This is a genomic window from Kerstersia similis (genome assembly GCF_965139615.1).
Lineage (GTDB): Bacteria > Pseudomonadota > Gammaproteobacteria > Burkholderiales > Burkholderiaceae_B > Kerstersia > Kerstersia similis.
Map to the genome: position 1 here is coordinate 1 of NZ_CBCSIQ010000027.1, position 55,971 is coordinate 55,971.

Sequence of the window (55,971 nt, forward strand, 5' to 3'; positions counted from 1 at the left end):
ATTCCGAGGGCGGCAGAGGGCCGGCAGGCCGTGATGCTGCGCCGGGCCAGGCCGGTGTTGCGCCATGGCAGGGGGGGGCCGTGGCCAGGAACCGTATTGCGCAGTCCGGGGCCGGGAGCCGCCCTCGCCAGGACGGCGGGAGCAGGAAATGGTGGCGAGGAAACCACACTTTGCGGGCGTGTGTCGCGGTCTGCCAAGCGGGGTTGTGCGTGCCTGATGGCAGGACGAGTGTCTGCTGACCTGGCCTGCACAGGCCGGTGCGCTTCAGTATGATACGTATTTTCGCTGCCTGACTGGCAGTAAACCGGACGATGCGGTGACGGGATGGCTGATAAGAAATGGTTCCGGAAGCGGGGCCGATGGGTGGCAGTGGCGGGAGGGCTCCTGTTGCTCGGGTGGTGGTTGTGGCCAGGCTCGGAGAATGACGCCAGCTATGTGACGGCCCGCATGGCGCGGGGCGATATCCAGAGCGAGGTGCTGGCCAGCGGCGTGCTTGAAGCTGCCGAGCAAGTCAGCGTGGGCGCCCAGGTGTCGGGCCGGATCGAGTCCTTGAAAGTGAAGCTGGGCGACCCGGTACAGAATACGCAGCTGGTGGCCCAGATTGATTCCTTGCCGCAGCAGAATGCCGTGCGCAAAGCGACGGCGGCATTGGAACTGGCGCAGGCCCAAGTGGCCGTGCAGACGGCGCGTTTGCAGCAGGCGCAACGTGATTATGAGCGCCAGCAACAGCTGGCGCGTACCGGTTCCGGCACGCGGGAAGGGCTGGACCATGCGAGGTCGGCGCTGGATGTTGCGCAGGCCGAGCTGGTGCAGGTCAAGGCGCAGCTGGATCAGGCCAGGGTGGATATCGACAGTGCGCGAGTGGATCTGAGCTATACGCGCATTACATCACCTATGGACGGCGTGGTCGTGGCCATCGTGGCCAAGGAAGGGCAGACGGTCAGCGCGATGCAGCAGGCGCCGACCATCATCAAGGTCGCAGCCTTGGATTCCATGACGGTCAAGGCGCAGATATCCGAGGCGGACGTCGTGCGCGTGAAGCCGGGCATGAACGTGCGCTTTTCCATCCTGGGGGAACCGGGCAAGGAGTATCGCGCCACGTTGCGGGCGGTTGAACCGGCGCCGGAAGCCTTGATCATGAAGGATGATTCCCATGCGGTGACGTCAGGCACATCGAGTACCAGCGCTGCGGTGTACTACAACGGGCTGTTTGATGTCGATAATCCGGAAGGCGCTTTGCGTATCGGCATGACGGCCAAGGTCGGCATCGTGTTCGAGGAGGCCCAGGATGTCTGGCTGTTGCCGTCGGCGGCGATTCTGCGCCGTGACGGTGCGGGCAGCGCCGTGGTGCGGGTGCTGGATGCGCAGGGCAAGCCCGTGGAGAAAACCGTGCGCGTGGGGATGGATAACAAGGCCCATGTGCAGATTCTTGAGGGTTTGTCGGAAACCGACGAGGTGATCGTCGGGGAAGCCGCGCGTCGTTCGGGCGGTGGCCTGAAAGCGCCGCACGGCCCGCCAGGAGGCCGCTAAGTGGGCGCGTTGCTGGAACTGGACGACGTCTGGCGCGAATTCAGCGCAGGCGAGGAAACCGTGGCTGCGCTGCGCGGTGTTTCCCTGCGTATCGAAGCGGGCGAAATGCTGGCAATTGTGGGCGCATCGGGGTCGGGGAAATCGACCCTGATGAATGTGCTGGGGTGCCTGGATCGCCCCAGCCGGGGCAGTTATCGTGTGAATGGCCGCGATACGCGGCTGATGGATGCCGATGAGCTGGCGGGGTTGCGTCGCGAACGGTTCGGTTTCATCTTTCAGCGCTACCACCTGTTGCCGGCGCTGGATGCGCAGGCCAATGTCGAAATTCCGGCCGTCTATGCCGGGGCGGGCAGCAGTGAGCGCAGCGCGCGTGCGGCGGCCTTGCTGCAGCGCCTGGGCATGGGCGACCGGATGACCCATCGTCCGGCCCAGCTGTCCGGCGGGCAGCAGCAGCGCGTGAGTATTGCCCGTGCATTGATGAATGGCGGCGAAGTGATTCTGGCCGATGAGCCGACCGGGGCGCTGGACACCCATTCCGGCCGCGAGGTCATGGATATCCTGAAGGCGCTGAATGCGGCCGGGCATACGGTCATCATCGTGACCCATGATCTTGGTGTGGCGGCCAATGCCCGGCGCATCATCGAAATCAGCGATGGCGCGATCGTGGCCGATCGCCTGGTGGCAAGTGCTGCCGACGGCGCGGCATCAGCGGCGGCGGATATCGCAGCGGCAGCCACCCCGGGGGCTGCCGCTGCCGCGCAAGAGCTGCTTGATGACGCAGCGGTGCCAGGTATCCGGCTTCCGCAGGAAGCAGCGGCCGCGCTGCCGCCGCTGACCCGCCGCCAGGGCGGCGGCTGGCTGGCCCGTTTTGCCGAAGCGATGCGCATGGCGCTGGTTTCGCTCAATGCGCATCGCCTGCGGGCAGCACTGACCATGCTGGGCATCGTGATCGGTATTGCCGCCGTGGTGTCCGTCGTGGCGCTGGGGCAGGGAACGCGGGAAAAGGTGCTGAGTGACATCACTGCCATGGGCACCGATACCATCCAGATATTTCCGGGGCAGGGCTTTGGCGATGAACGGGCGGGCGAAATCCGCACGCTGGTTGGCGCAGATGCAGAAGCCTTGGCCGGACAGCTGTATGCCGATAGCGTCACGCCTGAGGTCAGTCAGGCGGTCGGGCTGCGCTATGGCAATGTGGCGCGCCTGGGCATGGCGGCCGGCGTGGGGGAGCAGTACTTCCGCGTCAATGGCTTGAGCTTGCAGACGGGCCGGATTTTCGATGGCGATAGCATCCGCGCGCTGGCGCAGGAAGCCGTCATAGATGGCAACACCCGCCGCGAACTGTTCGGCGATGAGGATCCGCTGGGCAAGACCATGTTCCTGGGGCAGCTGCCGGTGCGTGTGATCGGCGTCGTGGCGGAAAACGACGGCGTGTTCAATGGCATGGGGGGCGAGAACCTGCGGGTCTGGATTCCCTATACGGCGGCCATGGCGCGCCTGACCGGCAGCCAGTCCTTGCGCAGCATTACCGTGCGCGTGGATGATGCGTTTGCCGTCGAGGATGCCGAACGGCAGATCATCGCCTTTCTGGAGCAGCGCCATGGTGTGCGGGACTTCTTTACCTTCAATATGGATTCCATCCGGCAAACGGTGGAGCGCACCACGCGTGCGCTGACCTTGCTGATTTCCACGATCGCACTGATTTCGCTGATTGTGGGCGGCATCGGCGTGATGAACATCATGCTGGTGTCGGTCACGGAACGTACTCGGGAAATCGGGGTGCGCATGGCGGTCGGCGCTCGCCGGGCGGACATCATGCGGCAGTTTCTGATCGAAGCCGTGCTGGTGTGCCTGCTGGGCGGTCTGGCAGGGATTCTGCTGTCGCTGGGATTGGGGGAATTGGTGCGGCGCGCGGGCATCGGGCTGGAGATGATTTACTCGGTGCCGGCCATGCTGACCGCTTTTGCCAGCGCGACGGCCATCGGTGTGGTGTTCGGTTTCCTGCCGGCGCGCAATGCCTCGCGGCTGGATCCGGTGGAGGCGCTGGCGCGGGATTGACGGGCCGTGGGAAAATAACGCCATGAACGATATTGCACAGCAGGCGCAGGCGGGCGAGGCCGATCCCGTCAGGCGTTTCGGCGGTCTGGACCGCCTGTATGGGCCGGGTGCGCTGGCGCGCTTGCAGGCCAGCCATGTTTTGGTGGCCGGCATCGGTGGCGTGGGTTCCTGGGCGGCGGAAGCCCTGGCACGTTGCGGCGTAGGTGCGCTGACGCTGGTGGATCTGGACCATGTGGCCGAGTCCAATGTGAACCGTCAGGTGCATGCCTTGAGCGGTACGCTCGGGCAGGCCAAGATCGAAGCCATGGCCGATCGCATCCGTGGCATCAATCCTGCATGCCGGCTGACGCTGGTGGATGATTTCGTCGCGCCGGACAATGTCGAATCCTTGCTGGCGTCGCGCCCGGATGCGGTGCTTGACTGTACCGACCAGGTGGCGGCCAAGATCGCCATGGCATTGGCGTGCCGGCGTTTGGGTTTGCATTTCCTGATGTGTGGCGGGGCTGGCGGAAAAACCGACCCGCTGGCCTTGCGCTCGGGCGATTTGTCGCGTGCCAATCATGATGCCCTGCTGGCCAAAATCCGCAACAAACTGCGGCGTGAGCATGGCTATCCGCGTGCGGCCGTCGTGGCAGGCAAGGCGCCGCGACGTATTCCCAATATGGGGGTAGCCGTTCTGTGGCTGGAGCAGCAGGCCATTCTGCCGGCAGCCTGGGCACAGCAGGATGGCGTGGCCTGCGCAGCGGACGGCGCCAGTGCCGCTCCCCAGGGTTTGTCTTGCGCGGGCTATGGGTCTGCGGTCATGGTAACGGCAGCAATGGGCATGGCGGCCTCCAGCCAGTTGGTGCAGAAGCTGTTGTCGTCTCCCGGGCAGGCGTCCGGGCGTTCAGGGCGTGTGCACGAACCGGGTGCTGGCAAGGCTGACGTCAAACCAGCCCCGTAGGGCATTGGACAGGCGAATGCCCTGCGCGGTGTTCAGATCGTGGCGGCTGAGTGTGCGTTCCTGGACGGCGCCGCTTTCCAGCAGGGCACTGCGCTGCACGCCGGGCAGCAAACCGCTCTCGACAGGCGGGGTGTACCATTTGCCATCGGCCAGGCGCAGATAGACATTGCTGCGGCTGCCTTCGCAAAGTTCGCCGCGCTGGTTGAAAAACAGCACATCGAAGAGGTCTGGATGTTGCGCCAGCCAGGTGCCCGCCGGGGTATAGACAGGCCGGTGCGTGGTTTTATGGCGCAGATAGGGTTCGTCGGCATCCAGCAGGGTATCTGAGAGCCCGACTTGCAGATGGGCGTGCTGGGGCGGCAGCGGCGAGGTTTCTATGGTGTAGAGGCCGGTGCGCCAGAGCAGCAGACGCAGCCGGTGGATTTCACCGGGCAAGGATTGCGCGCAGCGCTTGAGGGCGCCGCCAATATCACAGACCGGACAGACATAGCCCAGCAACTCGGCCGACGCCCGCAGCCGCCGCATGTGCAGCGCCAGCAGCGGGATACTGCCGTCAGGTTCCGTGCGCAGAGTCTCTATCAGTTGCGGCATGTCGTGGGCCCGGCGTAGGGGTTGTACGTGCCGACCAGCGTGACAGCACGCTGTCGTCGCGGCAGGCATCCAGGAGCAGGCGCGCCTTCCAGAGGCATTCTTCCCATTCCATTGCGGCATCCGAATCATGCACGATGCCGCCACCCACATGATAGGCGCCTTTGCCCGGCGTCGTCGATACCAGGGTGCGGATGGCGACATTGAGCGAGCAATCGCCGCCGGGCGCGATCCAGCCGATGCTGCCGCAGTAGATGCCGCGCGGCCAGGGCTCCAGTGCGCGAATGTGCTGCATGGCAGCGATCTTGGGCGCCCCGGTGATGGAGCCGCAGGGGAACAAGGCGCGCAGCAGGCGGCCCAGCGGCAGTTGCGGCGCGCTGGCGTGAATGGTGGAGGTGAGTGTCCAGACCGAGGGGTAGCGTTCCAGCTCGAACAGGGGATCCACGCGTACCGAGCCGGTGCGCGCCAGGCGGCCCAGATCATTGCGCAGCAGATCGACGATCATCAGGTTTTCCGCCAGGTTCTTGGCACTGGCACGCAGTTCCTGGCCCAGTGCGAAGTCGGTGGCCGGGTCGGCGTGGCGCGGCGCCGTGCCTTTCATGGGGCGGCAGATCAGGGTGTCGCCCTGGCGCGCCACGAACAGTTCGGGCGAGAAGGACAGCAGGCGGTAGTCGCCGTCCTCGATGTAGGCGGCGTGGGCGCAGGGGTGGCGGCTGGCCAGCTGGCGGTAAAGCGTTTCGGTGTGGCCTTCGAAACTTACATCCAGCGGCATGGTGTAGTTGATCTGATATACATCGCCCTGGGCGATGCGCGTGCGTACGCTCTCGATGCGTTTCAGGTAGTCGGCACGTGCTTGTCGAGGCGTGATGGCCGTGATGCCGGCGGCGCGGCCAGGGTCGGGTTGCCAGGGGGCTTCCCGCCGGGCCGAGTCGAATATCCAGGCGCGCAGCCTGGGGCCGCCAGGCTGGCGCGCAGTGGGGGTGTTGGCCGCCGGGGATGCCGCCGGGTTCAGGCTGGGCTCCAGCCACTCGCCCAATTCGTAATCCAGCGCCAGGGCGATCCACTTGCCCGCTGCGCTGGCCGCATCCAGCAGCGCCAGGGTGTCGTCCAGCGTGGCCGCGCTGGCAACCGCCAGCCGTTGCGGCTCTCCCTCCATGACCAGCGCGCTGCCGGTCTGGCGGTCTTCAAAACGGCAATGCATCAATGCGTCTCCCGATGCTGCGCCAGCACCCTGCCAGTGTGGGAGTAGGCCTGCGCCGCGACCAGTTGCGAAGGCATGCCCTGTACGACCAGTTCGCCGCCCTGGTCGCCGCCTTCCGGGCCGAGGTCCAGCACCCAGTCGGCCTGGGCGATCACATCGAGATTGTGTTCGATGACCACGACCGTATTGCCGGCATCGACCAGACGGTGCAGCACATCTATCAGCTTTTCTACGTCCGCCGTGGAGAGCCCGACTGTCGGCTCGTCCAGCACATACAGTGTGTGCGGCGCGCGCGATGCCCGGCCGGTGCGGATGACACCGGCATCCATGCGCGCCTTGGCCAGTTCTGTCACCAGCTTGATGCGTTGCGCCTCGCCGCCCGAGAGCGTGGGCGAGGGCTGCCCCAGTGTCAGGTAGCCCAGGCCGACATCCTGCATCAGTTGCAGCGGCCGGGCGATGCGGGGATGCGCGGCGAAGTAGCCGATGGCGTCATCGACTTCCAGGGCCAGGACTTCGCCGATATGCTTGCCGCGAGCCTGCACCGACAGCGTATCGAGGTTGAAGCGCTGCCCGCCGCAGGCGTCGCAGGGAACCTTGATATCCGGCAGGAAGCTCATTTCGATGGTACGCATGCCCTGGCCTTCGCAGACCGGGCAGCGGCCATCACCGGTATTGAAGCTGAAACGGCTGGCGTTCCAGCCGCGCAGGCGGGCTTCGCGGGTGTCGGCGAAGAGCTTGCGGACTTCATCCCAGAAACCGACATAGGTGGCCGGGCAGGAGCGCGGGGTCTTGCCGATGGGGGTTTGATCCACTTCCAGGACGCGGTCGATCTGTTGCCAGCCTTCTATGCCCTGGCAATGGCGCCAGGCGCTGAAGCCGGGGTCGGCGGCAGCCAGGGCGAGCGTCAGGTTGTCGCGCAGCACATCGCGGGCGAGCGAAGATTTGCCCGAGCCGGAGACGCCGGTGACGACATTCAGGCGGCCCAGCGGGAAGCGGGCGCTGACGTCTTTCAGGTTATGCAGGCGCGCATCGCGCACCAGGAGCGCTGGCGTGGCGCCATCGACCGGGCGACGGGCTTCGGCCGGTGCGGGCAGCGGGTGGGCGAGGAAGCGGCCAGTCACTGAGCCTGGTGCGGCCATGATGTCCGCCAGCGTACCGGTCGCGACGACGGTGCCGCCGCGTACTCCGGCGCCTGGCCCGATGTCGATGACATGGGCGGCACGCCGGATGGTGTCCTCGTCATGTTCGACCACCACCAGCGTATTGCCGTTGCCTTCCAGGCGTTGCAGCGCGTCGAGCAGAATGTGATTGTCGCGCGGGTGCAGGCCGATGGTGGGTTCGTCAAGGATGTAGCACACGCCCTGCATGTTGGAGCCCAGCTGCGCCGCCAGGCGGATGCGTTGCGCTTCCCCGCCGGAGAGCGTCGGCGCGCTGCGATCCAGGGTCAGGTAGCCCAGGCCGACCTCACGCATGAAGCGCAGCCGGGCCCGGATTTCCGCCAGGATGTCGCGGGCGACCTCGGCGTCGCGGCCCGTCAGGTTCAACTGCTGGAAGAACTGATGAGCCTCGTTGACCGACATGGCAGCCAGGTCGGCAATGCTGCGATCCTGCCAGCGTACGGCGAGGGCAATGCGGTTCAGGCGCTTGCCGTGGCAATCCGGGCAGGTGACGGCTTCGCCATCGGCTTCCGTCCAGGCCAGTTCTTCGCCGGTGGCATCGGCATCAAACCCTTTGATGATCACGCCAGTACCAAAGCAGGTAGGGCACCAGCCATGTTTGGAGTTATAGGAGAACAGGCGCGGGTCGAGTTCCGGGAAGCTGACGCCGCTGATGGGGCAGGTGCGCTTGGTGGAGAACACGGCCTGCTGCAACGGCCGGGCGATGTCGCGCCGCGCTGGGTCCAGCGGCCAGACCAGCGTCATGGTGCCCTTGCCGTGATCCAGCGCCGCCTGAACCGCTGCCCTCAGCTGTGCTTCGGCCGTGGCATCGACCTGCAGGTCGGCGACGGGCAGCTCGATGGTGTGTTCCTTGTAGCGATCCAGGCGTGGCCAGGGGCGCACTGGCGTGAATTCGCCATCCACGCGCAGGTGGGTATAGCCTTTGCCGGCTGCCCATTTGGCGAGATCGGTATAAAAACCCTTGCGCGCCTGCACCAGCGGCGCCAGCAGGCCGACCTGCTGGCCGCTGTGGTCCTGCAGGATGCGCGCGACGATCTGTTGCGGGCTTTGTGGCACGACCGGCACGTTGTAGTCGGGTGAATACTGCACGCCCAGCTTGACGTACAGCAGCCGCAGGAAGTGATGGATTTCCGTCATGGTGGCGACGGTGGATTTCAGGCCGCCGCGGCTGGTGCGCTGGGCAATCGCAACCGTGGGCGGAATGCCGAAGATGGCATCGACATCCGGCTTGCCGGCGGGCTGTACCACGGCGCGGGCATAGGCATTGAGTGATTCCAGGTAGCGGCGCTGGCCTTCGTTGAACAGAATATCGAAAGCCAGCGTGGATTTGCCCGAACCCGAAACGCCGGTGATGACGGTAAAGCGGTCACGCGGGATATCGACGCTGATATCCTTGAGGTTATGTTCGCGCGCGTGGAGGATCTCGATGGCGGCATGCGCGGGCGCGGCCTGGTAGCGCGCCATGGGTTCGGCCACGGCCAGCGCGGCGCCAGGAGACGGCACCGGCGCCAGCGGCACGGGGGCCAGCGCCTGCTGGTCTTCGCGCAGCGCAACGCCGGTATGCGAGCGTGGGTTGTCCATGAGTTGCGCAGGCGTGCCCACGCCCACGACTTCGCCGCCCAGATCGCCGCCCTCCGGGCCGAGGTCGATCAGCCAGTCGGCAGCGCGGATGACATCCAGGTTGTGTTCGATGACCAGCAGCGTGTGTCCGGCATCGAGCAGCTTGCGGAAGGCGCGCATCAGGCGGGCCACGTCGTCGAAGTGCAGGCCGGTGGTGGGTTCGTCGAACAGGAACAGGCTGCCTTTCTTGGCAACCTTGGCCGTGCTGATCCCGCCGCGGGCGGCTTGCGCCAGGTGGCCGGCCAGTTTGAGGCGCTGGGCTTCGCCGCCCGAAAGCGTGGGAACGGGCTGCCCCAGCTTGACGTATTCCAGGCCCACATCCACCAGCGGCGCCAGGCCGGTCTGCACATCACGCAGCCCTTTGAAGAATTGGCTGGCTTCATGCACCGTCATGTCCAGCACTTCGTCGATGGAGGCCTCGCGGCCCAGGTGCGAGAGCTTGACCTCGCGGATTTCCGGGCGGAAACGCTTGCCATCGCAATCCGGGCAGCGCAGGTACACATCCGACAGGAATTGCATTTCCACATGTTCGAAGCCGGTGCCGCCGCAGGTCGGGCAGCGCCCGTCGCCGCTGTTGAAGCTGAACATGCCGGGGGTATAGCTGCGTTCGCGCGATAGCGGCGCCAGGGCGAACAGCTTGCGGATGGCATCGAAGGCGCCGACATAGCTGGCCGGATTGGAGCGGGCCGTTTTGCCGATGGGGGTCTGATCGACCATCACGACGTCGGCCAGCTGTTCCGCGCCCAGCAGCCGGTCGTGTTCGCCCGGTGCTTCGGTCGGGCGGCCGAAATGTTTGAGCAGCGCCGGGTACAGGACGTCTTGCACCAGGGTGGATTTGCCCGAGCCGGAGACGCCGGTAATGCAGACCAGGCGGCCCAGCGGAATGTCCACGGAAATGTCTTGCAGGTTGTGGGCGCGTACGCCTTCCAGCAGCAGCCGGGGTGTATTGGCCGCGACGGCCATGGGGCGTGGCGCTTCCACGTGGCGCCGCCCGCCGAGGTAGTCGCCCGTCAGGGTAGCGGCCCGGCGCAGGGCGTCAGGGGGGCCGTCGAAGACGATATTGCCGCCGCGTTCGCCCGGGCCGGGGCCGATATCCACGATGCGGTCGGCGGCCAGCATGACCAGCGGGTCATGCTCGACCACGGCCAGGGTGTTGCCGGCGTTGCGCAGCCGGTGCATGACTTCGACAATGCGGTGCATGTCGCGCGGGTGCAGGCCGATGGACGGCTCATCCAGCACGAACAGCGTGTTCACCAGCGAGGTGCCCAGCGCCGTCGTCAGGTTGATGCGTTGCACTTCGCCGCCGGAGAGCGTACGGCTCTGGCGGTCAAGGGTGAGATAACCCAGGCCGACGTCACAGAGGAAGCGCAGACGGGCGTTGATTTCGTCCATCAGCAGTTCCATGGCGGCATCCAGCCCGCCTTCGAAACGCAGATCGAGGAAGAACTGACGCACCCGGCTGATGGGCAGGCGCATCAGGTCGTGGATGGACAGGCCGGGCAGGGCGTCCAGCTGCGCCTGGCTCCAGCTGGCATGGGTAGGCAGGAAACGGCGATAACGCGGATCGGTGCCAGGCAGGACGGCCTGCGCGTCGGCGGCGCTGCCCACGCGCCAGAGCAGGGCATCCTGCTTGAGACGCGACCCCTTGCAGGCCGGGCAGGTGGAATAGCTGCGATATTTGGAAAGCAGCACGCGCACATGCATTTTGTAGGCGCGTGATTCCAGCCAGTCGAAAAAGCGCTGCGCGCCATACCACTGGTGCTTCCAGGCCTGATTGCCGCCTTTCCAGTCAGGGTCGCCATGCAGCACCCAATGGCGTTCGTGGTCGCTCAGGGCTTTCCAGGGGACGCCCAGGCGCACGCCAGCAGCAGGCGCGTATTTTTCCAGGTCATCCTGGCATTCCTTGTAGCTGGCGGTCTGCCAGGGGCGTACCGCACCTTCGCGCAGGGTTTTGCTGCCATCGGGAATCACCAGATCGTTGTCGATGCCGATGACCCGGCCGAAGCCGCGACAGCTTTCGCAGGCGCCCAGCGGGGAATTGAAGGAGAAGGTGCTGGGTAGCGGTTCGCTGTATTCGATCCCGCTGTCAGGGTCGCTCAGGCGGTCGCTGTAGCGCCAGACGGCGGCGTCTTCGCCGTTGTCGTCCAGCGCATGGACGGCCAGATGGCCACGGCCCATGCGCAAGGCGGTTTCCAGGGCTTCGGCAATACGTTCGGGCTCCGCGCCGGAAAGACGGAAGCGATCCTGGACAACCTGAAGAATGCGTTGTGCTTCGGCGGCCTGGGCCCGCTTGCCCTTGCCGGCCTTGGCCGCCTTGGGCGGCTCAGCCTGGGGGGCGGCCGGGTCGGACGCCAGCGCCGGGCCGTGCACCCGCGTATAGCCCTGGCCTTCCAGGAACGCCCGGACTTCCTCTTCGGAAAAATTCGCCGGAACCGGCAGCGCGAAGGTGATCACCAGGCGCGGGTCGCCGGCTGCAGCAGTGCGTTCGCGCAGCGAGGCAAGGATGGTCGTGGGGTTGTCGCGCACGACAGGACGGGCCGTGACCCGGTCGAACAGCTGGCTGGCGCGGGCAAACAGCAGTTTCAGGTGATCGTTCAGCTCGGTCATGGTGCCGACCGTGCTGCGTGAATTCCGTACCGGGTTGGTCTGGTCGATGGCGATGGCGGGCAGGATGCCCTCGATGCGGTCAACCTGGGGTTTGTCCATGCGGTCAAGGAACTGGCGCGCATAGGGCGAGAATGTTTCGACATAGCGCCGCTGGCCTTCCGCATAAAGCGTATCGAAGGCCAGCGAGGATTTGCCGGAGCCGGATACCCCCGTGAACACCGTCAGTTCTCCGGTGTGCAGCACAAGGTCGAGATTCTTCAGGTTATTCTGGCGTGCGCCAGTAATGCGGATGTCGGAGCTCATGGCGGAACGAGGGTAAGGGACGCTTCCAGTTTACAGCGAGACCAGCAATTTCGACTGTAAAAATAAACAGTAATCTGGGCTGGAAAGCGACAGGGATGGGGGCAGCTATAGATTTCTTGCCAAAGTTGAGGCACGGCTAAATGTCACAAGTTCGCCGGCCTGACTACAATCGCTGCGCTGCCATCGGGGCGAGGTTCCGCTGGTTTTCGGCCATGGGCCGACATGGCGCCGGGACAGGGGTTCCGGGCGCGCCGGTTTTCCATCATTTTTCACGTCTTAAGGATTCGATATGAAATGCAGCCGTCTCTGGTTTGTGCTGTCCGCCGTTGCCGGTGTTCTGGGGGTGCTCATGGGCTCCATCAAGGCGCATGGCCTGGCTTCCTTTGTGCCTGAGGAAAGCCTGCAGGCCGCTATCGTATCCATGAGCTCCGCCGTGGAATACAACATGTTCCATGCGCTGGCCCTGTTGGCTGTCGCGATCTGGTTCCGCGTGGGCAATCCGAGCCGTTTCGCCGGCGTGGCGGCCATCTGCTTTGCGCTGGGTGTTCTGCTGTTCTCCGGCCTGATCTATTTCAACACGCTGAACCAGGCCCGCTTCATGCCCAATATGGTGCCGGTCGGCGGCATGTTCTATCTCTTCGGCTGGATCTTCATTGGTCTGGCCGGCCTGCGTGGCGGCAACGCAGTTAAGGCGGGCTAAGCCGGACGGCACTTGCCCTCCATAGGGGGAAGCGGCAGGTACGCAGGGGCGTCGGGCGCGATAGAATGCCTGACCAGGCACCCAAGTGGCAGCGGCGGTTCCCGTGCTGCGCACGCGGTGCCCATACCGCGCCTCAGGCGCGCTGTATGGTAGCGGGGAGCGTCGGCGCGGGTCGGCCAGCTGCTCGCTATTGCCCCGACAGAACGCCTCCAGGGGTGACCCTGGAGGCGATTGATTTTGGTGCCGCCGAATGACCATCAATAAAAGAGTGAGTCGCTTCAACCCCGTCAGCGAAGAGTTCGTCAAAGAAGACTTCCCTTTCTACTGGGTCGCCCGCCTGAACAATCTGTATGTGCAGCGCATGGAAAAGGCCTTGCGTCGGGTGGGAGCGGATGTCCCGACATGGCGGGTGCTGTTCATCCTCAAAGAAAACGGCACTTCCAGCATGTCGGAAATCGCATTGCATGCGGTAGCCAAGCTTTCTACCATCACTAAAATCGTTTATCGCATGAAGGCCGATGGCCTGGTGGATACCCAGACATCCGCACAGGATGGCCGTGTCACGATCGTCGCCCTGACCGAACGCGGCAGCCAGATGATTGCCGAGATGCGGGATGCGACCACCCAGGTATTCGCACAAGGCTTCAGCGGCCTGTCGTCGGTGAAGATTGCCCGCCTGAACCAGATGCTCGAGCAGATGTTCAATAATCTGAATGACGCCTGAGGGCGGCTGCCGCTTGTCTGCGGATCCGGGCGGCAAGGCCGGACCGCGCTTTGCCATGGTTCTGCCATGGCGACGTTTGTGGGGCGCTGGCGGCGCGCCACAGGAACCCCGGACGCATCATTCGGCGGCAAGCGTGGCAGAATGACGGGCTTGGCATGAAAATCCGGCAACCGGCCATGGGGCTGCTGCCTGCTTATCGGAGAATGAAGATGAAAAAGCAACGCATACTGTGCGGCCTGCTGGCCGGCTTGTTCCTGGCCGCCGGGGCGCAGGCCCAGGTCAAGGTCGGGGTCGTGACGTCTTCCTCGGGGCCGGTGGCGATGGTGGGGATTCCGCAGAAGAACACCATAGAGCTGATGCCGACCCAGGCAGGCGACCTGACGATTGAATATATTTCCCTGGACGATGCCAGCAATCCCACGGCGGCGGTCACGGCCTACAAGAAACTGATTGCCGACGGCGTCGATGCCATCATCGGCACCAGCGGTACGCCCAGTTCCCTGGCCGTGATTCCCGTGGTGGCCGAAGCCGGCGTGCCGATGCTGGCGCCGGTCGGCAGCGCATCGGTGATCCAGCCGATGACGGAACAGAAAAAATGGGTCTTCAAAACCACGCAGAACGATGATGTGATCGCAACGGCGCTGGTGGATCATATGGTGCGTTCGGGCGTGAAGACGCTGGGCTTCATCGGCACCGCCGATCCCTACGGCGAAAGCTGGCTGGCCGTCATCAAGGATCAGGCCGGCAAGGCCGGCATCGAGATCGTCGCGACGGAAAGCTTCCAGCGCCAGGACACTTCGCTGACGGCGCAGGCCATCAAGTTGATTGCCGCCAAGCCCGACGCCATTCTGGTGGGTGCGCCTGGCAGTTCCTCGGTGCTGCCGCAAACCACGCTGGCGGATCAGCGCTATCGTGGCCAGATTTACCAGACCCATGGCGCGGCCCTGAATGATTTTCTCAAGCTGGGCGGCAAGAAGGTGGAAGGCACCATCCTGGCCGCCAGCCTGATGCTGGTGATGGATGAAGTGCCGGATACCCATCCTTCCAAGGCCGTGGCCCGGCAATACATTGACGCCTACAAGGCTCGCTATGGCCAGGAGCCGGCCACCTTCGGCGCCAATGTCTATGACGCAGGCCTGCTGCTGCAAGCGGCCATTCCCGTTGCGGCCAAGGCCGGGCAGCCCGGTACGCCGGCGTTCCGGCAAGCGCTGCGCGATGCGCTGGAACAGATCCGCGAGTTGCCGGCGACCCAAGGGGTGTACAACATGACGCCGCAGGATCACAGCGGTTTTGATGAGCGTGGCCGCGAGCTGATCACGGTCAAGGATGGCGCCTGGCATCTGGTGCGGGACTAAAGCGCGCCATCATGCGCCGGCCCGGTGTCTGGGCCGGCCATCCGTGAAACTCCAAGCGCGCCCGCCACGACTGCCGGGAGCAGCGGCGGACGCGATTCCATCCTGATGATATGTTGAATCCGCAAATCATCGTCCTGCTGGGGCAGGACGGTATCAGCAATGGCGCGATCTATGCCCTGGTAGCGTTGTCCATCATCCTGGTGTTCTCCGTGACCCGGGTGCTGTTGATTCCGCTGGGCGAATTTGTCGCTTTCAGCGCCTTGACCATGGCGGCGATCCAGTCCGGCCAGACTGCCATCGGCTGGCTGGTGCTGGCCATGGCGCTGTTGGCCGCCCTGGCGGACGCCTGGGATTTGTGGAAGCAGCGGCACCGGCGTCGCCGGCCACAGGCACGCCGCGCGCTGTGGCGGCTCTGTACGATGCCGGTCTATGCGCTTGCACTGCTGTTGCTGTTGCAGTACTTGCCGCTGGCGGCCTTGCCCATGGGTGTCCAGGCTTTGCTCACGCTGGCGGCCATCACGCCGCTGGGGCCATTGATGTACCGGCTGTTTTTTCAGCCGGTGGCGCATGCCTCCGGCCTGCTGCTGATGATTATCGCCATTGCGGTGCATGTCAGCCTGGTGGGCGTGGGTTTGCTGGTGTTCGGGCCGGAAGGCATGCGCACCGAGCCGTTTTCCGAGGAAGGCCTGGATCTGGGCATGGCCTATATCAATAGCCAGACCCTGTGGGTGCTTGCGCTGTCGGCCATCGCCATCAGCGCGCTGTATCTGCTGTCCACACGCACTTTGTACGGCAAGGCGCTGCGCGCGACGGCAGTGAACCGCATGGGCGCCCAGCTGATGGGTATCTCGCCGCTGCTGGCCGGCCGCATCAGTTTCGGCCTGGCCGCTTTTCTGTGCGCCCTGTCGGGGATCATGATTGCGCCGCTGACCACGCTGTACTACGACTCTGGTTTCCTGATCAGCCTCAAGGGCTTTGTCGGTGCCATCATCGGCGGGCTGGCAAGTTACCCGATGGCGGCCGCGGGTGCCATCGTGGTTGGTCTGGCCGAGGCATTTTCCACGTTCTGGGCCAGCAATTACAAGGAAGTCATCGTTTTCACGCTGATCCTGCCGTTCCTGCTTTGGCGTTCGCTCAACAGCCGCCAAGAGGAGGAGCACTGACATGCGCAAGTTTTCTGTCTGGCTGCCGCTCGGTCTGCTGGTACTGCTGCTGTTGCCGTTGCTGGTGCCGTCCTTCTATGTGACGCTGCTCAACAATATCGGGATGTTCGCGCTGGCGACGCTGGGGCTGGTGCTGCTGACGGGCGTGGCCGGCATGACGAGTTTCGGGCAGGCGGCGTTTGTCGGCGTCGGCGCGTATGCGACCGCTGTGCTGATCGCACCTTCCACCATGAATCTTGGGGCGCAGATGGGGGCGCCCTGGCTGGCCTTGCTGGCCGGTATCGTGGTCACGCTGCTGCTGGCGTATGTGCTCGGACAGCTGACCTTGCGGCTATCGGGGCACTATCTGCCCTTGGGAACGATCGCCTGGGGCATGTCGCTGTATTACCTGTTCGGTACGCTGGAAGGATTGGGAGGGCATTCCGGCATTCCGGATCTACCGGCCCTGCGTCTGGCCGGGATCCAGTTCGGCGATGGGCCGCGCATGTATTACCTGATCTGGGCCTGTGTGCTGCTGGCCATGCTGCTGGTGCGCAATCTGCTTGCATCGCGCACGGGGCGGGCGATCCGCGCCTTGCGCGGCGGGCAGGAGATGGCGGCATCCATGGGGGTGAATATCTTCCGCACCAAGATGACGGTTTTCTTGATTGCGGCGGGCCTCGCCGGTTTGTCCGGCTGGCTGTATGCCTACACCCAGCGCTTTGTCAGCCCGGCGCCGTTCAGCGTGCAGGCCGGCATCGACTACCTGTTCATGGCCTTGCTGGGCGGCATGGGCAGCCTGTGGGGAGCCGTGGCGGGTTCAGCGGCTGTGGTGCTGATGCGCGAATGGCTGCAGGATTGGTTGCCGCAATTGCTGGGCCGCAGCGGCAATTTCGAAAGCATCGTGTTCGGTTTGCTGATCGTGCTGGTGATCCAGCGCTGGCCCGGCGGGATATGGTCGGCGCTGGCACGGCGCCTGGGCCGGCGCCATGCCAGTGCGCCAGGCCTGGAAAGATTGCCGCCGGCGCAGTCGGCAATGCCTGATTTGCCCGCGCGTCTCCGTCCAGCGGCGGGAGAGCCGATTCTCGAAGTCAGGCAGGTGACGCGCCGTTTTGGCGGCCTGGTAGCCAACCGGGAAATGTCCCTGAACGTGGCGGCGGGCCAGATACTGGCTGTGATCGGGCCCAATGGCGCGGGCAAAAGCACGCTGTTCAATCTGGTGTCCGGCGTGGATACGCCGGATGAGGGCGAGGTCATTTTCCGTGGGCGCCGCATCAATGGGTTGCCGCCGCGTGAATTGGTGGCGGCCGGCATGGCGCGTACGTTCCAGCATGTCAAATTGCTGCCGGACATGAGTGTGCTGGAGAATACGGCACTGGGGGCGCATCTGCGGGGCAGCAAAGGTGTCTTTGCCTCTGCCCTGCGCCTGGATGGCGCTGATGAAGCGGCCTTGCTCAATGAAGCGCGCCAGCAGCTGGAGCGGGTCGGCCTGGGCGAGTTCCTGGCACGGCCTGCAGGCAGTCTGGCCCTGGGGCAGCAGCGTATTCTGGAAATTGCGCGAGCACTGTGCGCCGATCCTTGCCTGCTGTTGCTGGATGAACCGGCTGCAGGCCTGCGCCACAAGGAAAAAGAGGCGCTGGCTGCACTATTGCGTAAATTGCGTTCTGAGGGAGTGGCCGTGCTGCTGGTCGAGCATGATATGGACTTCGTGATGGGGCTGGTGGACCGTGTGGTGGTGATGGAGTTCGGCCAGCGGATTGCCGAAGGCCTGCCCGAAGCGGTGCAGCGTGATCCCGCCGTGTTGACGGCCTATCTGGGAGGGTTGGACGAATGAGCGCAGCAAGCCCTTCGCCAGCGCAAGGCGGCCTGCCGGATCCTTTGCTGAGCGTGCGTGGCCTGGGCGCAGCCTATGGACACATCGCAGCCGTGTCGGACCTTAGCCTGGACGTACGCCAGGGGCAGATCGTCACCGTGATCGGCCCCAACGGCGCGGGCAAGACCACGACCCTGGCAGCCATCATGGGGGTTCTGCCGGCAAGCGGCAGCGTGAACTTCGATGGCGAGGATCTGGCCGATGAAGGGGTGGAGCAGCATGTGGCGCGCGGTATCGCCCTGGTGCCGGAAACCCGCGCCCTGTTCGCTAGCATGAGTGTCGAGGACAACCTTGAGCTGGGGACGTTTCGTTTTCGCCGCGAGCCGCGGGCGGTCCGGATGCAGGCCCTGGACGAAGTCTATGAGCTGTTTCCCCGCTTAAAGGAACGGCGCCAGCAGGAAGCTGGAACCTTGTCGGGCGGAGAGCGCCAGATGCTGGCCGTGGGGCGCGCCTTGATGAGCCGTCCGCGCCTGTTGATGCTCGATGAGCCCAGCCTGGGCCTGGCGCCTTTGATCGTGCGGGATATCTTCCGCATCCTGGTCGAGTTGCGCCAGCGCGGAGTTTCCATCCTGCTGGTAGAGCAAAACGCCCGGGCGGCGCTGAAAGTGGCGGACTACGCCTATGTGCTGGAGCTGGGGCGGGTGGTCATGCATGGGCCAGCCGGTGAGCTGGCCCATGACCCGCGTATCGTGGAAACCTATCTGGGGGCGGCAGGCCGGCACCAGCAAGCGCTGGTGTCGGATTGAAAGCCTGGCCGGGGCGCTGCCTGCATCCCGGCCGCAACGCAAGCCTCAGCCGATATGCTGGTTCACGTAGCGCTGGCTGCCTGCTTTGAACAGCACCGAGGCCAGCAGCCCCAGCACGGCGCCCGCGAGGGCAACGACGATCCAGCCCAGGCCATTGTCGTACAGCGGCAGTGTCTGGCGCAGGGTATCGGCCAGGCTGGCCGGCAACAGTTTGATGTCGTTCAGGCCGTCGATGACGCCCATGATGGCCGCGCCGGTCACAGCGCCGACATAGACCGCCTGACGGCCGCCGAACCACTTGTTGGTGAAGACCAGCACGATCAGCGTGATGGCGATCGGGTACAGGAACAGCAGGACGGGCGAGGCGAAGGTCAGAATGGTCGTCAGGCCGAAGTTGGTGATGACCAGGCTCAGCAGGCCCAGCAGGATGACCCAGGCACGATAGGTCAGGCTGGGGAAAATACGGCTGAAGTATTCGGCGACGGAAGCCAGGCAGGCGATGGCCGTCGTCAGGCCCGTGAGGAAAATGACGGTTGCGAGCATCACGACGCCCAGGCGACCCATCAGCAGGTCAACGATACGCGTCAGCGCTTCGCCGCCGTTGCTGGAGACACCCAGCACGCTGGCGCTGCTGGCGCCCATGCCGGCCAGGGACAGCTGAATCAGGGCGAGTGCCACCACGGCGAAAATGCCGGAGCGCACGAACAGGCCGGTCATGTGCTTGGCGTCGATGCCGGCGTAATGCGCGGCGTCCAGGAAGATCTTGCCGAACACGAAGGCGGCCAGCACATCCATGGTGTAGTAGCCCTGCGTGAAGCCCTTGCTGAAGGCAAAGTCGATATACGGGCCGGAAGGTTCGCGGAAATCGCCGATGGGGTCGAAGTAGGCGACCAGCACAATGACCAGCAGCAGGATCAGGAAGATGGGCGTCAGGATATTGCCGATGCGCTTGACGAATTTCTTGGGTTCCAGCGACAGGTAGATCGTGGCCCAGATGAACAGCACGGAAAAGACCAGCAAGGCCCATTGCATGTAATTGGTGACGATATTTTCCGAGAGGAAGGGCGTCACGGTGATTTCATACACCACGGCTGCGGTACGGGGCACCACGTAAATCGGGCCCAGCGTCATGAACAGCAGGATGGAGAAGAACACGGCAAAGCCGGGGCTGACACGGCCCGACAGTTTCTCGACGCTGCCGCCGGAAATCGAGAGCGCCATGATGGCCAGCAACACCAGGCCTACGCCGGTAATCAGGAAGCCCGACATGGCGACCCAGGTATTGGTGCCGGCGGCCTGGCCCAGCGGAGGGGCGAAGATGATATTGCCTGCGCCCAGGAACATGGAAAACAGGAAAAACGATAGTGCAAGGAACTGCCGGAAGCTGATGGATTGGGACATGTTCGGTGTACCTGTTTTTATTGGAAAGGTCGTGCAGGAGGCCGCGCCGGATGCTGGCCGGCAACGGGTCCCACGACTGGTTCTATAAGCTGGCGGTTTAAAGAAAGGGTGCCGTTTGGCGGGCCACCCGCTCAAGCAAAGGAGCCGGCCAGTTTGAAGCGGGTGACGGCGTAGGGGGAAAGCTCCTTGGGGGTGGCGCCCGTGCTCATTTTCTGGCTGATGAGCTGGGCGGAAATGGCTGCCAGCGTGATGCCCATATGCTGGTGGCCGAATGCGAAACCGATGTTGGGATGGTGCGGGTGGGTGTCGATGACGGGCAGGGAGTCGGGCAGCGTCGGCCGGCGGCCCATCCATTCTTCTGCCGCAGGCAGCGCCGCCTGGGTTTGCGGCAGCAGGCCGCTCAGGTGGTGTCGCAAGGAGGTGAACCGGGCCGCTTGCGGCGGCAAGTCCAAGCCGCCCAGCTCGCTGAAACCCACGATGCGCAGGCCGCTGTCGAGCTGGCTGATGAAAACATTGCGGTCTGCCGAGCAGATCGGCCCTTGCAGCAGGCCACGTGTTTGCGGCAAGTGCAGGTGATAGCCGCGTTCTGCCATGAGCGGAATGCTGACGCCGAACTGGCGCAGCAGACGGGCGCTATAGGCGCCCGCGCAGACCAGCGCCTGTTGCGCCAGGATGTCCCGGCCCGCGCTGACGCGTACCTGGCCGCCTTCTGCCGTGATGCGGCTCGCCGCATGTTTGACGAAGGTGCCGCCGCGCTGCTGGAAAGCGGCGAATAGTGCTTGCGCCAGCCAATAGGGATCCTGCAAACGATGGGCGTAGGGCAGCATCACGGAATGATGGACTGTCTCGCGCAGCGCGGGTTCCAGGCTGGCCGTTTCCTCTTTGCCGATCAGGCGCGCTTCGATGCCCCACTTCTGATAGAACTCGGCTTCTTCTGCGGCGGCGGCCTGCCCGGAGGCATGTTCCCAGACGCGCAGGTAATGGGAGGCGACCAGATGCCCGGAAAGTTGTTCATCGGCCAGAATGCGTTGCCAGGCCGGCACGGCCTGACGATTGATCCAGGCCAGCGCTTCACGGGCATGTGCGACCTGCCCAGGGCGTGCCGCCAGGGCGAAACGCAGCATCCAGGGCAGGCTGTTGCCCAGATTGGCCGCTGGAATGGCCAGCGCGCCATGGCGCTGGGTCAGTAAGGCAGGGGCGCGCTTGATGGTGCCCCAGGTCGAGAGCGGATCGACCAGTTCGGTGGCGATGAAACCGGCATTGCCGAAGGTGGCGCCCAGGCCGGGGTCGTCCTGATCGACCAGTGTGACCTGATAGCCGCGCTTGAGGAACTCCAGCGCCGAGCACAGGCCGAGCATCCCGGCACCGATGATGATGCAGGTTTTGTCTTTATTCATACATGCTTCCGCAGAAGGCGCCGTGGTATCAAAACGAGGCCGGCGCCAGGTATAACTTACAGGTGGGGCAAGCGCGGTATCAGTGCGCTGCCTGCATGTAGGAGTCAAAGGCCAGCGAGGCGGCCGCAATGTCTTCCAGGGCCGTGCCGACCGCTTTGTAAACCGTGATCTCGGCGGCGTCGCGGCGGCCGGCATGCTGGCCACGGCACAGGTCTTCCAGCGTGGCGGCGACCTGCTCGGGCTGGAAGGCGCCTGCCTTGACGGCTTCGAGGATATCGCCGGCTTTCATCAGCGCTTCAGGCGTATCGACGAAGACCGTGCCCTTGCGGAAGCACTCCACATCGCTTTCGATCATGGCGGGCGTAAAGCTGCCGATGAGATCAAGGTGGGTGCCGGGGCGCAGCCAGTCGCCATGGATCAGGGGTGCATTGGAGAGCGTGGCGCAGGTGATGATATCGGCTTGCCGCGAGGCCTGTTCCAGGTCGGTGGCGACACTGGCCTGCAGGCCGCTGGCCTGCAACTGGCTGACGAGGCGGGCCGCAGCCTCCGCGTTGATATCCCAGACCTGTACCGTCTCGATGGGGCGCTCGCAACGATAGGCGTCCGCCAGCAGGCTGGCGACGCGGCCGGCGCCGACGACCAGCAGCTTGCTCGCATCGGGCCGGCTGAGCCAGCGTGCCGCCAGTGCGGAGGCGGCGGCGGTGCGGCGCGAGGTAATGACGTCGCCGTCGAGAATGGCCAGCGGCTTGCCGGTGGCGGCGTCATACAGAATAAAGACCGAATGCAGGCCGGGCAGGCCTTTGTCCTGGTTGCCCGGGAAAATGGACACCGTCTTGATGCCCAGCCGCTTGCCGCTTTGCCAGGCGGGCATCAACAGCATGATCCCACCGTTGTCGCCATGGGCGCCCTCAATGGCATGGTTATGGCGCAGGGGGACGGTGCAACCTTCGATGAACATTTGTTCAATGGCATCAATCAGCCCAGGAAAAGGGAGGTGTTGAAGGGTCTGGGCTTGATTTAAGGTTTGCACGTGATCTACCATCGTTGACGCTGTTCAGGCGCTTTTGGCGCATTTAAATTTTCGTATCAGAAATATATTTTCGTATTGGAAAAAACCATATAGGGGTTTTCCATGGGTTCCTGCATGCAGCATGGCTGCATGCAACGGGTGAGTGGAATGGCTTTGCAGAATAAAAATGTCTCCCCTGTCTTGCGTCAGGAGCCGGAAAGCAATGTTCTGGCGGTCAAGTTGCGTAGCCTGCGCCGGGCGGCGCGGCTGACCTTGCAGCAGTTGAGCGACCGTTCGGGCATCTCGATTTCGGCCTTGTCGAAGATAGAAAACGGGCAGTTGTCGCCAACCTACGAAAAAATCGCCGCGCTGGCCCATGGGCTTGCCGTCAATGTCAGCGAACTGTTCAGCTGCGAGCATGATGGGCCGGCGGGCCGTCCGGGGCGGCGCAGCGTGACCTATCGCGGGCAGGGGGTCATGCACAATGCGCCGCAGTATGTGTACGAAATCCTCAATGCCGATCTGGCCGACAAGCGTTTCATTCCGCTGCTGACGACCATCAAGGCGCACGATTCTGCGGATTTTCCGGAATTGTTGCGGCATGACGGCGAAGAATTCCTGTATGTCCTGGATGGTTGCGTGGTGCTGCATACCGACAGCTATGCGCCCTTGACGCTACAGGCGGGGGATTCCTGTTATTTCGATAGCACCATGGGCCATGTCTGTGTTTCCAGCGGGGATGCGGACGCAACGGTGCTGTGGGTCTGTTCGCACCCGACCTTGCGCTGAAACCTGCACGCAAGCTCGGGGTTGTGACGGCAGGGCCGGCGCCGCTTGGCTTTTCATGGGGCATCGTGTTGTTGACTGGCTGCATGATTTGTCAAGGGCACCCATTTGACGATAAAATGCCAGATTAGCCCTGGAAATGGGCCTGGTTTGGTTGCCGGTTGCTGTCGGCTACGCCCGCGAATATCGGGCGCAGGGTGTCAAGAACACCAGGCGGCGGCCGTGTCGATTTTTCTTTTGCCTTGAACTGCCGCTGGCGTGAGCCTGGGCCGGGAGAGGCTGACTGCTTACTACCGGAGTTTCTATCATGGCAGAACGTAAACGCGTACGCCGCAACACCCTGGAGCGTCGTTGCCTGGGTAAGGCTTTCAAGCGTCTTTTCATCAAGTCCCCCAAGGGCGTGTTCAAGATGCTGGAAAAGGTGAAGCGCGTCTAATCGGCGTCTTCTGCCTTGGCTGCTGACTGCAGTTGGGTGAGCAGCAACCGGAAAAGCGGGCCTAGTGCCCGCTTTTTTGCGTTTGCGGAACAGGAACGGGCCGGGGTCGGGGCCGAGGTCAGACGGCCAGCCTGAATTGATTTTTTTCAAGAAATGCGAAGAAAAAGTGCCGTATTCCGGCGGTGCGCAGAGAGGGAAGGCGCATAATAGCGGCAACAAAAGAGAATGTTTTTCATTTGCCTTAAGGTAAATGTAAGGATTGCCTGATGCTGGTTCCGTTTCTCATCATGCTGCGCGAAGGCCTGGAGGCCGCGCTGATCGTCGGCATCGTCGCCAATTATTTGCACCATACCGGCAGACGCGCGTTGCTGCCCGCGGTGTTGCTGGGCATTTTGCTGGCGGTGGCCTTGTCCCTGTTCGCCGGCGCAGGACTGCAATGGGCGGCAGCGGAATTCCCGCAGAAGCAGCAGGAGTTGTTTGAAGGCTGCGTCGGCTTGATCGCCGTGGCTGTGCTGACGGGCATGGTGTTCTGGATGCGCAATGCGGCGGCTGCCGTGAAGCGCGGGCTGGAATCCTCCGTGGAGCATGCGGTTGCGCGCGGCATGGGAGGCTGGGCGCTGGTCGGCATGGTGTTTCTCGCCGTGGCCCGGGAAGGGCTGGAATCCGTGTTTTTCCTGCTGGCCGTCTTCCAGCAGAGTCAGGACTGGCAGGCACCGGTAGGCGCGCTGGCAGGCATCCTGTTGTCGGTCGTACTGGGCTGGGGCATTTATGTCGGTGGCTTGCGCCTGAATCTGCGCCGCTTCTTCCGCTATACCGGCCTGTTCGTGCTGGTGGTGGCCGCCGGGTTGCTGGCGGGGTCGCTGCGCAAGTTCCATGAAGCAGGTATATGGAATATCGGCCAGCAGGTCCTGTTTGATATGGGTGATGTTCTACCGATGGACAGCCCGCTGGGAACCGTGCTGTCGGGCGTGCTGGGCTATCAGTCTGCGCCGGTACAGAGCGAGGGGCTGATATACGTCGCTTATCTGGTGGTGGCCTTGTTCCTGTTCCTGCGGCCTGTGCACAAGCCTGCGAAGGGCGGGGCGCCAGCGGAGGCGGCAGCTGCTGGCAAGCTGCAGGCTCCGCTGGCTGGGCAGGCCGCAGCAGCCGGCCCGGCGCCTGCCTGGCGCACCTGGATTCTGCTGGCGGCCTTGCTGGTGTTGGTCGGTGGCGCTGCGTTTTATGCGGCTACCCTGGCTGCGCGCGCCCGGCCTGTCGTGGCGCAAGGTACGCAAGTCACCATTACCATTGCCGGGCGCGAGTGTTCGCCCAATTCCGTGGAGGTTCCTGCCGGGTTGACGACCTTCACCATCATCAATCAAACCCATCGTGCCCTGGAATGGGAAATTCTGGATGGTGTCATGGTCGTGGATGAACGTGAAAATATCGCGCCCGGTTTTACACAGACGTTGCGGACGCGGCTCAAGCCCGGCACCTATGAAATGACCTGCGGCTTGCTGAGCAACCCGCGCGGTACGCTGGTTGTGCTGCCGTCCGAGGCGTCCCGCGCAGCGGCGGCTCGCCCGGAGCTGGTGCAATATGTGGGCATGCTGGCGGAATATCAGGTATTCCAGCGCCTGTCCTTGCGTTTGGCGCAGCGTGAACTGGAAGCGGCACAGCAAGCCCTGGCAGCGGGAGATATCCCGGCGGCGCTTCAGTCTGCAGCACAGTCCCGAGCCGCTTATGCCAGGTTGCGCCCGCTGGCGGCCCAGTTTGCTGCCGTGGATGAGGTGCTGGAACCTGCCGCTGGCGGCGATGGCGGTTTCTCCGCCTGGATGAGCGGCCTGCAGCATGTGCAGGCAGGCGATGGTACGGGTGTCGCTGCGGTGTCGGCGCAGGCGCAGCCGCTGTTGCAGGCGCTGGCGCAGTTGCAGTCCTTGCAGGACGGGCTGGCCGTCGCGCCCGGCGCGCTGGTGCATGCCACGGTTGCGGAGCTGCGCGTACTGGCTGGCGAAGCCCAAGACGCCGCAGCGTGGGTGAAATTGCAAGGGACTTTCGAAGGCGCCCGGCGGGTGGCGACACTGCTGTTGCCGCTGATGGGTGAAGCCGATCCGGCACAGGGGGCAGCGCTCAAGCAGGCGTTCGAAGCGGTGGCGGAGTCCTTGTGTGACCAGCCTCAATGCCGTGGTGTGCGCCTGGCTGCGCCTGATGCGCCCGAGCGCAGCCGGATTGCCGGCTTGCTGCGGGCGGCGGCGGAGCAGTTGGCCAAGGCGGCGGATGTCCTGGGCCTGGAGGAAAAGCAGCCATGAGTACGGACAAGGATCAAAAACAGACACCGGGCCCGTCAGGTGCCGGCATTCCCCGTGAACCTGGCCGTCGTGAGGTATTGCGCCGGTTGGGCCTGGCGGGCGTGGCGGGTGCGGTTGCACCCGGCTTGGCCGTGGCGCAAGGCGGCAGCCCCGTGGCGGTGCCGGCAGCCAGGCCGGCGGATGACCCGTTCCTGCAGCGCCATGACTGGCGCGGCAGGCATCAGGCGGGCATTGCGACACCCCGGCCTCTGGCCGGCATGGTGGCCGCTTTTCATGTGCTGGCGGAAGATCGCGCCGCGCTGACGCGTTTGTTCCAGACATTGACGGAGCGCATTGCGTTCCTGACCGAAGGCGGCGTGCCGCCCTCGTTGAGCACACGCTTGCCGCCTGCGGATTCTGGCATTCTGGGGCCGGAGATCAGGCCGGATGCGCTGACGATCACCCTGGCCGTCGGGGACTCCCTGTTTGACGAGCGCTATGGGCTGGCCAGCGTCAAGCCCAGGCACTTGCAACGCATGGCGCGCCATCCGAACGATGCATTGAACGCCAGCCTGTGCCATGGCGATCTGGCCTTGCAGATCTGTGCGAATACGCCGGATACCGTGATTCACGCACTGCGCGACATCATCAAGAACATGCCTGACCTGCTGGTGCTGGCCTGGAAACAGGAAGGTAATGTGGCGCCTACCGTGCCGGATCCGGGCCAGACCGAACCCGCCAGTGCCCGCAATTTTCTGGGCTTTCGTGATGGCTCGGCCAATCCTCCCGTGCAGGATGCCGCAGAAATGGCGCGAGTGGTATGGGTGGGGCCGGATCACGGTGAACCAGGCTGGGCGCTGGGCGGCAGCTATATGGCCGTACGGATTATCCGCAACTTCGTGGAACGCTGGGATCGGACGCCGCTGGGCGAGCAGGAGGCCATCATAGGCCGTCGCCGCGACAGCGGTGCGCCGCTGGATGGTGCCGCCGACGCTTCCGAGTTCGATTCGGCGGACTATCAGGGCGACCCGAAAGGGGAGCGGACGCCCCTGGATGCCCATATCCGCCTGGCGAACCCGGCGACCCGCGCGCATGCTGGCCAGAGCAATCTGATGCTGCGGCGCGGCTACAACTATTCCAATGGGGTCACGCGATCCGGGCAATTGGACATGGGCCTGTTGTTCATCTGTTACCAGGCCGATCTCGAGCAAGGATTCCTGGCCGTACAGCGGCGCCTGGATGGTGAGCCGCTGGAGGAATACATCAAGCCGGTCGGGGGCGGGTTCTTTTTCGTGCTGCCGGGCGTCACGGCCGCTGGCGACTGGTTGGGCCGCAGCTTGTTGGAAGCCAGCGCATGAAGCCCTTGGCAAGTGCGTCGGTGCAGGCCTGTCGCCCGCCATCCCCTGCGCCCTGGAACGCAGCGGATGGCGCTGGCTTTTTATTCTCTTTCCATTAAACCAAGAGGGGTCGCAACCCATGAACTACCGACGTTTCCTTATTTCTGCTTGCGTGGCGGGCCTGACCGGCCTGACATCCCTGGGCGCCAGTGCCGAAGTGTCGCCGTTGCAACTGGTGCAACCTGTGGCCGAGTACAAGCTGTATGTGATCGAAAATGCAGGGGACCTCGTCAAGCATTCCAAGGCATTCACGGATGCGGTCAAGGCAGGGGATATCGAGAAGGCCAAGGCTCTTTATGCGCCGACGCGTACCTACTATGAAAAGATCGAACCGGTGGCGGAACTGTTCAGCGACCTGGATTTCGCCATCGACTCGCGCGCGGACGACCACGAAAAAGAAGAGCAGGATCCTGCCTTCGGTGGTTTCCACCGCATCGAGTACGGGCTGTGGTCGGAAAAATCAGCGGCCGGACTGGCGCCGGTGGCAACCAAGCTGCAAACGGATGTCGAGGCGCTGGAGCAGCGTCTGGTGGATTTGACCTTTCCGCCCGAGAAAGTGGTGGGGGGCGCGGCCGTGCTGATGGAAGAAGTCGCGGCAACGAAGATTTCCGGCGAGGAAAACCGCTACAGCCAGACCGACCTCTGGGATTTCCAGGCCAACTTTGAAGGCGCCTACAAGATTGTGGAGCTGCTGCGTCCGTTGCTGCAGAAGGAAGATCCGGCATTTCTGGCCAAGACCGATGCCAACTTCAAGACGGTCTTCGATACGCTGGCGAAATACCGGACAGCCGACGGTGGCTTTGAGAGCTACGGCAAGCTGAGCGATAACGACCGCAAGGTGCTGGCGGCGCGCGTGAATACGCTGGCCGAGGATCTGTCGCAGCTGCGCGGCTTGCTGGGCCTGGACTGACGCCTGGTGCTCCCGGCACCGGGCTGGGATAGGAATACGGCCCGCTGAGGCGGGCCGTAGGGTTCATTCAATGCAAGGTGACGCCAGGCGGGATGATGTCATCGTCGGCGTCGTCGTCATCTTCGTCGTCTTCATCTTCATCCGGCAGTTCGGTATCGCTGAAACCGAAAGGCAGCAGGTCGGCCAGATCGTCGGACACATCCGAGACTTCACCTTCCTGATCCAGTTTGACGAAGCGGGCGCCTTCTTCGTCGCTGATCTGGATGGCCCAGAGAAAGACGCAATCGTAGATGGCGTGGGCATCCTCTTCGACGCCGCCGCGCGAGCCCAGCCAATTGGCGTCCTCACCCCCCATCTGGATGTGCATGGTTTCTTCGTCGGCTTCCTCGTCGGGGGCCAGCGGAATACCGAAGGCGGCCCATTCCATGCCGTTTTCTGCAATGCCCGTCTCGGCGAAGACCGGTTTGCCGCTGTAGGCAGTCAGCGCATCTGCGGTTTTGGCCAGCAGCTCGCGTTCTTCTTCGGTAAAACGGAAAACATCGTCGTCATGCATGATGGGGGACTCGGGTAGGGGGCGAAGAATGCCCTGAAAACATTTCTGGTTGCAGGCGCCATCATAGCGCGGCCTGTGCGGATGCGTGGCGTCATCGCATCGTCCTGGCACGGTGCAGAAAAAACCGCCGCGCTTCCCGGGTGAACCGGTCGTCGAGGCGGTGGGCGTTGCCAGCCTGGGTGCGCAGGGCGCTGCCCAGGCCGGCAGGCAGCAGGCCTGAATTACTTCAGCGCCTTGTAGCGCAGGCGCTTGGGTTGGGCGTCATCGCCCAGGCGGCGCTTCTTGTCGGCTTCATATTCCTGGTAGTTGCCATCGAAGAATTCGACATGCGAATCGCCTTCGAAGGCCAGGATATGCGTGGCGATGCGGTCCAGGAACCAGCGATCGTGGCTGATGACCAGCACGCTGCCGGGGAATTCCAGCAGGGCATCTTCCAGCGCACGCAGGGTTTCCACATCGAGGTCGTTGGACGGTTCGTCCAGCAGCAGCACGTTGCCGCCAGCGATCAGCGTCTTGGCCAGGTGCAGCCGCCCGCGTTCACCGCCGGAAAGCTGGCCGACCTGCTTATTCTGGTCGCCACCCTTGAAGTTGAAGCGGCCCAGGTAGGCCCGCGCTGCCATTTCGAACTTGCCGACCGTCAGAATATCCGCGCCATTGGACACGGCATCGAATACGGTCTTGCCGTCTTCCAGTGAGCCACGCGACTGATCGACATAAGCCAGGCGCACGGTCTGGCCGATGTTCACGCTGCCGCTCTCGGGTTGCTCCTGGCCCGCGATCATGCGGAACAGCGTGGATTTACCCGCGCCGTTGGGGCCGATGATGCCGACAATCGCACCCGCCGGAATCTTGAAGCTCAGGTCTTCGATCAGCAGGCGGTCGCCATAGCCCTTGTTGACGTGATTGAATTCGATGACTTCGTTACCCAGGCGCTCACCCACGGGAATGAAAATTTCCTGGGTTTCATTGCGCTTCTGGTACTCATGCGAGGCCAGTTCTTCGAAGCGGGCCAGGCGTGCCTTGGCCTTGGCCTGGCGGCCCTTGGGGTTCTGGCGCACCCATTCCAGTTCCTTGCGGATGGTTTTCTGGCGTGCCGATTCCGTTGCTTCTTCCTGCTCCAGGCGTTTTTCCTTCTGTTCCAGCCAGGAGCTGTAGTTGCCCTTCCAGGGAATGCCATGGCCGCGATCCAGTTCCAGGATCCATTCGGCGGCGTTGTCGAGGAAGTAGCGGTCGTGGGTCACGGCCACGACGGTGCCGGGGAATTTGTGCAGGAACTGTTCCAGCCATTCGACGCTTTCTGCATCCAGGTGGTTGGTCGGTTCGTCGAGCAGCAGCATGTCGGGTTTGGACAGCAGCAGGCGGCACAGCGCCACGCGGCGTTTCTCACCGCCAGACAGCTTGCCGACATTGGCATCCCAGGGCGGCAGGCGCAGCGCGTCGGCAGCGATTTCCATCTGGGTTTCGATATCGTCGGAGCCGCTGGTGGCAGCTGCGGCGATGATCGCTTCCAGCTCGGCCTGTTCGGCTGCCAGCTTATCGAAGTCGGCGTCTTCGTCGGCATAGGCGGCATAGACTTCGTCCAGGCGGCGGCGCGCCTGGAACACGGCGCCCAGGCCTTCTTCGACGGACTGGCGGACGTTGTGTTCCGGGTTGAGCTGCGGTTCCTGGGGCAGGTAGCCGATGTTCAGCCCCGGCATGGGAATGGCTTCGCCTTCGATATCCTTATCGAGGCCGGCCATGATGCGCAGCAGCGTCGATTTGCCCGAGCCATTCAGGCCAAGCACGCCGATCTTGGCGCCAGGGAAGAAAGACAGGGAAATATCGCGCAGAATCTGGCGCTTGGGCGGCACGATCTTGCCAACCCGGTTCATGGTGAATACGTATTGAGCCATAAGCTTGTCGAGGAAAACCCTGCAAGGGACACTGGGAAGCGTCCATTGTAGGCGGGACGCAGACGCAATGCACTCTCTCCGGGCGCGGGCGCGTCATGGCAGGGCGCCGGGATAAGGGCAGGCGCAGGCGAGGCGGGGCGTGCCAGCGCGCCGGGCCGATAGGTATTCCTGGCCCGGCCCGTGGCGCGCAACGGGTTCAATCCTGGTAGATCAGCGGGACGCGCTTGACGTTGCAGAGCAGTTCGTAGGAAATCGTGCCGACTGCTGCAGCGATCCGATTGATATCGACCCGATCGCCCCAGAGCTGCACCGTGCTGCCGATACCGGCCTCAGGCAGATCGCTCAGATCAACCGTCAGCATGTCCATGGAAACACGGCCGATCAGGTGGGCCGTCTGGCCGTCCACGGCAACCGGCGTGCCGTTGGGCGCCGTGCGGGGATAGCCGTCGGCGTAGCCGATGGCGACCAGCCCGACACGGGTGACGCGTTCTGCCGTGAAGCGGGCGCCATAGCCCAGCGTTTCGCCTACTTGCAGGATACGCGTGGCGAAAACCTTGCTTTCCAGGCGCATGACCGGGCGCAGGCCGTGGGACGGGGCCGGCATCGGGTCGGCCCCGTAGAGCAGGATGCCGGGGCGCGCCCAGTCGCCCTGGGCCTGCGGCCAGGCCAGCGTCGCGGCGGAGTTGCTGAGGCTGCATGCGATACCCAGCCGCGTGGCGATCGCCCGGAATTGTTCGATCTGGCGCAGCGTGGCGGGTTGGTCGGGTTCATCGGCCTGGGCCAGATGCGAAATCAAGGTGATTTCCCCGACCTGGGCACAGGCGCGCAGACGCGCATGCATGGCATCGGCTTGTTCTGGCGCAAAGCCGGCGCGATGCATGCCGGTATCGACCTTCAGCCAGACATGCAGCGGGAGCCCGGCCGGGGGCTGGTGGGCGGCAGCTTCGATCAGGCCGAGCTGGGATTCCTGGTGCACCACGACCCAGAGTGCATGTTGCCGCGCCAGTTGCAGATCCTCGGCGTCGAAGAAGCCTTCGAGCACCAGAATCGGCTGTGTGATACCGGCTGCGCGCAAGGCCAGCGCTTCTTCGACGAAGGCCACGGCATAGCCATCGGCCTCCTGGGCCAGTGCCTGAGCGCAGCGCACGGCGCCATGCCCGTAGGCATTGGCCTTCAGAACGGCCAGGGCCTTGCCGCCATGCAGACGCTTGGCCACCCGGTAATTGTGCCTCAGGGCATCGAGGTCGATCAGGGCAAAAGAGGGGCGCATCGGTATGGCCTAGCGGGTTTGGTTGGCAGGGGCGCGTGTGGCCGATGGGCTGGGGCGCGGCTGGTAGCGGTCCAGCGCCAAGCCTTCGGTGCTGATTTCCGGCGTGCGGCCGCTGACCAGATCGGCCATCAGGCGCCCCGAGCCGCAGGCCATGGTCCATCCCAATGTACCGTGGCCGGTGTTGAGGAACAGGTTCGGATAACGGGTGGCACCGATGACGGGCGTGCTGTCGGGCGTCATCGGACGCAGGCCGGTCCAGAATGTCGCGGCCGGGACATCGCCGCCCGGGAACAGGTCTTTGACCACCATTTCCAGTGTGGCGCGGCGGCGCGGATCCAGTCGCAGATCGAAGCCGGCCAGTTCCGCCATGCCGCCGACGCGAATGCGCTGGTCGAAACGGGTCACTGCGATCTTGTAGGTTTCATCCAGCACGGTCGATTGCGGTGCGAGCGCAGGATCGACCAGCGGTACGGTCAGGGAGTAGCCTTTGACGGGATACACCGGCAGATCCAGCGCCAGGGATTGCAGCATGGCGCGTGAATAGCTGCCCAGGGCCAGCACATAGCGGTCAGCCTGGAAAACCTGCTGGCCGGACTGCACGCCGGTGATGCGGCCGCCTTCGACCTGCAGGCGGTCGATGGGTGTGTTCCAGTGGAACGTCACGCCTTCGCGTGCGGCGATGTCGGCCAGCGCACGGGTGAAGAGGTGGCAGTCGCCGGTTTCGTCATTGGGCAGGCGCAGGCCGCCGGTCAGGCGGTCCTTGGCCTGGGCCAGCGCCGGTTCCACGCGCGGCAGCTCGTCAGGCGTCAGCAGTTCGTACGGCACGCCGCATTCCTGCAGCACGGCGATGTCGCGCTGCACGGCTTCGATCTGGGCCTGGTTGCGGAACAGCTGCAGGGTGCCGCCGGTGCGGTGCTCGTATTGAATGCCGGTGTCGGCACGCAGTTGGCGCAGGCAGTCGCGGCTGTACTCCGCCACACGCGTCATGCGCTCCTTGTTGATCGCATAGCGTTCCGCATTGCAGTTGCGCAGCATCTCCAGCATCCAGCGTAGCTGGAACATACTGCCGTCCAGCCTGATGGCCAGGGGAGCATGTTTCTGGAACAGCCATTTGATTGCTTTGAGCGGAATGCCTGGCGCGGCCCAGGGCGTGGAGTAGCCGGGGGAAATTTGGCCTGCATTGCCGAAACTGGTTTCATCGGCGGCACCCTCTGCGCGGTCGATCAGGGTGACCTGCATTCCGGCGCGCGCGAGATAGTACGCGCTGGTGACGCCAATCACGCCGCCGCCGAGGACTATGACTTTCATGAGAAACACTCCGTTCTATGGCTTCCGGGCGGTCTGCAATGGCCGCCACGGGTACTCAGTGCAGTACCGTTGCACTGAGGTATGGGTTGCGCGGCGCGGGCAGCGTGAGCCGGGCGCGCCGCGCGGGATTTACTGGTGTCGCAGCAGGCTCTTCCGGCGGCCATACAGCGCATAGACGACCAGGCCGATGGCGCTCCAGATGAAGAACCACATCAAGGTTTTCGTGGGCAGGCTGAGGAACAGATACAGGCAGCCGCCCATGGCGCCCAGGCCGACCACCCAGACCAGCGGTGCGCGGAAGCGGCGCTCGCGGTTGGGTTCGCGCTTGCGCATGACCAGCAGGCTGGCGCCCACGGCAACGAAAGCCATCAGGGTGCCGGCATTGGCCAGCGCGGCGATTTCATCCAGGCGGGCGACACCGGCCAGGCTGGCGACCAGCACCGTGGTGATCAGGGTAATGGCGACAGGCGTGCCGGTTTTCTGGTTGACCGAAGCCAGCTGCTTGGGCAGCAGGCCATCACGTGCCATCACGAAGAAGATGCGGCTTTGGCCGTACAGGAAGGCCAGCAGGACGGTCGGCAGCGCAACGACAGCGGCGCCGGCAATCACAACAGCCATTTTTTCCTGGCCGATATTGCGCAGAATCAGTGCCAGAGGCTCGGCGCTATTGCCCAGCGCGAGGTAGCTCATGGCGCCCAGCGCGGCCAGCGAAACGAAGATGTAGATGATGGTGCAGCCCAGCAGCGAGCCGACGATGCCGATGGCCAGATCGCGGTCCGGGTTCTTGGCTTCTTCTGCGGCCGTCGCCACTGCGTCGAAACCGGCGTAGGCGAAGAACACGATGGCGGCAGCGGCCATGACGCCGCGTTCCACGCCATCCGCACCTACGGATTTGAAGAAACCATAGGGCATGAAGGGCTGGATGTTGCTGGCTTCGAAGTGCCGCATGGCGATGAAGACGAACAAGGCCAGGGCAGCCAGCTTGATCAACACCAGCACGGCGTTGAACGTGGCACTTTCTTTGGTGCCGCGGATGAGCAGGCCAGCCACCAGGAAGGTGATGAGCACGGCGGGCAGATTGACGATGCCGCCGGCATCGGGGCCAGCCACGATCGCCTGGGGCAGATGGATGCCCATGCCGGTCAGGAAACCGACCATATAGCCTGACCAGCCGACGGCGACGGTACTGACGATGAGCGAATATTCCAGGATCAGGCACCATCCCACCACCCAGGCGACGATTTCGCCCAGGGCAACGTAGGAATAGGTATAGGCGCCGCCAGCGGCAGGCATCATCGTTGCCATTTCGGCATAGGCCAGCGCCGCGCAGACGCAGACCAGACCGGCCACCATGAACGAGAGCAGAACGGCAGGGCCGGCACGTTCGGCGCCCACGCCGACCAGGGTAAAGATACCGGTACCCACGATGGCGCCAATACCCAGCGCAATCAGATGCACCCAGGTGAGCGAGCGCACCAGGCGATGCCCGGCAGCGTGCTGCGTCAGTGTATCGAGCGATTTACGTTTAAACATGCATGTCTCCAGTCTTATTTTTTATGCTTGCGGGCCTGTGTGCCGGCCTGACCATCGACGATAGGGCAGGCGCAGCGATTGTCATGCGGCGGCGCAGCGTCATGGTTCGATGGCCGCATGCCCATGCGGGGGCGTGGGGTGCCCGTGCCGCAGAGGCCGTCGGTCATCATGACTTCATTTGATATATCAAAACGGTTGTGATTTATGTTCCTGTTCTTTGTGGGGCATAGGCCAGGAGAGGGAGGCTGCCCAGGTGTCGGGACATGCCCGGGCCGATACCATCCTGACGCCTTTCGGGAAAGGAAATGGTTTTCCTCGATGGCGGCAGTGAAAATCGCTGGCTCGCTGCCGTCAAAGCATAGAAAATCCAGTAAAAACGGAATTGTATGGCTTTGATTGCAGTTTATTTAACTAAAATGATGGTGTGATTGAGTGAATTTGTCTGAGGGCGAAATCGGCCATGAGCGATAAAAGTGAAAAACACTCCCTGGATCGCATGGACAGAAAAATCCTTGCCATCTTGCAGCGCCAGGGACGTATTCCAATGACGGAATTGGCCAGCCAGGTCGGCCTGTCCACGACCCCTTGTGCCGAACGGGTGCGGCGCATGGAGCGTGCCGGCGTCATCACGGGCTATTACGCGAGCGTGTCGCCCGATGCGCTGGGCAAGCCTCTGTTGGTGTTCGTCGAGCTGCGCCTGTCATCGAAATCCGAGGAGATATTCGAAAAGGTTCGCAAGGAGCTGCTGTTGGTGCCGGATGTGCTTGCCTGTCATCTGGTGGCGGGCAGCTTCGACTATCTGGTCAAGGCACGGCTGGGCGGGATGCGGGAGTACCGGCGGTTGTTGGGCGATATTCTGAAGAAGCTGCCGGTGGCTGCCGAGTCGCACAGCTATATTGTGATGGAAGAAATCAAGGACACGCTGGTGCTGCCGATCTGACACTGCCATGCCACAGGCAGGGGGAGCGGGAGATGAGGATCAGGCAACGGGTGCCGCCATCGTCATAGACCTGCCACCTTGGCTCCCTAGACTTGCGCTTTTCGTCCCCCTTGGTGCCTGCTCCCATGAAAATTGCGCAACTTTCCCTGACCTTGGCCATGTCAGTCTTGCTGGCGGCCTGTCATTCCTCTGATGATGATGTGAATGATCCGACCGAGTCTCCCGTTGAACAGCCGGGCAACGGTGGAGAAAACCCGGGCACGGGTCCGGGCAACGGCGGCGAGACGCCTGAACCCAAACCTGAACCTGAGCCCGAACCCGCCGTGCTGCTGCAAGAGAGCTTCGCCGGTACGGAATTGCCGGCAGGCTGGAAGCAGCACAATGGCGCGAGCGGTGCGGCCTATGTCAAAGACGGGGCCTTGTTCGTGGACGGCCGCAAGGATAACTACACGGCGACGGCCGTTACCCTGCCTGTGCCTGCCACCCAGAATTTCCGCCTGGACGCCGAATTCACAGTCAGCGCGGCCAACAATAATTCACGCTGGGTGTCGTTCATGTATCGGGTATCCGATACGCAGAATCTGGAGCCGTATTTCCAGGCTGCCTTCCGCCAGAATGCCGCGGCGTCGAATGGCACGGAGCTGGCCTACCGCAGCAACAACGGCTGGAACGTGACCCATACGGCAGCCTTTGGCGAGGCCTTGGATCCGGACAAGACTTACCGCGTCACCATCGAAGCCTACAATGGTCGCGTGCGTCAGTATCTGGATGGTGTGCTGCTGCATGATGCGGAAGTTGGCGATGTGCGCTCCGGTTCATTCGGCATCCAGGCAGCCGGTGCCATGATCCGTGTGAACGAGATCACCATCAAGGAACAACTCAAGGCGCTTCCCAGCATGGGTGATATTTATCCGACGCCGCAAGTGGTCGGCGGGGTTGCCATGGCACCGACGCTGATCGCGGCCTACGATGCGGCTGGCGCGGAGCTGCGTGGCGCCGGCGGCATGCTTTTTGCACTGGATGCTTCCCTGAACCTGGCAAGCGCAGGCGGGCAGAGCGAGGGTACGCTGGCGCAGCGGCTGGATGCCGGTGTGGCGGCCTTGCCCCTGCTGCGCATTGCCGATGCCGCGACCGTCGAGGCCCTGGCTACCCTGGCTAATGAGCGCAATCTGGTGGATTTGACGCTGGTTGCCGACGATGCCGAACTGCTGGCGCTGGCGCGTCAGCGTATTCCGATGGCGCGCACGGCCCTGGATCTGAGCCGTTCGGCGCTGCGCAATACGCGCCAGGATCTGCTGGCCGTGGTGCAGCAGACCAACCGTTCCGGCAGCAAGATCGTCATTCTGCCCGAGCGCATGGTCGAGCGCGACGCCGTGGCCTATCTGCAGCGCATGCTGATCACGCCATGGGCCGATTCCAGGCAGACGACGCCGCAGGCGGCCGCGCAGATCCTGACGACAGGCATCAACGGCATCATCACGCCTGATGTCGAGGTGTTCGCAAGTTTGCTGGAACGTTTCCCGGCCAATACGCTGTTGCGCATGCCGCTGGTGATCGGCCATCGTGGCGTGCCTTCGCTGGTAGATGAAAATACCCTGGAAGGTGCGCTCAAATCGGTGGAATTGGGGGCGAATGCGGTGGAGTCCGATATCTACCTGACCACGGACAATCGTCTGGTCGTCATCCATGACGACACGCTGGACCGCACGACGACCGGCAAGGGCAGCGTGGAGAGCTACTCTCTGGCGGAACTGCAGGCGTTCCGTACCAAGCCGCAAGGGCTGGCCATCCCGACGCTCGATGAATATTTCGAAGCGCTGCGCGGCAAGCCGGTGACGCAGTTCGTGGAAATCAAGACCGGTAACGCGAATATCATCGCGCCGCTCAAGGCCTTGATCGAGAAACACGGTGTGCAGGATCAGGTCATCGTGATTTCCTTTCACCAGGATCAGCTGCGCCGCATGCGTGACATCATGCCGGAGATGTCCGCGGGCTTTCTGACCAGCACGCCCGCCGGCACGACGCCCGCCGTGCTGCGTACCATCCTGGCAGGCACCCAGGCCATGTCATCCACCTTCAATCCGAGCTATGGCAATCTGAGCAAGGAAATCATGGAGGCGGCCAAGCATCGCGGCACGACGTTCTGGCCCTGGACTTTCCGTGACCAGGCCATTGCAGAAACCTATTACCAGTACGGCACCAACGGCCTGACGACGGACTATGCGCAATGGTTCAGCGGCTATGCCGTCAAGGTGGCGCCGGTTTCCGCGACCATCACGCTGCCCAGGAATATCGCCAGTTCCGTTCCTGTCACGCTGACGCATCAGGACGGCAAGACTTCCACGGCGCAGAGTTCAGCCATGGTGGTCGTGGATAGCACGGCCGGCTACAGTGCTCAGGACGGTCAGCTGGTCTTCAGCAGCGCGGGCCAGGCCACGGTGCTGCTGGGCCATACCCAGTCGTTGACGGGGGGGCGCCAGTACACCATTTTCTCGGAGCCGGTGACGGTAACGGTGCAGTAAAGCAGCTGGCAAGCCCACAAAAAAGCGGTGCGGGAATCATTCCCGCACCGCTTTTTTCCAATTGGAACCGCAGGTTTCAGTCGCGGAAGTTATTGAATTGCAGCGGCAGCTCGACATCCGTACCGCGCAGCAGCGCGATGGCAGATTGCAGGTCATCGCGCTTTTTGCCGGTCACGCGCAGTTTGTCGCCCGCGATCTGGGTTTCCACCTTGAGCTTGGCGCCTTTGATGGCTGCGATCAATTTCTTGGAAACGGCCTGTTCGATGCCTTGCTTGACCGTGATTTTCTGGCGTGCGCCGCCGAGGTTTTCCAATGGATCCGACACTTCCAGGCAACGCGTATCTATGTTGCGCGCGCTCATGCGAGCACGCAGGATATCGCGCATCTGGCCGAGCTGGAAGGCGCTCGGGGCCGAGAGATTGACCACGAATTCTTCCAGCTCGAAAGCGGCTGCCACGCCCTTGAAGTCGAAGCGCGTGGCGAGTTCGCGATTGGCCTGATCGACCGCGTTGCGGAGTTCGTGCTTATCGACTTCCGACACGACGTCAAAACTGGGCATGCTTATTCCTTCTGGTCCGCGGAAGGGGCGTTCTGCGGCATTTCAATCTTCACTTCCAGGATTTCGAAACTGTCCTGACGCTCGACATTGACCTTGATATCTTCAGGGTTGATGTTCACGTACTTGGAAATGACAGCCAGCAGCTCCTGTTGGAGCTGCGGCAGGTAATCGGGCGAATCGCGACCGGAGCGTTCGTGCGCCAGAATGATTTGCAGGCGCTCCTTGGCCACGCTGGCCGTGGGCTTTTTCTGGCCCAGCAGGAAGGAGAGGAAGGACATGGGTTACTTCCCTCCGAACAGGCGCTTGAGCAGGCCGGGTTTCTCGTAGTCCGTGAAGCGCAGCGGCTTGTCTTCGCCCAGGTAGCGTGCAATGACGTCCTTGTAGGCCTCGGAGACGTCTTCGCCTTCGAGGTGAATGCTGGCGATCCCCTGGTTGGAGGCTTGCAGCACCGCTTCGGATTCGGGGATGACGCCGATCAGGCGGATGCGCAGGATGTCTTCGATGTCCTGCAGCGACAGCATTTCGCCTTCGGCAACGCGTTTGGGGTTATAGCGCGTCAGCAGCAGGAATTCGCGTACCGGTTCGGCGCCGTCGATGGCGCGCTTGGACTTGGCCGACAGAATGCCAAGAATGCGGTCCGAGTCACGCACCGAGGAGACTTCGGGGTTGGTGACAACCAGTGCATCGTCGGCATAGTAGGCGGCCATGAGCGCGCCGGTTTCGATCCCAGCGGGAGAATCGCAGACGATGTACTCGAAACCCATTTCCTTCAGCTCGTCCAGAACCTTGCCGACGCCTTCCAGTGTGAGCGCGTCTTTATCGCGGGTTTGCGAAGCGGGCAGGATGTAGAGGTTGTCGGTCTGCTTGTCCTTGATCAGCGCTTGCTTGAGCGAGGCATCGCCCTGGATGACGTTGACGAAGTCATAGACGACACGGCGCTCGCAGCCCAGGATGAGATCCAGGTTGCGCAGGCCGACGTCAAAGTCGATGACAACCGTCTTGTGGCCGCGCAGGGCCAGGCCTGAAGAAAAGCTGGCGCTGGTGGTGGTCTTGCCTACCCCGCCCTTGCCGGATGTCACCACAACGATGCGAGTCATGAATCAGGAACCTTCTGAGGAATGAATGGAAGTACAAGCCTGTATCGTAAAGCAAAAGTAACAAAAACCACCGCTTTCAGGCGTAAAGCGGTGTTACTGCAGCGAATTAGATGGGCGTAATCGTCAGGGTTTCATCATCCAGGCTGACGCTGGCGGGTTTGTTGTGGACATCGCTGGGCAGTTTTTCTTCGACCACGCGGTAAATGCCGGCAATGGCGATCAGTTCCGGATCCAGCTGCGTCGCAAAGATACGGGCGCTGGTATCGCCACGGGCGCCGGCCATGGCCTTGCCGCGCAGCGGGCCATACACATGGATATTGCCGTCGGCGATGATTTCCGCGCCGCTGCTGACCATTCCGATGATGACGAGGTCGGAGTGGCGGGCATAGACGCGCTGGCCGGAGCGCAGCGGCCGGCGCAGCACCATGGCGGGCAGGCGCGAGGCTTGCAGTGCCGTGGTGCCGGTTGCCGCTGCCGCCGCTGGCGTATCGCCGGTGTCGGCCGGCGCCGCCAGGCTGGCGACGACTTCTCCTTGCTGATGCGGGACGGGCGCGGCGGCGGCGTCGGCCGCTTCGCTGCTGGCGGGCCGGGCCGCCGGCAGCGGCGACAGATCCACCGGCACCAGGCCGGCGGCGCGGGCGGCGTCGTGCTGGGCGGCTTCGGCAATGAAACCGATGGGGGGCAAGCGATGTTCGCGCAGCGACTTGACCAGGCCGGGCCAGTCCAACGGGGTATCCAGGCCGCTGGCGTCGATCACGACCGGCTCGTTTTCGAAGAGCGCGCCGACATCAGCCATCCGCTTTTCCAGATCGGCCTGCAGCGTTTCCAGCTTGGCATCGCGCAAGACCAGGCGGACGGCATACAGCGTCGCGCTTTTGAAATCCAGCGCGGAATCAGGTTGCTTGGCGCTCATGCTTGTGCCCACGAATCTCTCAGCGTGGTGATGCGATTGATCACGGGCGCGTCGGTACGGGACAGTTCGCGGTCTGCAGCAAAATAGCCCAGGCGCTCGAATTGCCAGCTTTGGCCTGGCTCGGCCTGCAGGCCCGGCTCCAGCCAGCCGCGCACGACCTTGATCGAATCCGGGTTGAGGAAGTCCAGGAATTCCTTGTCGCCGGCGTCGGGGAAAGCGTCGGAGAAGAGACGGTCGTACAGGCGGATTTCGGCCGGCACGGCATGGGCTGCACTGACCCAGGTGATATTGCCCTTGACCTTGACGCTGTCGGCGCCCGGCGTACCGCTCTTGGTGTCAGGCAGGTATTCCGCATGCACTTCAGTGATATTGCCGTTGGCGTCTTTGCTGAAGCCCGTGCATTTCACGACATAGCCGTATTTCAGGCGCACCATGTTGCCGGGGAACAGGCGGAAATATTTCTTCGGCGCTTCCTCGCGGAAGTCGTCGCGTTCTATCCACAGTTCGCGCGAGAACGGGAAGTGGCGCTGGCCTGCTGCCGGGTCGTGCGGGTTGCGCGGTGCGCTGCACGGTTCGGTCTGGCCTTCGGGATAGTTGGTAATGATCAGCTTGATCGGATCCAGTACCGCCACGGCGCGCTCGGCCACGGGGTCGAGGTCGTCACGCAGCGCTTGCTCCAGCAGGCTGTAGTCGATACGCGAGTCGGCGCGCGAGACACCGATGCGTTCGCAGAACAGGCGGATGGCCGAAGGCGTGTAGCCGCGGCGGCGCAGGCCGACCAGGGTCGGCATGCGCGGGTCGTCCCAGCCTTCCACCAGGCCATCCTGCACCAGCTTGAGCAGCTTGCGCTTGCTGGTCACGACATAGCTCAGGTTCAGGCGGGCGAATTCGTACTGATGCGGCAGCGGCTCGGCCAGCTGGCCGAGCTCGGCCAGGCGCGCCAGGATCCAGTCATAGAAGGGCCGCTGGTCTTCGAATTCCAGCGTGCAGATGCTGTGCGTGATGCCTTCCAGCGCGTCCTCGACCGGATGGGCCCAGGTGTACATCGGATAAATGCACCATTTGTCGCCAGTGCGGTGATGGTGGGCATGGCGCACGCGGTACAGCACCGGATCGCGCAGGTTGATATTGGGCGATGCCATGTCGATGCGGGCACGCAGCACCAGGCTGCCGTCCGGATGCTGGCCGTCGCGCATTTCGCGCAGGCGTTGCAGCGATTCCGCCGCCGGGCGGTCGCGCCAGGGGGAATTGGTACCCGCTTCGGTCAGCGAGCCGCGATTGGCGCGGATTTCCTCGGCGCTTTGTTCGTCCACATAGGCATGGCCGGCTTCGATCAACGCTTCGGCAAAGCCGTACATATCATCGAAGTAATCGCTGGCAAAATACAGGTTGCTTTCACCCGCAGCCGTCGTCCAGTCGAAACCCAGCCAACGCACGGCATCCTTGATGGCATCGACGTATTCCTGGTTTTCCTTTTCAGGATTGGTATCGTCGAAGCGCAGGTGGCAGACGCCGCCGTAATCACGGGCCAGGCCGAAATTCAGGCAGATGCTTTTGGCATGGCCGATATGCAGATAGCCATTGGGTTCCGGCGGGAACCGGGTGCGGATGCGCGCGGGGTCCTGCTGGCCCTGGGCCTGCACGGAGGCAGGGCCGGGCGCGCCGGCCCAGAGCTTGCCGCGGAAGCGGTCGGCAGCCAGGTCGGACTCGATGATTTGACGGATAAAATTGGAAACCGGCGCTACCGGCGGAACTTGGCTCATAACGCAGTGAGAATCGCGCAAAAGAAGTCGAAACATCAATTTTGCCACGGCTGCGGGAACAGGCTGTTATTCTCGCGAAATTGTCGGTTTTCCAGCAACAATATCGCATGAGGCTGGAGCACTGTCTGTCTGCAGCGGGCAAGGCGGGGAGGGGCGCCATACTGGCGACACACAGTCGCCGCGGCCGGATGGGCCGCAGCGGTCAGGCCTGACAATACGACAAAGCGACAAAGCGGCGCAACTGGCCCTATGGCTGTTGTACATTCAGGCCCGTTGTAATGTTGAGGGATCGGACTTTCACCCATGACGGATTTCACTGCCCTGGCGCTGGCCCAGGTCCAGTTCCTTGGCGGACTGGGCTTTCACCAGGCCTTCCTGGCGCTGGCGGCAGCGCTGGCATGGCTGCTGTGCGGCATGAAGTGGCGTGCCCGCAGCGCGGTGGCCTGGCTGCCTGCATATCGTTTCTGGGTGCGGTTCTTTGCGCTGGCCTGGGTGCTGGCATTTGCCTCCGGCCTGCCCGTGCTGTTTCAGGCGGGCAGCCTGTGGCCGGGCCTGGGGGAGCGCGTCGGTAACGTCGCCGGGCCTTTGCTGGCAGCCATTGTGCTGACGGTTTTCCTGTTCAAGACCTGTTTTCTGGGCGTCATGCTGTTTGGCCAGATGCGCGTATCGCCCCGGGTGCATGCGCTCAGCGTTTTCATGACGGCGGCAGGCCTGACGCTGACCCTGTTCTGGGAATTGGTGCTGCTGGGCTGGACGCATGCGCCGGTGGGCTCCACCTGGTTCAATGGCCAATATTATGTGAATGACTGGCGCGGGCTGCTGTTCGATGGCCTGGCGCCCTGGATGCTGTTGCGCGTGCTGGCGGGAGGGTTTCTTGCCGTCGCCTGCCTGATGACGGGCATATCGGCCTGGCAATCGTTGCGGCGGGAACTGTCGGACAGTGAAACGCGGGTATTTCGCCTGGGGCTTTGGCTGGCCTTGGCCAGCCTGCTGGCCTGGGGTGGCGCCTTGCTGGCGCAGGTGCCCATGCTGGCGGCCTGGCAGCCGGTGCAACTGGCGGCGTTGGCCGGGCTCTGGGAAAGCGGTCAGGATGCTTCTCTGGTGCTTTTCGCCTGGCCGGATCAGGCGGCCCAGGTCAATTTGGCAGAATGGCGCCTGGGTCTGTTCGAATGGCCCTGGCTCGCGCATCAGCTGGAAGGGGCCTGGGCCGGTCTGGATCAGGCTTCCGGCATGCTGCCGCCGGTGGCGGCCGTCTTCTTGACGGCGCGTTTGCTGGCCGTGCTGGCGCTGGTGATCGTCCTGGCACTGCTGGGCGCGCTCTGGCATGCGCAACGGCGCGGCTGGCAGCGCATGTCGGCCTGGCCGACGGCGTGGCGCCGCCTGCTCGCCAGCCTGACATTTGCCGGCTTGCTGATGCTGGCCGTATCGCTGTGGCTAGGGGAAATGGGGCGGGTTCCGTACTTCGTCTCTGGCACCATTACTTTTGCTGAAGTGGGCAACAGCCTGCCGGTGGCCGGTTTGTGGGCCAGCCTGGCGGCCTATGTCGTGGTGCTGGGGCTCGGGGTCTGGGGATTTGCGCGGATGCTGTTCCAGGCGGCACGGCATGGCGTGGTACCGGTGCGCCGGGCAGGGGAGACGCTGCGATGATCATGGGGCTGGCCAATTCATTGGGCATGCAGGTTCAGGATCCCGCATTCTGGCTGCCGCTGGCCTGTTTGGCCGTGTTGTGGGTGCTATTGATCGCCGGCGCCATCCTGGACGGGTTCGATCTGGGCGTGGGGGTGTTGCTGCCGCTGGCGCCGCCGGAGGCCCGGCAACGTCTTTGGGCGCACCTGGGGGCCTGGCGTGATGCCAATGGCGCCTGGCTGCTGCTGGCCGCCGGCCTGTTCGCCAGCGCATTTCCAGCCGCCTGGGGGCAGGTCATGGGCAGGCTGTACGCGCCCCTGACGCTGGTGTTGCTGGGCGGCATCCTGCGTTCGGTGTGTTTCGAGTTCCGCTACCGCGCCCGGCCGGCTGATCGTGCGCGCTGGTTGCACGGGTTCTGGGTCGGCGCCGTGCTGACGGCCCTGGGCCACGGTTGGGTGATGGGGCGTATTGCCACCGGCTACCAAGGGGGCGTGACCTATCTCTTGTTTGATTTGATGTGCGGTTTGTGCGCGCTGGCGACATATATCGTGCTGGCGGCCAGCTGGTTGTCCGCCCGCTTGCAGGGCGGGCTGCAGGAACGCGCCGTGAACTGGGCCCGGCGCATGATCCCCTGGAGTGCGACCGGCATGCTGGCGGTGGCCATGACGCTGGGCCTGCTCAATGGCGGTGTCTTGCACCGCTGGAGCAATGGTGGCGATTGGCGTGCCGCGCTGGCATTCTGGGGGGCGATGCTGCTTTGCATGATCGCTTTGGATTTTTCGCTGACGCGCCGCCGGGGGCGGCTGCGCAGCTGGCTGCCGTGTGTGCTGACGCTGCTCTTGTTGCTGCTGATGCTGATAGGCGTGGCATTCAGCCTGTTCCCCTACCTGATCCTCGACGAAGTGACGATCTGGGACGGTTCCGCCGACCCCAGCTCACAGCGCCTGGCGCTGGCGGCTGCGGTCGTGGCGGTGCCGGTATTGCTGGTGGTCAGTCTGATGAACTATCGGAGCCTGTTTGCTCGTCCGTCAGAGACAGGGGAATACTGACGCGTACCCGCAGGCCGCCGCCGGGCGCATCATCCAGTTGCAGCACACCATGATGGGCACGTGCGATGGTGTCGGCCAGCGCCAGGCCCAGCCCGACGTTGCCGGTGCGGGTGCGCGCATCGTCCAGCCGCAGGAAGGGGCGCAGCGCTTCGTGGCGACGCTCCACGGGGATGCCAGGACCATGATCGTCCAGGATGATGTGCGCGTGCTGGGTATCGGTTTCCAGCGTAATGCGGATGGGCGGCTGCCCATGGTGCATGGCATTGCTGACCAGATTGTCCAGCAGGCGGCGCAGGGCGCCGTCGTCCAGGCGTAGCGGGACGGGGCGGGCAAGTTTGTCGTGCAGGGTGATATCCAGGCCGCTGTTATGCCAGAGCTTGACATACTCCTGCAACCAGGCGCGGATTTCCAGCGTCGTGGGGCGGTAGGCGGCCGGGTCGCTGCCCCGGACGAAATCCAGGAACTGGCCGATCATGTGCTGCATATCCTGCAGGTCTTTGCGCATGCCTTCGCAGAAGGTGGGGTCGCTGGACATTTCAATGCGCAGCCACATGCGCGAGAGCGGCCCTTTCAGGTCATGCGGCAGGCCGGCCAGCAGGGTGCGGCGGACGGCATCGGATTCGGCCAGCGCATCCAGCATGGCATTGAAGCGTTCGCCCAGCAGCCGGGTTTCGTCCGGGCCCGAGGGCTGGACGCGGCTGGGCTTGCCGGCCGCCAGCTGGTCGGCCGCTTCGGCCAGTCGGGTCATGGGGCGGGAGATATGCCAGGAGAACCAGCCGGCGAGCATCAGAACCCCGCTGAGAGTCAGCAGCCAGATGACGATGATATGCGCCGCCAGGGGCGGATCCAGCCGATCCAGCGGTACGACCAGCCATTCGGTACTTGATTTTTCCTGAGGGTGGGACAGGGAAATATAGAGCCGTGCCGCCTGCCCTTGGCTGGCAGCAACCAGGGTGCCGTCGCCCAGGCTGGCATTGACCCGTTCGACGAAGGCCTGCAACTGCGGCGACGCATTGACCGTACGCGAGAGCGAGCTGGACATGCCCGAATGAGGGTGCAGCTTGACATCGGCCGGCAATTGGCGATTCCAGAGATACCACTGGCCGTGTGAGGCGCGGCGCACGAAGTCGGCGCGCTCATCGGGTTCGATATGGGCCACGGCCGCCTGCAGGGTATGCAGCGCGGTGATGATCAGATCGTATTTGACGGGATCGACGTAGCGCTCCTGGTAGCGGTCGATCATGAGCATGGTCACTGTATGGGAAAACAACACAGCACCTAGCACCAGAAAGGCCACCCGCGCGCGCAGCGAGCGGGGAACCAGATAGCGGCAGGCAAGGCGGCGCAGCAGGCTCATTGCGGGATTCAGGGGGCGAAGCGGTAGCCGATGCCCCAGACGGTCTGGATCCAGCGCGGTTGCTTGGGGTCTTCTTCCAGGACACGCCGCAGGCGCAGAATGGCGATGTCGATGGCGCGGTCGTTGCGCTCGCCATCATCATCGCGTGCCAGTGCCAGCAGTTTTTCACGGCTCAGCGGCTTGCCAGGGTTGTTGACGAAGGCTTCCAGCAGGTTGATTTCACCACCGGTCAGGTGCATGGGCTCGCCGGCGCGGAACAGTTGGCGTCGGATCGGGTCATAGGTGAATGGCCCGAAATTGACCGGGTTGGTGCGGTTCAGCGCCGACGGCCCGACCTTGCGGCGCAGCACGGCTTCGATGCGGGCCAGCAGTTCCCGAGGGTCGAAAGGCTTGCCCAGGTAATCGTCGGCACCGGCTTCCAGGCCGCTGATGCGATCCTGTGTCTCGTCGCGGGCGGTCAGGAGGATAATGGGAATGTCTTCCCCTTGTTCGCGCAACTGGCGGCAGGCCAGGGCGCCATCGCCGCCCGGCAGCATGCGATCCAGCACGATCAGGTCTGGCGAGTAGCGTGCAATGCGTGCCGGCAGGTCGGTGGCATCCGGCGCCAGCAGGGTGTCATAGCCATGGCGGTTGAGGTATTCGGCGAGGAGCTGCCGCAGGGCAGGGTCGTCATCGACGACCAGCAGTTTGCTGGGAAGTTTGTCCATGGCGTACAGGGAAGAAATCTAGGATGCAAGCAGTGTCGCTTGCGCAGGCGTGGTGATCAAGATGTGGAAACGCTTTGAAATGTTCCGCATTCCGGCGTCAAGCCGGGGTGCACCGGGGCCAGGCATGAAAAATGGCCTGCCTGGCGGGGGCGGCAGGCTCGGGAACGCAGGCTGGCAGGGCAGGATACGGCGCCAGGGCATACGCGCTGGTGGCGCGCTGCTGTTGGTGTTGCCGCTGACGGTGCTGGCCGCCTGGGAAGATGCCAGCGGCCTGGAACGCCTGTCGCCGGTCAGGTTGTATGCCGTGCCGGAACCCGTGGCGCCCCAGGCCATGACGCCTGAGGAGGTAGGCATGGCCGGCCAGGGCGGGGCGGGCGCCTTGGATGTCTATGGATTGAACTGGCAGCCGGTGCTGCGCCCGCAGGGCACCGCCGACGCACGGACGGAGCCTGCGCGCGATGCGCGCAATGCCACCCTGGAAGGGCGCCTGGGCCTGAGTACGGATGGCATGGCGCGCTGGGTGTACCGGGGCGCCGAAGGGCCGGATCTGGCTTTCGGCGCCTTGCCGGGGAGCGGCCTGAAATTGTCAGGTAGTGCGCCGATCGCCGGCGTGCGCTTGCAGAGCGGCCGGATGGATGGGGTGCTGGCGCCGGGCGCCGTCGGGTATTCCTCAGCGCTGGGGTGGTTGGATTATTCCGCCTGGAATGCCGGCTCCGGCGCAGTGGAATATGGCGTCTCAGCGGGACAGACGGCCGTTCGCTACGGTTGGCAGAACGACCTGACGCTGGAGGGCCAGGTGCAAACGGCGGCAAAAATGCGCAACGTCGGCCTGGGAGGGGTCTATTCGCTGGGTGAGTGGGGACGTTTGCGGGCCGGTGCGGCGCATAGCCGGTATGAGCGCGTCGAGGGTTCACGCTACAACCTGGGCTATGTCGTGAATGTCTATGACTGGCTGGAGGTCGGTTATCGCGCCGAATACGCCATGAGCGGTTATAGCGACCTGAGCCGCTATGCCTCAGGCCCGCTGGCGCAACCCCGCATGCAAGGAACCCTGGAAACCGGCGTGCCGTTGGCAAATTGGGGAACGATCAGCGGCACCTATTCCGATGTACGTTACGGCAATACCACGGTGCAGCGCATGGGAATTGCCCATAGCCTGGCGTTGCGGCGCAATGTGCAGCTCAAGTGGGAGGCGGATCGGGACATCGTCTCCGGCGATTACGGGATGCGCCTGAATCTCAGCCTGCCGGTCAATCTGCTGGGCGACTGATGCGCCTCAGGCGCCTCCCGCGCCGGTTTCCCTGGCCGGGATGCGGCGCAGGAAAGACACGCTGCCGGATTGAGGTACGATCCGGCAGGTAAAATGCTTTCATGTCTAATTCGAATCCTGCGCCAGGCCTGGCGCATTCTCATCATGCCGAAGTCTGAAGCCCTGGAAATCCTGCGGCGGGTCTTTGGCTACGAGTCATTCCGCGGCGAGCAGCAGGATATCGTCGAACATGTGATTGATGGCGGCGATGCGCTGGTCCTGATGCCCACCGGGGGCGGCAAGTCCATGTGCTATCAGATCCCCGCGCTGGTGCGCGAGGGAACGGGCATCGTCGTGTCTCCCTTGATTGCCTTGATGCAGGATCAGGTTGATGCCTTGACCGAACTGGGTGTCAGTGCGGCGTATCTGAATTCGTCGCAGGATTGGCGCGAAGCCCGGGCGGTCGAGCAGCGTTTCCTGGCTGGCGAACTGGACTTGCTGTATGTGGCGCCGGAACGCCTGCTGACCGACCGTTGCCTGGATCTCTTGTCTCGTGGCCGGATTGCACTGTTTGCCATCGACGAGGCGCATTGCGTCAGCCAGTGGGGGCATGATTTCCGTCCCGAGTATCTGGGTTTGTCCATGCTGCAGGAGCGCTGGCCGCAGGTGCCGCGCATTGCCCTGACGGCCACGGCAACCGAAGAAACCCGTCGCGAGATCGCCCAGCGCCTGGCGCTGACCGAAGCGCGGCATTTTGTCTCCAGTTTCGACCGCCCGAATATCCGTTACCGCATTGTTGAAAAAGACGATGTCCGCCGTCAGTTGCTGGCCATGATTCGCGCCGAGCATGAAGGCGAGGCGGGTATCGTCTATTGCCTTTCGCGTGCACGGGTTGAGGAAACCGCTGATTTTCTTTGCCGTCAGGGCGTGCAAGCCTTGCCGTATCACGCCGGGCTGAGCCAGTCCGTGCGAGCGGAAAACCAGTCGCGCTTTTTGCGCGAGGACGGCTTGGTCATGGTGGCGACGATTGCTTTTGGCATGGGTATCGACAAGCCCGATGTGCGTTTCGTTGCGCACATCGACCTGCCCAAGTCCATTGAGGGCTACTACCAGGAAACCGGCAGGGCCGGGCGCGACGGCATGCCGGCCTCGGCTTGGCTGGCCTATGGTTTGCAGGATGTCGTGCAGCAGCGTCGCATGCTGGAAGAATCCCCTGGTGATGAAACCTTCAAGCGGCGCCAGGGGGCCAACCTGGATGCCATGTTGTCGCTGTGCGAAACCGTTTCCTGCCGGCGCCAGCAGTTGCTGGCCTATTTCGGCCAGCTCATCGGGCCTTGCGGCAATTGCGATACCTGCCTGGAGCCGCCCGAATCCTGGGATGGCACCGTGGCCGCGCAGAAATTGCTCTCCACGATTTACCGGCTCTGGCGCGAGCGCGGCCAGCGTTATGGCGCCGGACATATCATTGACATTCTGCGCGGCAAGCGCAGCGAGAAAATCACACAGCAGCAGCACGATACCCTGAGTGTTTTCGGTGTCGGTGCCGATATGTCGGACAAGGCCTGGCGCAGTGTGCTGCGTCAGTTGTTGGCGCAGGGCCTGGTCATGACCGATGCCGAAGGGTATGGCACGCTGGCCCTGACGGATGCCAGCCGGGCCGTGCTCAAGGGCGAGCGCCAGCTGATGTTGCGGCGCGAAAGCGAAAAAGCGCCCCGTGCCTCGCGTGCCGGTAGCAAGGCACGCCCGGCATTGCTGGATTTGCCGCCGGAAGCGCTCAAGATATTTGAGGCCTTGCGCGCCTGGCGAGCCGAGATCGCTCGCCATCATGGCGTACCGGCCTATGTGATTTTCCATGACGCCACGCTGCGCGAGATCGCTTTGCAGGCGCCCGATTCCCTGGAAGACTTGGGGCAGATCAGCGGCGTGGGTAGCCGTAAGCTGGAAGCCTACGGCGAGGAAATTCTGCAACGGGTGCTGCAACCCGTGCTGTAGGCAGGCCCGCAGAGGCGGGAGCGCCCTGGGCGCAGGGCATGGGCAGAGTGATCCTGCCCGGCCGGGTGTACAGGCCCTGCGCGAGAGGCGCAGGGTGGGCGTTCAGTCGTCTGCCTGTTGTTGCAGGGCAGCGATGGCTTCGTCTTCCAGCACCGGCAGAAAACCGCCGCTTTCCGCGTCGCGCAGGAACAGCAGGCCAGTTGCCACGCCAAAATAGGTGCCATGCAGCTTGAGCGTGCCAGCCTCTACCCGTTTGCGGATCGACGGAAACGTCATCAGGTTTTTCAGGCTGTGCTCGATGACGGCCAGTTCCAGCTTGCGCAGCGCATCCGGACGTTCTGCCGGCAGCGTTCCCAGGCGCTCGGCCGTCGTAGCAATCTGGGACATCCACTTGCCGATGAAGTTGCCTGCCGTCAGCGGCTGGGCATTATCGTAGAAAGACGCGATGCCGCCGCAGGAAGCGTGGCCCAACACGACAATGTGCTTGACCTCCAGCCCTTCCACCGCGAATTCGATGGCAGCGCTGGTGCCGTGGTAGGACTCGGAATCAGGTTCGTAGGGGGGGACCAGATTGGCGACGTTGCGGACGACGAACAGTTCGCCGGGGCCGGCATCAAAAATCACTTCCGGAGAGACCCGGGAATCACAGCAACCAATCACCAGGATTTCCGGGTGCTGGCCTTTTTCTGCGAGGTTCTTGTAGCGTTTTCGTTCACTCGGAAAGCGGCCGGAGAGGAACGAGCGATAGCCTTCAGTGAGGCGTTTGGGGAAATTTCGCATGGAAAGTATCGTGTGTGAAAGCCATGCCATTGTAAAACGCGGCCGTCGTCAGCGCGAGCCGACGACGAGGACTTCTGCATCCTGACGGCTGACCGTACGCATGCGGTGCGGCAGGGTGGCGTCGAAATAGACGGCATCGCCGCTTTCCAGGCGCCACACGCGCGAACCCACCATGAGTTCGACCGCGCCATGGATGACCAGCATGAACTCTTCGCCTTCATGCGGTTGGGCCGCCTGGCGATCCGGAAACTCGCGCGGCGGGATGACCACGACGGGTTGCATCGAGCGGATACGGCGTTTGCCGGCCAGCGCCTGATAGTGGTACCCCAGCGAGCTGCCCGTGCGTATCATGGGCTGGCGGTCGGCCACACGCACGACGCTCACGATTTCGTCCAGGCCTTCCGGGCCGGAGCCCAGCAGCTGGTCTCGCGTCAGGCCGTAGGCGTGCGCGAGCAGCTGGATCGTGGTGTCGGAAGGGTTGCTGAGGCCGCGTTCCAGTTTGGAAAGGTAGCTGCGGGTCAGGTTGGTGCGCAGCGCCAGCGCAGCCAGCGACAGCTGGTGCTGGCGGCGCAAGGTACGCAGCCGGAACGGCAGGTCTATGAGGGTATAGCGCGGGTCTTCACGATGGGAGCCCGCTGCAGCGGGAGCGTCCAGGTGCCGGTCGGTGCTGGCCGCCGCAGCGGCATGCCGGGCATCAGACGATGTATCTCTTGAGGCTGGCAAGGTATCAGAGCAGTTGCAGGCGCTTGGCGGCGGTTTCTGCCGCTGGCGTCGAGGGGTAGTCTTTGACGATGCGCTGCAGTGCCGTCTTGGCGCCGGCGCGATCGTTCAGTTCAACTTTGCTGCCGGCAATGACCAGCAGCGCATCCGGCGCGCGCTGGCTGCTCGGGAAGTTGTTGACCATCTCTTCGAGCAATGTCACCGCTCCCTTGTAATCCTTCTGTGCATAGCGGCTGCTGCCCTGATAGAACCTGGCGCTGGGCGCCAGCGTGCTGGCAGGGTACAGCACGACAAATGCGTTCAGCGCTTCGGAGGCTTCATCGTACTGGCCGTTGCGGAACAGATTGATCGCGCCCTCATAGGCGGCCTGCTCTTGAGGATCGGCGGCACTGTCCTCGGTATTCTGGGCAGGCTTGGGCGCGCTTTGTTCCATGGCTTGCTGGGCCGAGCGCGAAGCGTGTTCGACCTGATCGCGCAAACGCATGACTTCCAGTTGCAGGGAGTCAATCTGATCAGCCAGTTGCAATTGCGCGCGCTGGTTCTGTTCGGTCAGCTGGCGCAATTGCTGGCGCAGTTCCAGGATGGCGCGTCGCGCATCGTCATCCGCAAAGGCATGGGCCGTCAGCGGTGCTGCCATTGTCGCCAGAATGCAGGCTGACAACAGGCGCTTGCGCAGGGATGAAGTCGATACGGTCATGATCACGATGCTCCTGGATCTGAAGGAAAGGCGCGCCCGAGGGCGCGCCGTAGGGCTTAGCGGCGATACTGGATATCGACGCGGCGGTTTTCAGCGTAGTCGGCTTCGGTATTGCCGGTGCTGCGCGGTTTTTCCTTGCCGAAGCTGATGGTTTCGATCTGTGCGTCATTGACGCCCAGCAGAGTCATCATGCGGCGCACGGCTTCGGCGCGGCGCTGACCCAGGGCCAGGTTGTACTCGGCGCCGCCACGGGCGTCGGTATTGCCTTCCAGCACGACTTGCTGGTTGCCGTTGGCGCGCAGGTAGCCGGCGTGCGTTTCGATCAATTCACGGTATTGCTCGGGCACGGCATAGCTGTCGAAATCGAAGAACACCGAGCGTTGCTGGGCGAGCACGCTTTGCGGGTTGAACGGATCGAGGATTTGGCCGGAGGCGCTGCCGCCACCGATGGCACCCGTGGAGGAACCGTTCGAACCTTGACCGGCGCTGGTAGCGGAGTCATCGAGCGGCACGCTGCTGCAGGCTGCAAGCGCTGCACTCAGTGCCAGCAAAGAGGAGAATTTGACGAAGCGCGATCTCATGATATTTCCTTAAATCAGATAGGGGAGATACACACGTTTGTAAGCATGGTGCCAATAAACTTGCCTGCCCTGGTGCTGCACGGCGGGAGGGCCATCAAGGTGCAGCGGCTCAGGCAGGCTGATTCCATTGGCATGTTAGCCATGGCCAGTAGTCATTAATTACTGCGGAAACGGTCCCCAGGTTGGCTCGCGGACTTCTCCGTTCAATACGGAGAGCGTCTGGCGGACGCGGCCATCGCTGGATACGGCCGACAGTACCCCGCGACCACCATTTACGGCAGCGTACAACACTTGCTGGCCGTTGGGGGAGAAGCTGGGGGACTGGTCGTCGCTGCCGTTGGTCAGCAGCGTTTCCGTTCCCGTGGCCAAGTCAAGCATAGCGACCCGGAAACCGCCTTCGCGCCTCGAAATGTACAGCAAGCGCCGTCCGTCGGGGGAAACCCTCGGAGAAATGTTGTAATTTCCGTTGAATGTGACACGACGAGTGTTGCTCCCATCCAAATTTACCTGGTAAATCTGGGGGCTGCCGGCCCGGTCGCTGGTGAAGTAAATGCTTTGACCATCCGGGGCGAACACAGGTTCCGTATCAATCAGCGGCGAGCGTGTGACGCGGCGCAGGTTGGAGCCGTCCGCATTCACGACGTAAACCTGCGACAGGCCGTCACGCGTCAGCACGACTGCCAGCTGGTTGCCGTCGGGCGACCAGGCTGGGGCGGAGTTGCTGCCCTTGTAGTTGGCGACGGCATGGCGTTCGCGGGTGGCCAGGGTGTGGGAATAGACGACGGGTTTGCCGGATTCGAAGCTGACATAGGCCAGCTTCTTGCCGTCGGGCGACCAGGTCGGTGAAATGATGGGTTCACGCGAACGCAGCGCGACGCGCGGGTTTTGGCCATCGGCATCGGCAATCTGGAGCTCGTAGGTATTGCCCTGTTTCAGTACATAGGCCAGGCGGGTGGAGAAAACGCCGCGCACGCCGGTGATCTTTTCATAGATGCGATCCGCGATCTGGTGGGCGATGCGGCGCAGCTCCGGCGCCGTGCCGGAAAAGACCGCCGCGTCCAGCTGGGAGGCCAGAACGGTATCGACCAGATGGTAGCGAACCTCATAGCGGCCACCGACTTGTGTCACGGTGCCGTAGGCCAGGGTATCGGCGCCACGGTCGCGCCATTCGGCGAAGTTGATTTCATCGCCCGAACGCGGTTGTGCCGCACCCGTGGAGATCAGGCGGAATTGGCCGGTGCGGGACAGGTCGGCACGGATGACCTGGGAGATTTCACGGCCGGCCGGATCATCGCTGAAATCGGCAATGGCGATGGGGTACTGCTGTGCGCCGGTACCGGAAATATCGACGCGCAACTGGGCATGGGCGGCCGGCAGGGCCAGGAACATGGCAGCCAGTACCAGCAGGCCGAGCAGACCTTGCATCCAGCTTGCCAGCAGATTCTGCTGGTTTCGGTAGGCCAGTATGAGAGGCGGGAAAGTCATGTTGATGTGCTCCTGATCTTCAATCGTATAGACGATAGCTTACATCTATCGTTGCAGGGTATTTGCCGGTGGTTGGCGGAAAACCTGCCATGTTTGCATGGCGGCCACGGCAAGTTCCGGGTCTGTCGCGGACGGTGCCCTGCCGGTTAGACAGGATACCGTGTGTCGGGTTCGGCATGTGTGACGCCGCTGTCACGATTGCTTGCTTCGGTATCACTGGCAGCGCAGCCTCGGCAAGAGGCTGCGCTGCCGGAGCAGGCAACGGGACGGAGCGGGTCAGGGCATGCCGGGTTGCCATCAATCGTTCGGACGATAAATGACGTCGATCCGTTCCGGATACTTGCCGGAAGGCGGTCGTGGGAAGCTGCAACGGCGGATGCCGGTTTCCACGGCCCGGTCGAAGGTCGGAATGCCTGAGGAACGCCGCAGGCCGACATTGAGAACCTGGCCGCTCTGGTTCAACTGCACAACGAATTCGGCAGCCGGGTTGCCACCGCGCAGTTGTTCTGCTGTCGGATGGAACGACACGCCGGCCTTGATGCAGGCACGCACCTGGGCGGCATAGCCGCTGTCATCGCCGCCGCCGGCCTGATTGCGGTTGGCCGTGCCGCCGGGCAGGCCGGCAGCGCCCAGGACGTCGCCACGCATGGCGTCGCGCAGCTGGCGATCACGTTCCGCCTTGGCTTCGGCTGCCTTGCGTGCCGCCTCGGCCTTGCGTGCTTCTTCCGCTTTGCGGGCCTCTTCGGCGCGGCGAGCCTGTTCCGCGCGACGGGCTTCTTCGGCTTTCCTGGCGTCTTCAGCTTTTTTGGCTTCTTCCGCCTTGCGAGCCTCTTCAGCGCGTCTGGCTTCCTCGGCACGGCGGGCTTCGGCCGCGCGCCGCGCTTCTTCTGCCTTGCGGGCTTCCTCGGCCTTACGGGCGTCCTCGGCCTTTTTGGCTTCCTCCGCACGGCGGGCTTCTTCCGCCTTGCGCGTTTCTTCGGCACGCCGCGCCTCTTCCGCTCGGCGGGCTTCCTGCGCCCGGCGGGTTTCTTCGGCCTTGCGTGCTTCTTCTTCCTTGCGCGCTTCCTCTGCCTTGCGTGCGGCTTCCGCACGGCGAGCCTCTTCGGCTTTGCGTGCTTCCTCGGCCTTGCGTTTTTCCTCAAGGGCGATTTCCGGGTCTGGCACCTGCTCTTCCGGCGGTTTGGGCGGCGGAGGAGGGGGCGGCGGA

General features: G+C 63.6%; 45 protein-coding genes. 21 read left to right on the forward strand and 24 right to left on the reverse strand.

All coding sequences use genetic code 11. The annotated features are described in order from the left end of the window. Positions 1-324: 324 nt before the first annotated feature. Genes ACNA1V_RS14495 through ACNA1V_RS14505 form a run of 3 tightly spaced genes read left to right on the forward strand, consistent with a single transcriptional unit; the run spans position 325 to position 4,531 of the window. Positions 325-1,530 (forward strand): efflux RND transporter periplasmic adaptor subunit, encoded by a 1,206-nt coding sequence (locus ACNA1V_RS14495; protein WP_415834314.1) that lies wholly within the window; start codon positions 325-327, stop codon positions 1,528-1,530. Beyond that, positions 1,531-3,588 (forward strand): MacB family efflux pump subunit, encoded by a 2,058-nt coding sequence (locus tag ACNA1V_RS14500; protein ID WP_415834315.1) that lies wholly within the window; start codon positions 1,531-1,533, stop codon positions 3,586-3,588. Positions 3,589-3,610: 22 nt separating this feature from the next. Then, on the forward strand, positions 3,611-4,531 hold the full coding sequence (locus tag ACNA1V_RS14505) for a tRNA threonylcarbamoyladenosine dehydratase (RefSeq protein WP_415834316.1): 921 nt from the start codon (positions 3,611-3,613) through the stop codon (positions 4,529-4,531). Here ACNA1V_RS14505 and ACNA1V_RS14510 read toward each other — a convergent pair. Genes ACNA1V_RS14510 through uvrA form a run of 3 tightly spaced genes read right to left on the reverse strand, consistent with a single transcriptional unit; the run spans position 4,475 to position 12,028 of the window. Beyond that, a complete protein-coding gene (locus tag ACNA1V_RS14510) occupies positions 4,475-5,122 on the reverse strand; it encodes an aminotransferase class IV family protein (protein ID WP_415834317.1) in 648 nt (215 codons plus the stop codon). The genes ACNA1V_RS14505 and ACNA1V_RS14510 overlap by 57 nt on opposite strands. Next, positions 5,085-6,320 carry an aminodeoxychorismate synthase component I gene (locus ACNA1V_RS14515; protein WP_415834318.1) on the reverse strand — a complete coding sequence of 412 codons (1,236 nt, stop codon included), beginning with the start codon at positions 6,318-6,320 and terminating at the stop codon, positions 5,085-5,087. The genes ACNA1V_RS14510 and ACNA1V_RS14515 overlap by 38 nt, the downstream gene beginning before the upstream one ends. Then, positions 6,320-12,028, reverse strand: coding sequence for an excinuclease ABC subunit UvrA (uvrA, locus tag ACNA1V_RS14520; RefSeq protein ID WP_415834319.1), 5,709 nt, complete (start codon positions 12,026-12,028; stop codon positions 6,320-6,322). Before uvrA ends, ACNA1V_RS14515 begins: the two co-directional genes overlap by 1 nt. 289 nt (positions 12,029-12,317) lie before the next feature. On the opposite strand from uvrA, the gene ACNA1V_RS14525 reads away from it, so the two are divergent. The 6 genes from ACNA1V_RS14525 (at position 12,318) to ACNA1V_RS14550 (ending at position 18,568) form a co-directional block, all read left to right on the forward strand. Then, a complete protein-coding gene (locus tag ACNA1V_RS14525; RefSeq protein ID WP_415834320.1) occupies positions 12,318-12,728 on the forward strand; it encodes a DUF423 domain-containing protein in 411 nt (136 codons plus the stop codon). 250 nt (positions 12,729-12,978) lie between these two features. Further along, a complete protein-coding gene (locus ACNA1V_RS14530) occupies positions 12,979-13,452 on the forward strand; it encodes a MarR family winged helix-turn-helix transcriptional regulator (RefSeq protein ID WP_415834321.1) in 474 nt (157 codons plus the stop codon). A gap of 203 nt (positions 13,453-13,655) precedes the next feature. Continuing rightward, positions 13,656-14,807 carry an ABC transporter substrate-binding protein gene (locus tag ACNA1V_RS14535; RefSeq protein WP_415834322.1) on the forward strand — a complete coding sequence of 384 codons (1,152 nt, stop codon included), beginning with the start codon at positions 13,656-13,658 and terminating at the stop codon, positions 14,805-14,807. Between the two features lie 113 nt (positions 14,808-14,920). Further along, positions 14,921-15,970, forward strand: a complete 1,050-nt coding sequence (locus ACNA1V_RS14540) for a branched-chain amino acid ABC transporter permease (protein ID WP_415834356.1) — start codon at positions 14,921-14,923, stop codon at positions 15,968-15,970. 1 nt (position 15,971) lies between these two features. Further along, positions 15,972-17,783 (forward strand): branched-chain amino acid ABC transporter ATP-binding protein/permease, encoded by a 1,812-nt coding sequence (locus tag ACNA1V_RS14545; protein ID WP_415834323.1) that lies wholly within the window; start codon positions 15,972-15,974, stop codon positions 17,781-17,783. Positions 17,784-17,815: 32 nt separating this feature from the next. Next, the gene (locus ACNA1V_RS14550; RefSeq protein ID WP_415834357.1) at positions 17,816-18,568 is read left to right on the forward strand and encodes an ABC transporter ATP-binding protein; all 753 of its coding nucleotides are present in this window, start codon (positions 17,816-17,818) and stop codon (positions 18,566-18,568) included. A 45-nt stretch (positions 18,569-18,613) separates the two neighbouring features. Here ACNA1V_RS14550 and brnQ read toward each other — a convergent pair whose 3' ends face one another. The 3 genes from brnQ to lhpI form a co-directional block, all read right to left on the reverse strand. After that, entirely contained in the window at positions 18,614-19,969 is a 1,356-nt protein-coding gene (gene brnQ / locus ACNA1V_RS14555; RefSeq protein ID WP_415834324.1) for a branched-chain amino acid transport system II carrier protein, read from the reverse strand. 131 nt (positions 19,970-20,100) lie between these two features. Continuing rightward, positions 20,101-21,366 (reverse strand): NAD(P)/FAD-dependent oxidoreductase, encoded by a 1,266-nt coding sequence (locus ACNA1V_RS14560; RefSeq protein ID WP_415834325.1) that lies wholly within the window; start codon positions 21,364-21,366, stop codon positions 20,101-20,103. Positions 21,367-21,445: 79 nt separating this feature from the next. After that, the gene (gene lhpI, locus ACNA1V_RS14565) at positions 21,446-22,396 is read right to left on the reverse strand and encodes a bifunctional Delta(1)-pyrroline-2-carboxylate/Delta(1)-piperideine-2-carboxylate reductase (RefSeq protein ID WP_415834326.1); all 951 of its coding nucleotides are present in this window, start codon (positions 22,394-22,396) and stop codon (positions 21,446-21,448) included. A gap of 147 nt (positions 22,397-22,543) precedes the next feature. Here lhpI and ACNA1V_RS14570 point away from each other — a divergent pair, with 147 nt between their 5' ends. The 5 genes from ACNA1V_RS14570 (at position 22,544) to efeO (ending at position 28,171) form a co-directional block, all read left to right on the forward strand. Beyond that, positions 22,544-23,164 (forward strand): helix-turn-helix domain-containing protein, encoded by a 621-nt coding sequence (locus tag ACNA1V_RS14570; protein ID WP_415834327.1) that lies wholly within the window; start codon positions 22,544-22,546, stop codon positions 23,162-23,164. A 304-nt stretch (positions 23,165-23,468) separates the two neighbouring features. After that, positions 23,469-23,597, forward strand: a complete 129-nt coding sequence (locus ACNA1V_RS14575) for a hypothetical protein (protein ID WP_415834328.1) — start codon at positions 23,469-23,471, stop codon at positions 23,595-23,597. A 266-nt stretch (positions 23,598-23,863) separates the two neighbouring features. Beyond that, the gene (gene efeU, locus ACNA1V_RS14580) at positions 23,864-25,885 is read left to right on the forward strand and encodes an iron uptake transporter permease EfeU (protein ID WP_415834329.1); all 2,022 of its coding nucleotides are present in this window, start codon (positions 23,864-23,866) and stop codon (positions 25,883-25,885) included. After that, positions 25,882-27,222 carry an iron uptake transporter deferrochelatase/peroxidase subunit gene (gene efeB / locus ACNA1V_RS14585; RefSeq protein ID WP_415834330.1) on the forward strand — a complete coding sequence of 447 codons (1,341 nt, stop codon included), beginning with the start codon at positions 25,882-25,884 and terminating at the stop codon, positions 27,220-27,222. Before efeU ends, efeB begins: the two co-directional genes overlap by 4 nt. A 118-nt stretch (positions 27,223-27,340) precedes the next feature. Further along, positions 27,341-28,171, forward strand: a complete 831-nt coding sequence (gene efeO / locus ACNA1V_RS14590) for an iron uptake system protein EfeO (protein ID WP_415834331.1) — start codon at positions 27,341-27,343, stop codon at positions 28,169-28,171. 67 nt (positions 28,172-28,238) lie between these two features. Here efeO and ACNA1V_RS14595 read toward each other — a convergent pair whose 3' ends face one another. Continuing rightward, positions 28,239-28,724 (reverse strand): hypothetical protein, encoded by a 486-nt coding sequence (locus tag ACNA1V_RS14595; RefSeq protein WP_415834332.1) that lies wholly within the window; start codon positions 28,722-28,724, stop codon positions 28,239-28,241. Positions 28,725-28,809: 85 nt separating this feature from the next. On the opposite strand from ACNA1V_RS14595, the gene ACNA1V_RS14600 reads away from it, so the two are divergent. Further along, positions 28,810-28,944, forward strand: a complete 135-nt coding sequence (locus ACNA1V_RS14600; RefSeq protein ID WP_415834333.1) for a hypothetical protein — start codon at positions 28,810-28,812, stop codon at positions 28,942-28,944. Between the two features lies 1 nt (position 28,945). On the opposite strand, the gene ettA is transcribed toward ACNA1V_RS14600, so the two are convergent. The 4 genes from ettA to ACNA1V_RS14620 form a co-directional block, all read right to left on the reverse strand. Next, positions 28,946-30,616, reverse strand: a complete 1,671-nt coding sequence (gene ettA / locus ACNA1V_RS14605) for an energy-dependent translational throttle protein EttA (protein ID WP_415834334.1) — start codon at positions 30,614-30,616, stop codon at positions 28,946-28,948. Between the two features lie 196 nt (positions 30,617-30,812). Continuing rightward, positions 30,813-31,886: an alanine racemase gene (alr, locus tag ACNA1V_RS14610; RefSeq protein ID WP_415834335.1), complete on the reverse strand. Its 1,074-nt coding sequence runs from the start codon at positions 31,884-31,886 to the stop codon at positions 30,813-30,815. Between the two features lie 9 nt (positions 31,887-31,895). Beyond that, complete coding sequence (locus ACNA1V_RS14615; RefSeq protein ID WP_415834336.1) at positions 31,896-33,194, reverse strand: D-amino acid dehydrogenase; 1,299 nt, start codon at positions 33,192-33,194, stop codon at positions 31,896-31,898. A gap of 129 nt (positions 33,195-33,323) precedes the next feature. After that, positions 33,324-34,727 (reverse strand): amino acid permease, encoded by a 1,404-nt coding sequence (locus tag ACNA1V_RS14620; protein ID WP_415834337.1) that lies wholly within the window; start codon positions 34,725-34,727, stop codon positions 33,324-33,326. Between the two features lie 460 nt (positions 34,728-35,187). On the opposite strand from ACNA1V_RS14620, the gene ACNA1V_RS14625 reads away from it, so the two are divergent. Further along, positions 35,188-35,667: an AsnC family transcriptional regulator gene (locus ACNA1V_RS14625; RefSeq protein ID WP_415834338.1), complete on the forward strand. Its 480-nt coding sequence runs from the start codon at positions 35,188-35,190 to the stop codon at positions 35,665-35,667. Positions 35,668-35,792: 125 nt separating this feature from the next. Continuing rightward, positions 35,793-38,189, forward strand: coding sequence for a glycerophosphodiester phosphodiesterase family protein (locus ACNA1V_RS14630; protein WP_415834339.1), 2,397 nt, complete (start codon positions 35,793-35,795; stop codon positions 38,187-38,189). A 76-nt stretch (positions 38,190-38,265) separates the two neighbouring features. On the opposite strand, the gene ACNA1V_RS14635 is transcribed toward ACNA1V_RS14630, so the two are convergent. The 5 genes from ACNA1V_RS14635 to ACNA1V_RS14655 all read right to left on the reverse strand — a co-directional run bounded on the left by ACNA1V_RS14635 (position 38,266) and on the right by ACNA1V_RS14655 (position 42,521). Beyond that, positions 38,266-38,748 carry a YajQ family cyclic di-GMP-binding protein gene (locus tag ACNA1V_RS14635; protein ID WP_415834340.1) on the reverse strand — a complete coding sequence of 161 codons (483 nt, stop codon included), beginning with the start codon at positions 38,746-38,748 and terminating at the stop codon, positions 38,266-38,268. Positions 38,749-38,750: 2 nt separating this feature from the next. After that, the gene (minE, locus tag ACNA1V_RS14640) at positions 38,751-39,026 is read right to left on the reverse strand and encodes a cell division topological specificity factor MinE (RefSeq protein ID WP_415834341.1); all 276 of its coding nucleotides are present in this window, start codon (positions 39,024-39,026) and stop codon (positions 38,751-38,753) included. Between the two features lie 3 nt (positions 39,027-39,029). Next, the gene (minD, locus tag ACNA1V_RS14645; protein WP_415834342.1) at positions 39,030-39,845 is read right to left on the reverse strand and encodes a septum site-determining protein MinD; all 816 of its coding nucleotides are present in this window, start codon (positions 39,843-39,845) and stop codon (positions 39,030-39,032) included. A gap of 106 nt (positions 39,846-39,951) precedes the next feature. Then, positions 39,952-40,758, reverse strand: a complete 807-nt coding sequence (minC, locus tag ACNA1V_RS14650; protein WP_415834343.1) for a septum site-determining protein MinC — start codon at positions 40,756-40,758, stop codon at positions 39,952-39,954. After that, positions 40,755-42,521 (reverse strand): glutamine--tRNA ligase/YqeY domain fusion protein, encoded by a 1,767-nt coding sequence (locus ACNA1V_RS14655; RefSeq protein ID WP_415834344.1) that lies wholly within the window; start codon positions 42,519-42,521, stop codon positions 40,755-40,757. Before ACNA1V_RS14655 ends, minC begins: the two co-directional genes overlap by 4 nt. Before the next feature lie 303 nt (positions 42,522-42,824). Here ACNA1V_RS14655 and ACNA1V_RS14660 point away from each other — a divergent pair, with 303 nt between their 5' ends. Together ACNA1V_RS14660 and ACNA1V_RS14665 are read left to right on the forward strand one after the other, a co-directional pair. Continuing rightward, positions 42,825-44,168, forward strand: a complete 1,344-nt coding sequence (locus ACNA1V_RS14660; RefSeq protein ID WP_415834345.1) for a cytochrome ubiquinol oxidase subunit I — start codon at positions 42,825-42,827, stop codon at positions 44,166-44,168. Next, positions 44,165-45,196 carry a cytochrome d ubiquinol oxidase subunit II gene (locus ACNA1V_RS14665; protein WP_415834346.1) on the forward strand — a complete coding sequence of 344 codons (1,032 nt, stop codon included), beginning with the start codon at positions 44,165-44,167 and terminating at the stop codon, positions 45,194-45,196. The genes ACNA1V_RS14660 and ACNA1V_RS14665 overlap by 4 nt, the downstream gene beginning before the upstream one ends. Here the strand turns inward: ACNA1V_RS14665 and ACNA1V_RS14670 are convergent. Together ACNA1V_RS14670 and ACNA1V_RS14675 are read right to left on the reverse strand one after the other, a co-directional pair. Then, on the reverse strand, positions 45,138-46,553 hold the full coding sequence (locus ACNA1V_RS14670; RefSeq protein ID WP_415834347.1) for an ATP-binding protein: 1,416 nt from the start codon (positions 46,551-46,553) through the stop codon (positions 45,138-45,140). The two genes, ACNA1V_RS14665 and ACNA1V_RS14670, sit on opposite strands and share 59 nt — an antisense overlap. Before the next feature lie 8 nt (positions 46,554-46,561). Then, on the reverse strand, positions 46,562-47,260 hold the full coding sequence (locus ACNA1V_RS14675) for a response regulator (protein WP_415834348.1): 699 nt from the start codon (positions 47,258-47,260) through the stop codon (positions 46,562-46,564). Positions 47,261-47,384: 124 nt separating this feature from the next. Between ACNA1V_RS14675 and ACNA1V_RS14680 the strand changes: the two genes are divergently transcribed. Both ACNA1V_RS14680 and recQ read left to right on the forward strand, forming a co-directional pair. Next, entirely contained in the window at positions 47,385-48,530 is a 1,146-nt protein-coding gene (locus tag ACNA1V_RS14680) for a fimbria/pilus outer membrane usher protein (protein ID WP_415834349.1), read from the forward strand. Between the two features lie 144 nt (positions 48,531-48,674). Continuing rightward, complete coding sequence (gene recQ, locus ACNA1V_RS14685; protein ID WP_415834350.1) at positions 48,675-50,501, forward strand: DNA helicase RecQ; 1,827 nt, start codon at positions 48,675-48,677, stop codon at positions 50,499-50,501. 102 nt (positions 50,502-50,603) lie between these two features. Here recQ and ACNA1V_RS14690 read toward each other — a convergent pair whose 3' ends face one another. The 6 genes from ACNA1V_RS14690 to tolA form a co-directional block, all read right to left on the reverse strand. Then, positions 50,604-51,281 (reverse strand): carbonic anhydrase, encoded by a 678-nt coding sequence (locus tag ACNA1V_RS14690; protein WP_415834351.1) that lies wholly within the window; start codon positions 51,279-51,281, stop codon positions 50,604-50,606. Positions 51,282-51,329: 48 nt separating this feature from the next. Beyond that, positions 51,330-52,004, reverse strand: coding sequence for a helix-turn-helix domain-containing protein (locus tag ACNA1V_RS14695; protein WP_415834352.1), 675 nt, complete (start codon positions 52,002-52,004; stop codon positions 51,330-51,332). Positions 52,005-52,008: 4 nt separating this feature from the next. After that, entirely contained in the window at positions 52,009-52,698 is a 690-nt protein-coding gene (gene ybgF, locus ACNA1V_RS14700) for a tol-pal system protein YbgF (protein WP_415834353.1), read from the reverse strand. Between the two features lie 56 nt (positions 52,699-52,754). Then, positions 52,755-53,279 carry a peptidoglycan-associated lipoprotein Pal gene (gene pal, locus ACNA1V_RS14705; protein ID WP_415834354.1) on the reverse strand — a complete coding sequence of 175 codons (525 nt, stop codon included), beginning with the start codon at positions 53,277-53,279 and terminating at the stop codon, positions 52,755-52,757. A gap of 159 nt (positions 53,280-53,438) precedes the next feature. Beyond that, positions 53,439-54,704: a Tol-Pal system beta propeller repeat protein TolB gene (gene tolB, locus ACNA1V_RS14710; protein WP_415834358.1), complete on the reverse strand. Its 1,266-nt coding sequence runs from the start codon at positions 54,702-54,704 to the stop codon at positions 53,439-53,441. A 357-nt stretch (positions 54,705-55,061) separates the two neighbouring features. Next, on the reverse strand, positions 55,062-55,971 hold a 910-nt coding region (gene tolA, locus ACNA1V_RS14715; protein ID WP_415834355.1), incomplete at its 5' end, for a cell envelope integrity protein TolA.

What these genes read in the sequence shown, in the direction of transcription:
- ACNA1V_RS14495 (WP_415834314.1), top strand. Translation starts at nt 325, where the DNA reads ATGGCTGATAAGAAATGGTTCCGGAAGCGGGGCCGATGGGTGGCAGTG.
- ACNA1V_RS14505 (WP_415834316.1), top strand. Translation starts at nt 3,611, where the DNA reads ATGAACGATATTGCACAGCAGGCGCAGGCGGGCGAGGCCGATCCCGTC.
- ACNA1V_RS14510 (WP_415834317.1), bottom strand. Translation starts at nt 5,122, where the DNA reads ATGCCGCAACTGATAGAGACTCTGCGCACGGAACCTGACGGCAGTATC.
- ACNA1V_RS14515 (WP_415834318.1), bottom strand. Translation starts at nt 6,320, where the DNA reads ATGCATTGCCGTTTTGAAGACCGCCAGACCGGCAGCGCGCTGGTCATG.
- uvrA (WP_415834319.1), bottom strand. Translation starts at nt 12,028, where the DNA reads ATGAGCTCCGACATCCGCATTACTGGCGCACGCCAGAATAACCTGAAG.
- ACNA1V_RS14525 (WP_415834320.1), top strand. Translation starts at nt 12,318, where the DNA reads ATGAAATGCAGCCGTCTCTGGTTTGTGCTGTCCGCCGTTGCCGGTGTT.
- ACNA1V_RS14530 (WP_415834321.1), top strand. Translation starts at nt 12,979, where the DNA reads ATGACCATCAATAAAAGAGTGAGTCGCTTCAACCCCGTCAGCGAAGAG.
- ACNA1V_RS14535 (WP_415834322.1), top strand. Translation starts at nt 13,656, where the DNA reads ATGAAGATGAAAAAGCAACGCATACTGTGCGGCCTGCTGGCCGGCTTG.
- ACNA1V_RS14545 (WP_415834323.1), top strand. Translation starts at nt 15,972, where the DNA reads ATGCGCAAGTTTTCTGTCTGGCTGCCGCTCGGTCTGCTGGTACTGCTG.
- brnQ (WP_415834324.1), bottom strand. Translation starts at nt 19,969, where the DNA reads ATGTCCCAATCCATCAGCTTCCGGCAGTTCCTTGCACTATCGTTTTTC.
- ACNA1V_RS14560 (WP_415834325.1), bottom strand. Translation starts at nt 21,366, where the DNA reads ATGAATAAAGACAAAACCTGCATCATCATCGGTGCCGGGATGCTCGGC.
- ACNA1V_RS14570 (WP_415834327.1), top strand. Translation starts at nt 22,544, where the DNA reads ATGGCTTTGCAGAATAAAAATGTCTCCCCTGTCTTGCGTCAGGAGCCG.
- ACNA1V_RS14575 (WP_415834328.1), top strand. Translation starts at nt 23,469, where the DNA reads ATGGCAGAACGTAAACGCGTACGCCGCAACACCCTGGAGCGTCGTTGC.
- efeU (WP_415834329.1), top strand. Translation starts at nt 23,864, where the DNA reads ATGCTGGTTCCGTTTCTCATCATGCTGCGCGAAGGCCTGGAGGCCGCG.
- efeB (WP_415834330.1), top strand. Translation starts at nt 25,882, where the DNA reads ATGAGTACGGACAAGGATCAAAAACAGACACCGGGCCCGTCAGGTGCC.
- efeO (WP_415834331.1), top strand. Translation starts at nt 27,341, where the DNA reads ATGAACTACCGACGTTTCCTTATTTCTGCTTGCGTGGCGGGCCTGACC.
- ACNA1V_RS14595 (WP_415834332.1), bottom strand. Translation starts at nt 28,724, where the DNA reads ATGCATGACGACGATGTTTTCCGTTTTACCGAAGAAGAACGCGAGCTG.
- ettA (WP_415834334.1), bottom strand. Translation starts at nt 30,616, where the DNA reads ATGGCTCAATACGTATTCACCATGAACCGGGTTGGCAAGATCGTGCCG.
- alr (WP_415834335.1), bottom strand. Translation starts at nt 31,886, where the DNA reads ATGCGCCCCTCTTTTGCCCTGATCGACCTCGATGCCCTGAGGCACAAT.
- ACNA1V_RS14615 (WP_415834336.1), bottom strand. Translation starts at nt 33,194, where the DNA reads ATGAAAGTCATAGTCCTCGGCGGCGGCGTGATTGGCGTCACCAGCGCG.
- ACNA1V_RS14620 (WP_415834337.1), bottom strand. Translation starts at nt 34,727, where the DNA reads ATGTTTAAACGTAAATCGCTCGATACACTGACGCAGCACGCTGCCGGG.
- ACNA1V_RS14625 (WP_415834338.1), top strand. Translation starts at nt 35,188, where the DNA reads ATGAGCGATAAAAGTGAAAAACACTCCCTGGATCGCATGGACAGAAAA.
- ACNA1V_RS14630 (WP_415834339.1), top strand. Translation starts at nt 35,793, where the DNA reads ATGAAAATTGCGCAACTTTCCCTGACCTTGGCCATGTCAGTCTTGCTG.
- ACNA1V_RS14635 (WP_415834340.1), bottom strand. Translation starts at nt 38,748, where the DNA reads ATGCCCAGTTTTGACGTCGTGTCGGAAGTCGATAAGCACGAACTCCGC.
- minE (WP_415834341.1), bottom strand. Translation starts at nt 39,026, where the DNA reads ATGTCCTTCCTCTCCTTCCTGCTGGGCCAGAAAAAGCCCACGGCCAGC.
- minD (WP_415834342.1), bottom strand. Translation starts at nt 39,845, where the DNA reads ATGACTCGCATCGTTGTGGTGACATCCGGCAAGGGCGGGGTAGGCAAG.
- minC (WP_415834343.1), bottom strand. Translation starts at nt 40,758, where the DNA reads ATGAGCGCCAAGCAACCTGATTCCGCGCTGGATTTCAAAAGCGCGACG.
- ACNA1V_RS14655 (WP_415834344.1), bottom strand. Translation starts at nt 42,521, where the DNA reads ATGAGCCAAGTTCCGCCGGTAGCGCCGGTTTCCAATTTTATCCGTCAA.
- ACNA1V_RS14660 (WP_415834345.1), top strand. Translation starts at nt 42,825, where the DNA reads ATGACGGATTTCACTGCCCTGGCGCTGGCCCAGGTCCAGTTCCTTGGC.
- ACNA1V_RS14665 (WP_415834346.1), top strand. Translation starts at nt 44,165, where the DNA reads ATGATCATGGGGCTGGCCAATTCATTGGGCATGCAGGTTCAGGATCCC.
- ACNA1V_RS14670 (WP_415834347.1), bottom strand. Translation starts at nt 46,553, where the DNA reads ATGAGCCTGCTGCGCCGCCTTGCCTGCCGCTATCTGGTTCCCCGCTCG.
- ACNA1V_RS14675 (WP_415834348.1), bottom strand. Translation starts at nt 47,260, where the DNA reads ATGGACAAACTTCCCAGCAAACTGCTGGTCGTCGATGACGACCCTGCC.
- ACNA1V_RS14680 (WP_415834349.1), top strand. Translation starts at nt 47,385, where the DNA reads ATGAAAAATGGCCTGCCTGGCGGGGGCGGCAGGCTCGGGAACGCAGGC.
- recQ (WP_415834350.1), top strand. Translation starts at nt 48,675, where the DNA reads ATGCCGAAGTCTGAAGCCCTGGAAATCCTGCGGCGGGTCTTTGGCTAC.
- ACNA1V_RS14690 (WP_415834351.1), bottom strand. Translation starts at nt 51,281, where the DNA reads ATGCGAAATTTCCCCAAACGCCTCACTGAAGGCTATCGCTCGTTCCTC.
- ybgF (WP_415834353.1), bottom strand. Translation starts at nt 52,698, where the DNA reads ATGACCGTATCGACTTCATCCCTGCGCAAGCGCCTGTTGTCAGCCTGC.
- pal (WP_415834354.1), bottom strand. Translation starts at nt 53,279, where the DNA reads ATGAGATCGCGCTTCGTCAAATTCTCCTCTTTGCTGGCACTGAGTGCA.
- tolB (WP_415834358.1), bottom strand. Translation starts at nt 54,704, where the DNA reads ATGCAAGGTCTGCTCGGCCTGCTGGTACTGGCTGCCATGTTCCTGGCC.